A 56,494-nucleotide genomic window follows, 5' to 3' on the forward strand; every position below is an offset into this window, starting at 1 on the left:
CGCCACAGTTCCCGTTCGGTCTCCGGTGCGTCCTTCCACGCGGCTTCGAGCACTTCGTGCGCGTGGAACGGCCTGTCCTCGTCCAGCAGCCGCTGGGCCTCCACCAGAGCCTCTGTAGGAGTCACGGAGAGGTCTTCGGGCATCGTGGGTATCCCGCTCGTGCCCCGGGGCAGTGGGCGCCCGTAGGCGTCGCGCGGCCGAGCGTTGCGCGGCCGCCCTGATTCATCGCGATCCCGCATGGCCCCATTGTCGTTCAACGGGAGAGGCGGGCCGCGTCCAGGGGGCGTTCAGGAGTCCAGGGGTGTTCAGAAGGAAGCCGGCTCAGCGCTCCGGTTCGGGATCCTTCAGCCAGCCGAGGAGTTGCGTGTCGAACGCGCGCGGGCGCTCCTGGTGGGGGAAGTGACCGGCGCCGTCGATGAGCTTCCATCGGTACGGGGCCTCCACGTACCGGCCGGATCCCTGGGCGCTGGCCGGGAGGATGCACGGGTCCAGGGAGCCGTGCAGTTGGAGCGTGGGCACCTGGATGGGGGTACGCATGCGGTGCGCGTAGCGGATGCCGTCGGGACGCGGCTGCGACCGGACGAACCACCGGTGGTACTCAAGGGCGCAGTGGATCGTGCCGGGGATCTGCATGGCGTCGCGTACGAGACGCTCGGTCTTCTCATCGGGCCAGCCGGGACCAGACCACTCGTGCAGGAGCCGCCCCAGGAACGCGGCGTCGTTCCGTATGAGACGGCGTTCGGGCAAGCTCGGGACCTGGTAGCTGAAGATGTGCCGTGTCGCCCAGCCCTGCCCCCTCGGATTGCTCCGGATGGCCTGGCGCATGCGCAGCGGATGGGGCGCGCTCACTACGGCGAGACGCTGGACGACCTTCGGGTGGTAGACCGCCATCGTCCAAGCGAGCAGGCCGCCCCAGTCGTGACCCACGACAATGGCGTTCGCCTCCCCCAGCGCGCGTACGAGCCCCGCCGCGTCACCGGCCAGGGTGACCAGGTCGTACCCGCGGGGAGGCTTGTCGCTGCCCCCGTACCCGCGCAGGTCCACCGCGGCGACCCGGTAGCCCGCGGCGGACAGCGACACCAGCTGGTTGTGCCACGACCACCAGAACTCCGGGAAGCCGTGCAGCAGCAGCACGAGAGGGCCCTCGCCGGCCTCCGCGACATGGAAACGGGTGCCTCCGGCGCTGACCGTCCGATGGATCCAGGGTCCGTCGACTTCGACGACGGACGAGGCGTGCCCGGCCATGGCCCCTCAGTCCGTGAGCGCGGGGGTGTCGGAGCCGCCGCGGCGGCGCAGCGCGGTGAAGTCGTCCTTCAGGGTCTTGCGGGTCCGCTTCGCTCCCTCGATCTTCTTGATCCGCAGGTAGCCGATCCCGATCAGCGCCAGCGCCAGCAGCAGGTAGACGCCCGCGACGATGAGGAACGCGGCCCAGTGCCAGATGCCCAGCGCGACCAGGCCGTACGCGGCGGCGATCGACAGCAGGATGACGATCAGGCCGGCGATCAGGCCGGCGACGCCGAACATCACACCGCCCAGCGCGGCCTTCTTGGCATCGCCCTTGAGTTCCGTCTTGGCCAGGTCGATCTCCGCCCTGACCAGGTCAGAGACGTTGCTCGACGCCAGCGCGACCAGCTCACCGAGTGACTTGTCCTCGATGCGCTCGCCCGGCAGTGCCTCGGCCATATCGCTCTCTCCTTCCAGGCCCCGGCGTTCGGGACGGGCCTCACAGCCTGTCAGCCGGGCGATCGATCGGGCCACCCGGTCTCATCATCGATGATCCGGGCGTGCCATTGCACGTTCGCCCGGCACGTGCTCCGGCACCCGTGCTCCGGCACCCGTGTTCCGCCCGGGTCAGCCGACCAAGGCGGCGGTGGCCCCCCGCCGTCCCCGGCTCCGGAAGATGATGGTGGCGCCCACCGAGGCGATCAGGCTCGCGATCAGGACCGCTGTCGTCACTCTCTCGAATTGTGCCGGATCGGTATAGGCCAAACCGCCGATCAGCAGTGAAACCGTGAAACCGACCCCGGCGAGCAACCCGACGCCCGCGAGGTCGCGCCAGTGCAGCTCGTCCCCCAGCGTCGCCAGCCCGAACCGTACGGCCAGCCAGGCGCCGCCGAAGACGCCCACGAACTTACCGATCACCAGCCCGGCGATCACCCCGAGGGCCACCCGGTCGGTGAACACGTCGCCCATCCCGGACACGCTCAGCGTCACCCCGGCCGAAAGGAACGCGAAGACGGGCACGCACACCCCGGCGGAGAAGGGCCGGATGACGTGGTCGGCACGTTCGGCGTTGGTGGGCCGCCCGTCGGGCGTCTCCTTCGGGGAGGTGAGCATGCCGAGGGCCACACCGGCGACGGTCGCGTGGATGCCGCTCTTGTGCATGGCCGCCCACGCCAGAAGGGCCAGCGGCACGTACACCCAGGGGGAACGGACGCCCTTGGCCTGGAGCACCCCGTACAGCGCGATGAGCAGGACACCGACCACCAGCGTGATGAGCTTCAACTGGTCCGTGTAGAACAACGCGATGATGCCGATGGCGATGAGGTCGTCCACGACGGCGAGCGTCAGGAGGAACGCACGTAGTGGCGCGGGGCACGACGAGAACGTGACCGCCAGGACCGCGAGCGCGAACGCGATGTCGGTGGCCGTCGGAATGGCCCACCCTTGGAGGGCTCCAGGTTCACCTGCGCTCACCGCGAGGAAAATGGCCGCGGGCACCACGACCCCTGCGACGGCCGCGAGCACCGGTAGTGCGGCGTCCCGGGGGTTGCGCAGCTCACCATGGGTGAGTTCTTCGCGTAGTTCCAGGCCGGCGATGTAGAAGAAGACCGCCAGCAACCCGCCCGAGGCGAAGTGCGCCACGTCCATGTGCCCGAGGTGCAGCCACTCTGGGGCCACCTCGAACGTGCGCAACGAGGCGTACGCGTCCGCCCAGGGAGTGTTGGCCCAGACCAGGGCCGCGACCGTGGCGGCGAGCATGATGACGCCGCCGACCGTTTCGGTACGGAGCGCGTGGGCCACCTGGCGGCTGTAGCGGAGCGTTGGGCGGACAGGCCAAGTGGCGGCGGGGCGCGGCATGGGACTCCCGGTGGGTCGGACGGCGGGCATGGCCATGGCCGAGCCGTACCGGGTAAAACGGGACGTCTCGGCTCACCGCCGACCAGACTTCCCGGCACACCAGTCACAAATAATACCGGAACTACCCAAAACGACCGGACGGCCGCCCCCCAGGACGGCCGTCCGATACCCGTTCTCGTTCCGTGAAATCCCGCCTCAGCCCTCGGGCTACTCGGATTTGGCGCTGGGCAGCTTCGCCGAGATGAGATCCATCACCGTGCTGTCGGCCAGCGTGGTGACGTCCCCGATGCTGCGGTTCTCCGCCACATCGCGCAGCAGCCGCCGCATGATCTTGCCGGACCGGGTCTTGGGCAGCTCCGGAACGATCATGATCTGGCGCGGCTTGGCGATCGGGCCGAGCGTCTTGGAGACGTGCTCGCGCAACTCCTTGAGGAAGTCCTCGCCCTCCACGCCCCCCGCGCCGCCGCGCGGGATCACGAACGACACGATGGCCTGCCCCGTCACCGGGTCGGTCGCGCCCACCACGGCCGCCTCGGCCACCTTCGGGTGCGACACCAGCGCCGACTCCACCTCAGTGGTGGAGATGTTGTGGCCCGACACCAGCATGACGTCGTCGACCCGGCCGAGCAGCCACAGATCGCCGTCGGCGTCCTTCTTCGCCCCGTCACCGGCGAAGTACAGCCCCTTGAAGCGCGACCAGTAGGTCTTGACGTAGCGCTCGTCGTCGCCCCAGATGGTGCGCAGCATGCCCGGCCACGGCTCCTTGACCACCAGGAAGCCGCCGCCACCGTCCGGTACCGACTGCCCTTGGTCGTCCACCACGTCCGCCACGATCCCCGGCAGCGACCGCATCGCCGCCCCGGGCTTGCCCTCCGTCACGCCCGGCAGCGGGCTGATCATGATGCCGCCGGTCTCGGTCTGCCACCACGTGTCCACCACCGGGGCACGGCCGCCGCCGATGTTCTCGCGGTACCAGACGTACGCCTCGGGGTTGATGGGCTCGCCCACACTGCCGAGAACGCGCAGCGACGACAGGTCGAACTCCGCCGGGAACTCGTCGCCCCACTTCATGCAGGTACGGATCGCGGTGGGGGCGGTGTAGAAGATGGACACCTTGTACTTCTGGATGACCTCCCACCAGCGGCCCTTGTGCGGGGTGTCGGGGGTGCCCTCGTACAGGACGCTGGTCGCGCCGTTGGCGAGCGGCCCGTACACGATGTACGAGTGCCCGGTCACCCAGCCGATGTCGGCCGAGCACCAGTAGACGTCGTCCTCGGGCTTCAGGTCGAACACCGCGTGGTGGGTGTACGCCACTTGGGTGAGGTATCCACCCGTGGTGTGCAGGATGCCCTTGGGGTTACCCGTCGTACCGGACGTGTAGAGGATGTACAGCGGGTGCTCGGCGTCGTGCGCCTCCGCCTTGTGCTCCTCGCTCTGCCGCTCCACCAGGTCGTCCCACCACACGTCGCGCTCATGGGTGACGACCTCTCCGCCGGTACGGCGGACGACCACCACGTGGTCGATCGACGGGGTGCCCTCGACGGCCTCGTCCACGATCGACTTCAGGTCCGACGGCTTTCCCTTGCGGTAACCGCCGTCCGCGGTGACGACCACCTTGGCCTCGGCGTCGTTGATGCGGGTCTTGAGCGCGTCCGCGGAGAAGCCGCCGAACACCACCGAGTGGGTCGCCCCGATGCGCGCGCACGCGAGCATCGAGATCGGCAGCTCCGGAATCATCGGAAGGTAGATGGCGACCCGGTCGCCCTTGCGCACGCCCAGCTCCAGCAGAGCGTTCGCCGTCTTGTTCACCTCGCGCTGCAGATCGGCGTAGGTGATGGTTCGGCCGTCGCCGGGCTCGCCTTCCCAATGGAAGGCGACCTTGGCGCCCTTACCGGCCTCCACATGACGGTCCACGCAGTTGTACGCCACGTTCAGTTCGCCGCCGACGAACCATTTGGCGAACGGCGGGTTGCTCCAGTCGAGCACCTCGTCCCAGGGCTTGGCCCAGGACAGCCGTTCCGCCTGCCGCGCCCAGAAGGCGGGCCTGTCCGCGGCGGCCTCCTCGTACGCGTCGGCCTTGACGTTCGCGGACGCCGCGAGGTCGGCGGGAGGTGGGAAGCGCCGGGTCTCCTGCAGCAGGTTCGACAGTGTTTCCTTGCTCTGACTCAACGCATACTCCTTGCTTGCGAGAGGAAGGCGCCCGGTGAGCCCACTTCACCAGGGAAGTTGCCAACTCACAAGGCACCCGGCGCTTTGGATGCTAGACGGTGAGCGTTCCCGGCCCGGTGGCAAGCGAACACGGGCGACCGCATAGGGTCGGGCGCGTGACCGACGCCCTTCTCCAAGTAGCGAATCTGCCCGGAGTGGCCGAGGCGGTGGCGGATGCCCGTACCGCCGTGGACCGGCTTCTGGGCCACCGCATCCTCCGCCGGCGCAGCGCCGAAGTCTCCACCGAATCCGCGTTGCGGGGCGCGCGCGCCACCGCCGTGCTGGAAGGCGCCTCGGTCACTCTGGAAGAGCTGCGCACCACGGAGAATCCAGCGGATCCGATCGTCCAGGGAGCCCTGCGGGTCTCCGCGGAGCTCGGCTCCCTGGCGGAGACCTGGCGGCAGGCCCCTCGCCAGGTCCTGGCCCGCCTCCATGTACTGGTCGCCGCGGACGCCGTCGACAGCGAAGAACTGGGCCGTCCCCGTTCCGACCAAGCGGTCAAGGACGTCCTGGGCTTGGGCGACCCTCCGTCAACGGCGGAGGTGGCGCGCCGCCTGGACATGCTGAGCGGCCTGCTCACCGGCCCGACCAAGGCCCCCGCCATCGTCGTCGCGGCCATCGTGCACGGCGAGCTGCTGACCCTGCGCCCGTTCGGCTGGGGCGACGGCATCGTGGCCCGTGCCGCCGAACGCCTCACACTGGTCGCTCGCGGACTGGACCCCAAGTCCCTGACCGCACCAGAGGTCGGCCACGCCGAACTCGCCGGCGGCTACGTCAGCGCCCTGCGCGCCTACGCGTCCGGTGACCCGGATGGCGTCTCCACTTGGATCCGCCACTGTGCCGACGCGGCCGCCGCCGCTGCCCGCGACTCCCAGGCCATCTGCGAAGCGCTGCTCCGCGGCTGAGGGCCAGGGTCGCCTACGGCGGCCGCGACTTCGTCCTTTCCAAAAGGTAAGCACGCAGGCGGCGCCACGCCGTCGTGACCTCGCGGGGTCCGTTGTGATGCGGGAATGTGACCGGCAGTGCCCGGGCATAGCGAACGGCGCCCCTCGTATGGGACGCCGTCGCCAGTCACGTCACACCGGGTTACCAAGCGTGCGCCTCAAATTCGTAGGACCGGGACAAGCCCGTCGCTACGCGCCTCCCGCGGCTGGTCGCGCGTGGGTACCTGGCTGCCGTGCTCGGACACTTGGTCCGTAACTCCTGTCTACGCCTCATATGCCCAGTTGACAAGCCCCGATAAGTAAAGGGGCCGTGGCAAAGCCCGCCCGCCCCGTCCGGACGCCCGCCACCGCGGCATACCATTCGGGAGATACCGGAGCATCCCCGGCACATCCCAGAATCGATCACGCAGTGTGATCGATTCTTTATGTCGGCGATCTCGTCCCGTGCCGGAATGATCTTTAGATCTCCGGTACGCTCCCAACCTCGCCCACGGCTTTCCCGCTGGTTCTCCGGCGGGGTGGCGAAGGGCCTGCGGCGTCGCGTCACTCCCCGGGTGGGATCCTGTTCACCAGGTGAGAAAAAACGTGACCTGCCAGGCGACTTCGCCGCTCGACGGAAGTCTCGGCGATCAGGCAGCATATGTTGTATCTGCCTACACTGGAGACAGTGACTTTGCCTCTCCTATAGATCAAACTGGCGCCCGGCTTAGTGCGATCTCCCCCCGAGTCTTTCTTGGGAAACGGGCCGGCTCTACCCCCCCGGAGCCGGACCGTTCGGCGACCCCCGCTATCCCCCCCCCGGCGGGGGTCGCCCAGACGTAGCGCGGTCGGGTGGTGGCGCGACAGCCCCGCCACCCGACCGCCTCGTTTCCGGGGGCGGCGCCCGGATACCGGAATCGCCGGGTGATCGTCGCCTGCCGGGGCGAGTTATCCACAGTTCCGGAATCCCCTTCCGGCCCTCTCGGCGTTCCGCGCATGGTGGTGCTTCCAGACGGCGGGAGGCACGATGACCATCGCGGCCATGATCGCGACCGACGACCCTTCGATCACCGATGAGCTGCTGCGGCTGGCGGCCGCCGCGGACGTCGAGATCGAGCTCGTCCACGAGGCCGAGCACGCGCGGCGGAACTGGCACTGGCCGTCGCTCATCCTCGTCGGCGGCGACCTCGCCGAGGCGATCGCCTCGGACACGCCCGACCGGCGCCCGGGCGTGGCCGTGGTGGCCGCGCCCGGCGACACCACCGACCACTACCGCCGGGCCGTCGAGATCGGCGCACAGGACGTCGTCCGGCTCCCGGACGACGAGACCTGGCTCATCGACGCCCTGGCCGCCGCCGCCGAACCGGCCGAGGGCTGGGGCACCACGGTCTGCGTGCTCGGCGCCACGGGCGGCGCCGGCGCCAGCGTCCTGTCCGCCGCCCTCGGCCTCACGGCGGCCGGCGGCGGCCTGCGCACGCTGCTCGTCGACGGCGACCCGATCGGCGGAGGACTCGACCTCGTCCTGGGCCTCGAGGAGCAGCAGGGAGCGCGCTGGCCGCATTTCGCCGAGCGGCACGGCCGCCTCAGCGCGGCCAACCTCTACGAGGCGCTGCCCCGCCTGGGCGACCTCTCCGTCCTCTCCTGGCACCGGGGCGCCCCGACCACCGTCGTCCGCGAGGCGACCGCCTCCCTCCTCGACGCCGCCGTGCGCGCCTTCGACCTGGTGATCGCCGACGTGCCCCGCTACCAGGGAGAGATCGGCCGCTCCGTCCTCCACCTGGCCGAGACCACGCTCGTCCTGGTGCCGGCCGAGGTACGCGCGACGATGGCGGCCGACGGACTGGTGTCCGCACTGCGCGACGACGCCCGCGACATGCGCCTCGTGGTCCGCGGCCCCACCACAGGCGGCGTCACCCCCGAGCTGATGGCCGAGGCACTCGACCTCCCCCTGGCCGGTGTCCTCGACCGAGAGCGGAAGCTGCCCGGCGCCCTGGAGACCGGTGAGCTCGTACGCTCCCTCCGCCGCGGCTCGCTGGCCGACTTCTGCGCCCGGCTCCTCGCCTCGCTCAACGTCCAGCCGTACGAACAGGCCGCCGCATGAACCTCACTGACGCCGTACGCGGCCGCCTCGCCAACTCGGGCGGCGCGCCCACCACAGGCCGCGTCGCCGCCGCCCTGCGCGCGGAGGAACGCCTCTTGGGCGACCGGGAGGTGCTGACCATCGCCGACGAATTACGCGCCGAATTCGTGGGTGCCGGTCCCCTGGAGCCGCTGCTGCGTTCCCCGGACGTCACCGACGTCCTCGTCAACGGCCCCGACGAGGTCTGGATCGACTCCGGCGCGGGCCTGGTCCGTTCCCCGACGCGGTTCCCAGACGAAGCGACACTGCGCCGCCTCGCCCAACGGCTCACCGCCACCGCAGGCCGCCGGCTGGACGACGCGTCCCCGTACGCCGACGCCCGCCTCCCGGGCGGCATCCGCCTGCACGCCGTACTGCCCCCCATCGCCCCGAACGGCACCTGCCTGTCCTTCCGCCTCCCCCGCCGGCGCGCCTTCACACTCGACGAACTGGTGGCCGCCCGCGCGATCCCACCCGCCGGCGCCGACCTCTTAGCGGCCGTGGTCGCCTCCCGAGCCGCGTTCCTCGTCACAGGCGGCACCGGCACGGGCAAGACGACCCTGCTGAGCTCCCTGCTGACGATCGCCGCCCCGGCCGAACGGCTCGTCCTGGTGGAGGACTCGGCCGAACTGAGCCCCGATCATCCCCACGTCGTACGGCTGGAGGCCCGCCCGCCCAACGTCGAGGCCGCCGGCGGTGTCACCCTGCAAGACCTCGTACGCCAAGCCCTGCGCATGCGCCCCGACCGCCTGGTCGTAGGCGAAGTCCGAGGCCCCGAAGTGCTTCACCTCCTGAACGCCCTCAACACCGGCCACGAGGGCGGCTGCGGCACCCTCCACGCCAACACCGCAGCCGACGTCCCGGCCCGCCTCGAAGCCCTGGCATGCGCCGCCGGCCTCAGCCGTGAAGCCGTCCACAGCCAGCTGGCGGCGGCCCTCGACATCGTGATCCACCTCGTTCGCGACCCCGACGGCGGCCGACGCCGCATAGCCGAGATCCGCCTGCTGGAACGCGCCCCCGACGGCCTCATCGCCGCAGCCCCCGCCATCTCGTTCACAGCAACCGGCGACGTAATGAAAGCCCCAGGCGCTGACGCCCTGGCCGCCCGCCTGACCAACCACTGGACCCCTCCATGACCCGACCGCCCCGACCGCCCCGACCGAGCCGGGACCACGAGTCTGAGAGCGGCACATCCGGTCTCCGGTCGGGGGCGCAGTTCTGGGAGCGGCGAAGCTGCCCTCGGCCAGGGCGGTACGAGGGCCACAGTCATTCACTGCAGGTGTCGGTGGGCAAGGGGGGTGTTGACGCATGGTCGAGCTCGTAGGTCTGGCGGCATGCTGTGCCGCTGCGTTCGTCTGGTTGCTCGCGCGGCCTGCGACTGCGCAGCGTCGCTTGAGCGGATTGCTCGTCCAGGAGCACGCGGACGGGCAAGGCTTGGCGGAGCGGCTACTGCTGCCCGTGCTCGCTCGGATGGAAACGATTCGTGAGCGGCGGCGGATACGGCAACGATGGCGTGAAGGAGTCATCGAGCTGTGCGATGGGATGGCTTCCGAACTCGCGGCCGGGCGGACACCGGACGAGGCTTTTGCCATCACCGCCGCACTCCTCGATCCGTACATCGCCGAGCGATTGCTCCATTCACCGATGGCCGGTACCTCGCCGACAGACCCTGACCTGACACGGCGACGAGCGGGTACTGATCTGATGCATGCTCGGCCAGGCCGCTCGAACCCACCTGCCGTAAGCACGCTTGTACGCCAGACACCCGCGTCCTATGAGTCACCGGTCGATCGGCTAGAAGAACTGGCCCTTCAACAAGGAGCAGAGGGGCTTCGCCTCCTCGCAGCATGCTGGCGGATCGGTGCGGAGCGAGGCGGCACCCTCGCCACGGTCCTGGACGGTTTGGTCGCTGCCCTGCGGGACGAGGAAGCCCAGCGCCAAGAGATCGCCACGCAACTGGCCGGCCCTCGTGCGACGGCTCGGCTGCTCGCCGGTCTGCCGCTGCTGGGCCTGGGGATGGCGGTGGCACTAGGCGCTGATCCTCTCGCCTTTCTCTTCGGCACCCTTCCTGGCCTCGGTTGTCTCCTGAGCGGCATCGGCCTCAATGTTGCAGGCCTCTGGTGGACACGACGGCTGGCTCACAGCGCGGCGGAGCCCCGATGAGCCCGTGCCGACCGGCGCGGAGCTCTGCCCCAGGCTCTTCATCGGCCCGCTGTGAACGGTGCAGCCGTACTGGAACGAAGCGCACGGAAGCTGGTCGTCGACTCTCGCGGTTGGGCTACTCCTTCGGAGGCCGGCGGCCAACCGTGAAGTCAGCTGTGACGACGGGCGTCGTGGGCTGGCGATGAGGCTGGGACGGATTGAGCCGAGCCGTCCCTTCGACAGTGCTCAGGGAGGCGCGCATGCTGTGGGTCGCGATCGTTCTGTGCGGTGCTGCGTGTGGTTTTCTCTGGCCGCGTGGCGTTCCTCCGGGCGATCAAAGACTCACACGCCAACTGGCCCCGAACACACCGAAGTCGAAGCTCAGCGCCAGCCGGTGGGGTGGGGCCGACAGAAGCGGCGCGTTGTTTCGTACCGGCTCAGGACGCGGATCGTCCCATCCACTCATGGCCTCGATCCGAACCACACCACGCTCGGCACACTCCGACGGCCAGGAGACTCAGCGGCGAGAGAATGTGCTCCGTCGCACCACGGTGGTCCTGGTCGCGTTGGCCAGCGCGGCAGCGGTGGGCGGGACCATGGGTGCGGTGGTCGGGATCGTGGCCGGGGTGGTGGTTCATCGCTGCTTCGGACGGCTCGGCCAGGCAGAACGACGGCGCCGACGTGCGCGGCTGATCGCGGATCTGCCTCTTGCGGTCGACCTGCTCGCCGCATGCCTGCGCGGCGGTACGCCATGGAGTGAGGCCGTGGAGGCGGTAGCCAGTGCGGTCGGTGGCCCGCTCGGTGAGGAATTGAACGGAGTCGCCGTGCAGATCCGCCTCGGCGCCGACCCCGAAGCGGCCTGGTCCGCCCTTGCCGGCGAACCCGCACTCGCGCCTCTCAGCCGTACAGCCATCCGGGCCGTCCAAAGTGGTGCCCCACCCGCCGGGCCCCTGTCCCGGCTGGCGCGCGATCAGCGGCGCACCGCTCGAACCGCCGCCGCCGCGCGAGCCCGTACCGCGGGCATCATGTCGCTCGCGCCCCTCGGCGCATGCTTTCTGCCGGCGTTCGTTCTCCTCGGTGTCGTTCCCGCCATCGCCTCGATCGCCTCGACGATCCTTCTGCCTTGGTGACCGGCCGCCTGCGGGGGTGAGCGCCTCAGCCCGTACCTTCCCGAAGGAGGCACTGCCACTTCGGCATCCGTTGTGTTGGCGCTCCTTCCCTGAACGGCGTCGTTTCTTGCCGCCGAGTTTCGACACCGACTTCACATGAGGTTGGCGCGGCTTCGTCGGGCGGCCTGCGTGGTCACGCTCAGCGAGAGCAGGTGTCACCGCGCAATGGGTTGGACCTGCCATGAACGGGTCTTCGATGTAATCCCCTGCGCAGGCGACTATTCGTGGGTCGGCCTGGGCGAGGTGGCCTGGGGGTTGGGTTGTGATGCGGGTTTATCCACAGAACGGCGTTCACCTGGTGTGGTGTTCGCCTGACCCGGAGCCTTGATTTGGGACGCGATCCGGCGTCCGTGATTCGAGGGGGACGGGCATGCGTTCCATGGCGACCGCGGTACGACGGTGGCGGAGTGCCGCGCGAGACTCGGGAATGTCCACGGCCGAATACGCGGTCGGCATGATCGCCGCTACGGCGTTCGCCGGCCTGCTACTGAAGATCGTCACCAGTTCGGAGGTCCAGGACCTTCTTGTGTCGATCATCAAGCGCGCGATGCGGCAAGCGTAGTGAGAGCACGATGCCGTGGGGATCGCGGGATGGTCACCGCGGAGATCGCTGTGGCGCTACCGGCCCTCGTACTGGTCACCGCGCTCGCGATGTGGGGCATCACCGCCGCGTCCGTCCAGCTCGCCTGTACGGACGCGGCCCGGAGCGGCGCGAGGGCCGCGGCTCGAGGCGAGGCGATACCGGCGGTCCGTGCCATGGTCACGCGCGCCCTCCCGGCCGGAGCGGCCGTGGACGTGCGTCGCGATGCGCACACGTCGCACGTCGAGATCAGCGTTCCGGTCGGACCTCCAGGGGGCGCTGAACTGCTTCCGCTCGTCGTTGGCGCTCAGGCCACCGCGCTCACGGAGCCTGGAGCCGCCGAAGGAGCCCATAGACCTCCCTAGGGGCGGGAGCCTTGGGGCGTAGGTCCGCTGAGCCCTGCTTCCTGAGGCTTCTGGAGGGTGGATTCCTGAGGCTTCTGGCGGACGGAGAGGACGGTCTGAGGGGGCGGTCCGAGGGGCGTGGAGCAGTGCGAGGAAGCGGGAGCGGATGGGGCACGGGTGCATGAGAGGGGATCGGGGGGCCGGGACTGTGTGGGTGGTGGCTTTCATGGCGCTCATCTGGGCGGTGGGTGTCGCGGCGATGGTGGTGGGCGCGGCGCGGGTGGCTCGTCATAGGGCTGATGCTGCGGCGGATCTTGCGGCGCTCGCGGCGGCGGCTCGGGCCGTGGAGGGGACGGAGGTGGCGTGCCGGGTCGCGGCGAAGGCCGTGGCGGGTTCGGGGGGATACCTGTCAGGGTGTTCGGTGCGGCACGGGATCGCCGACGTCAGGGTCACGGTGCCATTGCGGGTGCCGTACGAGGCGTCAGGGCTGGAGGTGGTTTCTCGCGCGAGGGCTGGTCCTGTGGGGCCCGAGGGCGTACCCTGACCTTTCGCAGTCCGTTGTACGCAGTGTCAATAGCTGTCGCAGAAAGTGAAACGCCGGAGGATCTCTGCCTCTTTGTCGTCATCCTGTGACTTGTGCTACCCAGTGGTACGTTACGCTGATGTAAGCGCACAGGTACCACTCGACACGGCGGTTGCGAACGGCCACCTCACCCTCGAGCCCACCGGCGGGATATGCGAGTGAGGAGCCGGCGGCAAGGCGTTCGATGAAGGGATTGAGGCCGTGACCAGGATTCGCAGGACCGGTGCACTGTTGCTGGCGGCACCACTTGCGATGGCCTTTCCGGTCCTTGGTGCCTCGGCGCCGGCGAGCGCGGCCGCGACGAGTGTGATCACGCCGAAGAACGGCGCGGTCATCACCAGTGGCTCCTCGGTGACCGCAAAGGCTCAGGTCGACTTCGCCCTGAATTGGGAGATGCGCGCCGACATCCCGGGGTCGGGCGACACGTTCCTGACCAAGCGGGGCGGCGGCGGCGAGATGACGGCCTCCATCCCGCTTCGCCGCAATGGCCGCTACAAGGTCTACGTCAAGCGACTGGTCGGGGCCGGTGCCTCCAGTACGTTCACGGTGCGGATTCCGCCGGCGGAGCCCAGCGGGGTGTCGGCGAAGGCATCGGGTCGAAGCCTGGTGGTCCGATGGAACCTCGGCCTTGAGGACGACATCTCCGGGTACACGGTGAGTGCCGGCTCGGCCGGATCCAAGAGCGGCTCGGCGGGCTCGCTGTGCTCGGGTACGAGTTGCAAGGCCACCTTCGCCGTGCCGGCGTCGGCGAGCGGGACGGTTCCGGTCAAGGTGCGCGCCCAGCGTCCCAACGGCCTCGGTGGCTCGGTCTCCTCCGGTATCGCGTCGGCGAGTGCCTCGTTCGGAAGCCCCTCGACGCCTTCGGGTGGCTCGTCCCTCCCAGGGACGGCTCCGCCCAGCGGGACGGCTCCGCTGACCCCGTTCAACAACCAGTCGCCCGTCACGCTGCCTTCGGTCCAGCCGGACGGTGCCACGCAGGGCTTCGCCTACCCGACGCCCGAGGTGGCCAACCAGGTCGCGCCCAAGGCCGAGAACGCCGCCACGGTCGACAGCCTGCAGTGGGGCAGGAGCGTCGGCATCGCGCTGGTGCTCCTGGTCGTCGCCGCCCATCTGGGGACGTGGACGCGCCGCCTGCGCGTGGCTCAGAACGGTGTGAGCGGTTTCGGCATGGCGGCTCGCGCGGCGCGCGGTGGCAGCGGGCGCACCCGGGTTCGCCGGGCTCGCGAGCAGATCGCACGGGCCGAGGCCGTCGCCAAGACGAGCGAGTTGGTAACGCCTGTTGATATCGCTGGGGCGAAGAAGGGTGCCGGAGGCGCGAAGAAGGTCGGCAGTGCGAATGCCGCCGGGAATGTGAAGGCGGCCGAGAGCGCGAAGCGCGTTGGAGAGCGCGACGCCGCCGACGCCGCCGTTCGACGGCGTCCCGCCACCTTGGGGCGCAGCCGGGACGGTGTCGAGGTACGGCTCACCCAGCCGGGCGAGAACGCGTCCCGCGCGCCGGTCGCCGACCCGAAGGGCCGTCACGGCTCGCGCGGCGGACGCCGCCGCAAGTAGATCGTCGCCGACCAACGCCCCGATGGCCCTGTCGCATCGGCTAACGGCCCTAGCCGACCGTTGGCTTTACCGGCCATTGCGGCGGGCGGACGAGACGGCGGTGACCGGGTCTGAGCTGGGCTTGGCCGGCGGGCGAGGGGAGCGTCCGGGGCTCTGGCGTTCTGAATTGGGGAGGGTCTAGGCTCCCTTGCCAGCCATGATCTGCCGAATTGCCCGGAGTTCGGAGAGGGGACACTCCGCATGATCTTTTTGGGGCTGCTGCTCGCGGTCGCCGCCGTCGTGGCCGGCGCGGCCGTCATCACGGGCAACACCGGAACGGCCCGGCTGAGCTTTTTCGGGGACGACCTCGCGGGTGTCACGGAGCAATGGCAGGTCTTCATGGCCGGTGCCGTGGTCGCGATCCTGTTCATGACGGGTGTCACCGTCGCGACGCTCGGGTTCAAGCGGGCGGTGGGCATCCGGCGGGAATTGCGCGACCTTCGGTACGAGCACGAAGAGTCGATGCAGACGCTGGAGATGGAGAAGCGCCAGTTGCAGCGGGAGCTTGCCCAGGCGCGCGGTCACACGCCCGCCTCATCCCCCAACTGAGGGGGCTCGGCGTAGGAGTTCGGCCAGCAACGCCAAGGCGCCCTGCTTGTCCAAGGGATCGTTGCCGTTTCCGCACTTCGGGGACTGAATGCAGGACGGGCAGCCGGATTCGCATTCGCATGCGGCGATGACATCGCTGGTCGCCCGGAGCCATTCGGGAGCGTCCGCGTAACCGCGTTCGGCGAATCCCGCTCCGCCCTCGTGGCCGTCGTACACGAAGACGGTGAGAAGGCCGGTGTCCGGGTGGACGGCGGTGGAGACGCCGCCGATGTCCCAGCGGTCGCAGGTGGCGAAGAGCGGCAGCAGGCCGATCGCGGCGTGTTCGGCGGCGTGGGCGGAGCCGGCCAGGTCGAGGTCGCCGAGGCCGTCGGTCTGCTCCGCGGAGAGGGTCCACCAGACGGCGCGCGTGCGCAGGGTACGAGCCGGGAGGTCCAGGGGCTTCTCGCCCAGCATCTCGCCGGTCTGCGTGCGGCGCATCTGGTACGCGACGACCTGCCGGGTGACCTCGACCGTTCCGTACGAGAGGGTCGCCTCGCCCCAGGGGGTGGAACGGAGCCGCTCGACGATCCCGATGTCGGTCACGTCGCGGGCGGTCGTGGAGTAGTCGGGGTCGGCGGCCTCCACCAGGGCGACCGAGTCGTCGAGGTCGAGCGTCTGCACGAGGTACGACTCGCCCTGGTGGATGTAGACGGCGCCCTCGTGGACGGTGGTGTGGGCCGAGGCCTCGTCCACCGTGCCCAGGAGGCGGCCCGTCGCGGTCTCCACGACCTGGATGGGGGTCCCGCCGGCGCCGCGGATGTCGGCGAGGTCGGTCGCTCTGTCGCGGCGCGTCCAGAACCAGCCCGTGGGTCGCCGCCGCAGGAACCCGCGGCGTACGAGGTCGGGAAGCAGGTCGGCCGTGGCCGGACCGAAGAGTTCGATGTCGTTCTCTGTCAGGGGGAGCTCGGAGGCCGCCGCGCATAGGTGCGGCTCCAGGACGTACGGGTTGTCCGGGTCGAGGACGGTCGCTTCGACCGGCGTACCGAAAATGGCCTCGGGGTGGTGGACGAGGAAGGTGTCGAGTGGGTCGTCCCTAGCGACGAGGACCGCGAGGGCCGCCTGTCCTGAACGGCCTGCGCGGCCCGCCTGCTGCCAGAGGGACGCACGGGTACCGGGCCAGCCGCAGACGACGACGGCGTCCAGGCCGGAGACGTCCACGCCTAGCTCAAGGGCGTTGGTGCTGGCCAGTCCTATGAGGGACCGGGAGCGGAGGGCCTCTTCCAGGGCGCGGCGTTCCTCCGGAAGGTATCCGGCACGGTAGGCGGCGACCTGGTCGGCGAGCCTGGGATCCACCTCCTGCAGCGCGCGCTTGGCGCTGAGGGCGACCGACTCCGCACCGCGACGGGACCGTACGAAAGTGAGGGTCTGCACACCCTCGACCACAAGGTCCGCCAGAAGGTCGCCTGCTTCTGCCGTTGCGGTACGGCGGACCGGGGCACCTTGCTCACCGCGTAGGTCGGTGAGGGGTGGCTCCCATAGGGCGAACGTGGCCGGGCCTCTCGGGGAGGCGTCATCGCTGACCGCGACCACGTCCAAGCCCGTGAGACGCGACGCGGTGGCGGCAGGCTCAGAAGTGGTGGCGGAGGCAAGAATGAACGTGGGTTTCGTGCCGTAGCGGGCGCAGATGCGGCGGAGGCGGCGCAGCACGTGTGCCACGTGGGAACCGAACACGCCCCGGTAGCCGTGCGCCTCGTCGATGACCACGTACTGCAGCCGTCTGAGAAACGCTCCCCAGCGCCCATGGCTCGGCAGGATGGACCGGTGCAGCATGTCGGGGTTGGTCAGCACGTAGTTGGCGTGCTGCCGTACCCACGCGCGTTCGTCTCGGGGCGTGTCGCCGTCATAGGTCGCCGCGCGCAACCGGGTCAGCCGCAGCGCGCGGAGGGCGCGGAGCTGGTCGGCGGCGAGGGCCTTGGTCGGGGAGAGATAGAGCACGGTGCCTTCGCGGCTCGCCTTGTCGTCATAGATCGTGGCGATGGAAGGCAGCAGGTAGGCCAGCGATTTCCCGGACGCGGTGCCTGTGGCGATGATCACAGAGCGGCCGGAGCGGGCATGCTCGGCGGCGATGGCCTGGTGCTCCCAGGGGGCCTCGATCCCCGCCGTCGCCAGGCGTTCCACCAGGAGCGGCGGGGCCCAGTCCGGCCATTCCGAGCGCCGGCCGAGACGCGCGGGAACGTTCTCCACATGGGTGATCCGCTCGCGGCGCGCAGGGTCGGCGAGCAGCCGTTCCAGCGGAGAAGAAGATCTTTGGAGGGCCATCAGGTTTTCAGTCTGCCAGCATGGGCAAAACTCAGGGAACGCCCCGGCGCCGGAGGCTGCGTACCCCCTGCCATGACCGGCGGATCACCAGGTCAAACGGGATGGCTCGAACTTTCGTCCGACTGGGCGATTATCTGCGTACCGGGCGCCGGAGCGTGGTTGAATCACGGGCGGAGTCCCGTAGCCCCGGGTCGGCGACACTCAGGTTCGGCGGCCGCGGGATCGATGTGAGCTGTACGGCGCTGGAGGATCTGTGGACCTGAAGGTGAACGACTACACCACCGACGATGGCCTGACGGTCATCAACGTGGAGGGCGAGATCGACGTCTACACGGCGCCGAAGCTTCGCGAGAAGCTCATCGACCTGGTCAACAAGGGGAAGTTCCACCTTCTCGTGGACATGGAGAAGGTCGAGTTCCTCGACTCGACGGGACTTGGCGTCCTGGTGGGCGGGTTGAAGCGGGTGCGTGCGCACGACGGCTCCCTGGAGCTGGTGTGCACCCAGGAGCGCATCCTCAAGATCTTCCGGATCACCGGGCTGACCAAGGTCTTCGGCATCCATGACTCGATCGCCGAGGCCGAGGAAAAGCGCAAGGGCGCAAAGTAGCGGCCCCGCGGAAGATGTCGACCGTTGAGCTCTCTTTCAGTGCGCTGCCCGTCCACGTCCGTACGGCCCGGCTGATCGTCACCGCTGTGGCGCGCCGCAGCGGTGTCGCCGAGGCCCTGCTGGACGAGGTGCGGCTGGCGGTGGGCGAAGCGTGCTCCAGAGCCGTGGAAGCACACCGCCACCACTGCCCCGACGAGCCGGTCCGGCTGGAGCTGACCGGTGCGAACCGCCGGTTCGAGGTCATCGTCAGTGACACCGTTCCCGAGGACGGCACCGCGACCGGGGTCCCCGACCTGGGTGCGCCTGACGACGAGATCGAGCATGTGTGGGACGCGACCACGGCCGAGCTCGGCCTGGCCGTCATCGCCGGGCTCGCCGACGACGTGGACATCGAGTCCACGCCGAAGGGCGTGCAGATCCGGATGAGCTGGCCCGCCGAGGGCGAGGTCGCCGGCTGAGCAGCGCTTCAAGCCGAGAACAGGACGAAGGCCCCGCCGTTGGCGGGGCCTTCGTCCTTTGTCACGCGCTCGCGCGGCGGCTGAGGTCGCTGCGAGACAGATGCTGGACGCCTCGCGTCTACGACTCCCTTACTTACCGCCTCGTCTCGGCAGTCGCGCTCAGAGCCCCGTGCGGCCCGCGAGCCCGCTGAGGCTTGGGATTCCGCTGGGTCTGCGGAGGTATGCGGGACGCCTGTGGGTTACATGGGCGGACGGCGTGACAGCCGCTTACCGCAGACAACGGATGTGACTTGTGTGACTAAAGGGGCTCTTGTGGCAGGTGTGATGAGAAGTTATGCGATCGTCTTCGCGTCGATCATGGGGTGGCTTCCGATTTCGGGCTGAATGGAATGGGAATTCATGTCTGCCTATATCGGGCTACCCGGTGGACCCTCCGGTTCAAGATCGAATTCTCTCATGGCTCAAGATCGCAAAGAGGGCGGCCCGGTACACCCCGGTCGACCTGCGGTGATGTCACAGTCGGTGGCTTTCAGGGCAAATTCGGACGTAGCGCGAAGCGCATTTCCATGCCGTCCCCGTCGCGCGGTCGGGAGTCTTCTCATTCGGCACCAGGCTGCGTAGACTCCCCGCACCCGTGTGGCCGTGCGGGCGTCTAAAGCGCCACCCGCGTGGGTACGCGGTAAAGATCGTCTAAAGGCGATCGAGATCGCAACGCCCCTGTCGAGGAGGACGGATGTCTGGGCTTTCCCTGTCAAGCCCGGCCGGCACAGAAGTGGATCTCAGCGGCGGCGACCTGTCATTGGTCGTCGTCGTCGCAGTGATCGCGCTGCTGGCACTGGTCGTCGCCGCGGGCCTGGTTCGCGAGGTACTCGCCGCGGGTCAAGGCACCGAGAAGATGCAGAACATCGCGAAGGCCGTCCAGGAGGGCGCCGGCGCGTATCTCAAACGCCAGTTCCGCACGGTCGCGATCTTCGTGATCCTGATCCCGCTGATCCTGCTGCTGCTCCCCGCCGACTCCACGAGCGAACGGATCGGGCGGTCGGTCTTCTTCATCATCGGGGCGGTGTTCTCGGGCGTCACCGGGTTCGCCGGCATGTGGCTGGCGGTACGCGGCAACGTCCGCGTCGCGGCGGCGGCCCGCGAGGGGAAGACCGGCGAGAAGAAGGCGATGCGCATCGCCTTCCGTACGGGCGGCGTGGCCGGGATGTTCACCGTGGGCCTCGGGCTCTTCGGGGCCGCGGTGGTCGTGCTGGCCTACAAGGGGGACGCCCCCAAGGTCCTGGAGGGCTTCGGGTTCGGCGCCGCGCTGCTGGCGATGTTCATGCGAGTCGGCGGCGGGATCTTCACCAAGGCGGCGGATGTGGGCGCCGACCTGGTGGGCAAGGTCGAGAAGGGCATTCCCGAGGACGATCCGCGCAACGCCGCCACGATCGCCGACAACGTGGGCGACAACGTCGGCGACTGCGCCGGCATGGCGGCCGACCTGTTCGAGTCGTACGCGGTCATGCTGGTCGCGGCCCTGATCCTCGGTACGGCCGCGTTCGGTACGCAGGGACTGGTCTTCCCGCTGATCGTGCCGATGATCGGTGTGATCACCGCCGTGATCGGGATCTTCGCCGTGGCGCCCCGCGACGGCGACCGTTCCGGAATGACGGCGATCAACCGGGGCTTCTTCCTGTCGGCGCTGATCTCCGCGGTACTGGTCGCGATCGCCGCGTTCGCCTACCTGCCGTCCTCGTTCGCCGAACTGTCGGGCGTGACCGACCAGGCGATCCGCGGGATGGACGCCGACCCGCGGCTGATCGCGGTCGGCGCGGTCCTGATCGGCATCGTGCTGGCCAGCGCCATCCAGCTGCTGACGGGCTACTTCACCGAGACCAACCGCAAGCCGGTCAGGGAGGTCACCGACAGCGCCAGGACCGGGCCGGCGACGGTCATCCTGGCCGGGATCTCGCTGGGCCTGGAGTCGGCGGTCTACACGGCGCTGACCATCGGCGCGGCGGTGTACGGGGCGTTCCTGCTCGGGTTCGGCAACACCACGGTCGCGCTGTTCGCGGTGGCCATGGCCGGCACCGGGCTGCTCACCACCGTCGGCGTGATCGTGTCGATGGACACCTTCGGCCCCGTCTCCGACAACGCCCAGGGCATCGCCGAGATGTCCGGCGACGTCACCGGTGAGGGCGCCGCCGTGCTGGAACGGCTGGACGCGGTCGGCAACACCACCAAGGCGATCACCAAGGGGATCGCGATCGCGACCGCGGTGCTGGCCGCGACGGCGCTGTTCGGGTCGTTCCGTACGACCGTGGTGGGAGCGCTGTCGGACGCCTCGGACTCGGCGCGCGACGCGCTCGGCCCGTTCGCGAACTTCAGCCTCTCGATCGACAGCCCGGACGTGCTGCTCGGGCTGATCATCGGTGCCTCGGTGGTGTTCCTGTTCTCCGGCCTGGCGATCATGGCGGTCAGCCGGGCGGCCGGCCGGGTGGTCGTCGAGGTGCGCGAGCAGTTCCGCACCAAGCCCGGGATCATGGACTACACCGAGAAGCCCGACTACGACCGGGTGGTCGACATCTGCACCCGGGACGCCCAGCGCGAGCTGGCCACGCCGGGGCTGCTGGCGATCATGACGCCGATCGCGGTCGGCTTCGCGTTCGGGTACGCGCCGCTGGGCGCGTTCCTGGGCGGGGCGATCGCGGCCGGCGTGCTGATGGCGGTCTTCCTCTCCAACTCCGGTGGTGCCTGGGACAACGCCAAGAAGCTGGTCGAGGAGGGCCACCTCGGCGGCAAGGGCAGCCCGGCGCACGAGGCGACGGTGATCGGCGACACGGTCGGCGACCCGTTCAAGGACACCGCGGGCCCGTCGATCAACCCGCTGATCAAGGTGATGAACCTGGTGGCGCTGCTGATCGCGGACGCCGTCGTGACGTACGCGGGCAACATCCCGCTGCGGATCGGCATCGCGGTGGCCGCGGTGGGCGTGGTCGTCCTCGCGATCGTGATCTCCAAGCGGCGCGCCGACCCGATCGGGACCGGTGCCTCGCAGCCCCCGGTGGAGGGGTCCGGCGAGCCGGGCGCCGCCGTCGGGAGCGGTGCGGGCGGGTCCCCGCGTTCGGTCGGCTCCGGAGCCGGTACGGAGGCCGGCGAGCCCGCCACGTCCGAGGCCGCCGCCCCGGACCCTGAGGAGACCACCTCGGCGAACAAGGCCTGACCAACCCTAGGAAGGGGCCGGCGTCCCGCCGGCCCCTTTCGCATGCCGCAGGCTTGTCGCTGAGGTCGTACAGGCACGGCGGTCCAGCGGGTGGTCTGCGCTTAGGTGTGGGTTGTGTACGGGTCGGCGCAAGGCGGTCGTACGCTGTAGTGGAACCGCGTTCGGACGGGTTGTGGGCGCGGGCAGGGATCGTGAACGGTAGGAGAGATGGCTGTGAGCGACGGCGAGAAGTCCACGGTTTCCGGGCCCAAGGGTTTCGCCATTGTCCTCGGCGCGATGCTGGGGGTCATGCTGGTGCTGTGGGGGATCGGCTACCTGGTCGCGCCCTGACGCCATGGCCCGGGCCGCCCGGCCTAGCGCCCTGACGTCGCGCCTAGCGCCCTGACGCCGTGGCCTGCGGGCTAGGGTGACGGGCATGGCTTCCCTCATCGTGCTTCGCCATGCCAAGGCCATCGCAGGGCTCGGGCTGGCCGACATCGAACGGCCGCTCGCGGACCGGGGACGGCGCGATGCCGCGGTGGCGGGGGAATGGCTCCGTGACGCGGGGCTCGTGCCCGAACTGGTGCTGTGCTCGACCTCCGTACGGACCCGGGAGACGCTGGAACAGTTGGCGTTCACGGGCGGCGAGGTCCGGTTCGAGGACTCGATCTATGACAACGACCCCGAGACCCTGCTGGCCCTCGTACGGGAGAGCGGGGACGAGGTGGGGACGCTGCTGCTGATCGGGCACAACCCGTCCGTACACCAGCTGGTCCACGACCTGACCGGGAACGCGCCGGAGTCGTTTCCCACGTGCGCGCTCGCTGTCATCGGCATCGAGGGCGGCTGGGCCGAGGCATGGCCGGGTACGGGCGAGCTCTCCACGTCCCGGACGCCCAAGGACGCCAAAGCCCAGGGCTAAGAGGGGCTGAACACCTTCTGGGAGCTCTCGATGAGGGTCTCGGTGTCGCCGCGTAGAGAACGGGCTGCGTAACGAGTGCCCGAGACCTGGAGAAGGGCGTGGCGCAGGGGCGTGTACTCGTCCGTGCTCACGCCTTGCTTGATCTCGGCCCGGCGGCGGCGGGCGAGGGCCGACAGGTGGGTGTCGAGGTCGGAGAACTCCTCGTCGAGGCGTTCGGCGGGGGACGGCGCGTCCGTGGTGTCCTCCGGGGGCTCGGGGTCCTCCAGGTCGTCGGCGGCCTCCTCCAGGCTGTCGGCCAGGCGGTCGAGGATCTCGGGTATCGGCCCGGCGTCGACCTCCTCCTCGCGGGTCATGCGGCCGATCGCGATGAGGTGGTCGCGGATGCGGTGGGCCGAGTCGGCGACGGAGCCCAGCAGGTCGATGCGTTCGAGATCGGGCAGTCGCTCGTGGCCGAGTTGGACGATGGTCTCGGCGATGGACTCGGCCTCCTCCTCGGCCGTGGCGAGCTCCTCCAGCGGCAGCCGCTCCTGGCGGCCGTCCACAACGGCGGCCGTCGTACGGATGAGGTCGGCGTGGACGCTCAGGAGCCGGCCCAGTTGCCGGGGCAGGCGCTCGGCATGGCCTGAGGGCCAGAGGAGCCGTACCGCCAGGAACGAGATGAGCCCGCCCGCGAGGGTCAGCGCGATGCGTTCTCCTGCGGCGACCCAGTCGGAGGGGACCGTGAAGTCCAGCAGCATCATCGCGAGGGGCGTTCCGAACAGGGCCCAGTAGGTGAAGTTGATCGAACGCAGGGCGAAGCCCACCAGGCCGATGCAGAAGATGATGACGGCCGTGGTCGTCTGGCCCGGGGTGAGGGTGAGCAGGACGGCGGCTATGGCGGAGCCGATCGCCGTACCGCCGACGCGCTGGACGACGCGGTTGACGGTCTCGCCGTACGTGCCGCGCAGGCTCATCATGGCGGTGATCGTCATCCAGTGCCCGTGCGGCATCTTCAGCGCGGCGGCCAGGGCCATGGCGAGCAGGGCGATGAGGACGACCCTGCTGAACTGCCGGAAGCCGGGCGTCCGGTAGCGCAGCGCCCGGCCCAGCCGTCCCCAGGTGGTGGCCGGGCCGGGCGTGTCGTACGCGATCAGGCGCGGCGGGCCGAAGCCGATCCGGACCCCGCCGGCCGCGATCCGGCGGGCGGCGTCGATGCTGCCCGCGATCCGTTCCACCGAGCGCCGGATCTGGGCGAGCAGCGCGACGGCGACCAGGTCCTCGTCACCGGCGAGCCCGGCCCGGCGGATCTCCTCGCCCTTGCGGCCGAGCCGGCGGAGCGCCGCGGAGTCGGCGGTGCCCAGCGGTGACGTGCCGGTCTTGCCGACCGCACCGGAGATCAGCCGGACGCGGGCCGCGAGCGCCGAGATCGCGACCCGGCCCTCCTCCTCCCACGCGCGGTCGGGCGGGCGGCGGCGGGCGGCCTCGATGACCGAGCGCAGCGCGACCGTCTCCTGGAAGATCCTGCTGAGCGAGTCGATCAGCCGTTCCGGGCGGGTGGGCTCCTTGCGGTTGCGGCCGGACCGGTAGAAGTCGTACGTCGCGCGCGCGGCCGTGAGGGCCTGCGAGGCGGCCCGGCGGCTCTCCTCCCAGTCCGGCTTGCGGGTGACCTCGGCCAGGCCCGGGTCGGTCAGCTCGACGGCGTTCAGAACGCTCGCGTCCGGGCGGCCGATGTCCTCGGCGACGGCGTCCAGGGCCGCGGCGACGGCCGCCGCCGCCTCGGCCAGCGTGGAACGCAGCGGCCGGAGCCGCCGTACGGGCCAGGGGGCCAGCAGCAGGGCACCGGCCAGCAGGCCGCCGACCAGTTCCAGAAGGCCGTTGTAGACCACGTCGCCGTCGGGGCGGATGGCGGTCAGCAGTACGGCCAGCCCGGCGGTGGGGCCGATCCAGGGCACCGCGGTACCGAGCCCCACGACCAGCGGGACGATGGCGACCGAGAGCCACGGGTGGCTGGCCAGGTTGCCGCCGAGCATCGCGCCCAGAGTGACGACCAGGATGGCGCTGGCGAGGTTGCGGGCGCGCGCGCCGTACGGGCCTTCAGGCGCCCGTAGCGCGACGAGATAGGCGCCCAGGGCGATGATCGAGCCCTGCGTGGCGTGTCCCGTCAGCGAGCCCACGAACAGCGGGATGGTCATCGCGAGGGAGGCGGCGAGCCCGTAGAAGGGCGCGACCCTCCCCTCTACCGGGGCATACGCCTCGCGCAGCCGTTCCAGCACCGCTCGATCAGCCCCCCGCCCGTTCCGATGATCGACTACTACCCGGAACGGACGGGTCTGATAGTCCCGGATCGATCTGGCGGGAAGCCGGATGCCAGTGTGGCCCAGGAGCTGTCACCAAGGTGTCTCAGCCACCGCGCGAGCGCGTTACCTGGCCGCGTGGGGCGAAGCCGAAGGCGAGCCTCACGCGGCCAGATCGCGAAGCGATGCAGCGCTCGCACAAGGAACGGGCAGGTGCGAGCCGCTAGGCGAGCGCCTGAGCCTTTGGAAACACAGCGCGAAGCGATGCCGCGCTCGCACAAGCACCGTGACCGGTTCTTTGATCAACTCGTCTTTGACTAACCCGCCGCGTCGGCGGCGTCGGCGGCCTCGACCTCGTCGCGGGAGATGCCGAGCAGGAACAGGATCGTGTCGAGGTACGGGACGTTCACCGCGGTGTCGGCGGCCTGCCGGACCACCGGCTTGGCGTTGTAGGCGATGCCGAGCCCGGCCGCCTGGAGCATGTCGAGGTCGTTGGCGCCGTCTCCGATCGCGACCGTCTGGCTGATCGGGATCCCCGCCTCGCGGGCGAACCTGGCCAGCGCGGTCGCCTTGCCGGCCCGGTCGAGCACCGGCCCGACGACCCGGCCGGTGAGCTTGCCGTTCTCGATCTCCAGCGTGTTGGCGGCCGAGTAGTCGATCCCCAGATCATCGACCAGGGCGTCGGTCACCTGCGTGAACCCGCCGCTGACGATCGCGAACTTGTAGTCGAGCCGCTTGAGGGTGCGCACCATCGTGCGGGCGCCGGCGGCCAGTTCGACCTTGCCGCGCACGTCGTCGATGGCTGAGGCGTCCAGGCCCGCCAGCAGCGCGACCCGTTCGCGCAGCGAGCCCTCGAAGTCGAGCTCGCCGCGCATCGCGGCCTCGGTGACCTTGGCGACCTCGTCCAGGCAGCCGGCGTGCCGGGCGAGCAGCTCGATCACCTCGCCCTGGATCAGGGTGGAGTCGACGTCCATCACGATCAGCCGCTTGGCGCGCCGGTGCAGCCCGCCGTGCTGGACGGCCACATCGACCTGCCGCTCGGCCGCCTCGATCGCCAGCCCGGCCCGCAGCGACTCCGGATCGGCACCCGAGACGTCCATCTCGATGCAGGTCACGGGGTAGTGCGCGAGCCGTTCGATGCGGTCGATGTTGGCGCCGCCGGCGGCGATCCGGCCCGCGATCCCGGCCATGGCGGCCGGCCGGAGCGGGGCGCCGAGGACGGTCACGTGCAGCCGGCCGCGGTGCCGGGGCAGGTTCTTGTCGCGGCCGGTGGACATCTCGATCTCCATGTCGAGATCGTTCGCGACCCGTTCCGCGACGGTCCAGACCTGGCCGATGTCGGTGCCCTCGGTGTACGCGACGAGGACGCCGAGCACGAGCCGGCCGCGGATGACGACCTGCTCCACGTCGGCGACCGCGAGGTCGAACTCGGAGAGTGTCCGGAAAAGGCGCGAGGTCACCCCGGGGCGATCGCGGCCGGTGAGCGTTATGAGTAGCGTGCGCTGTGCTGGCCCGTTCATGCTGTTCACAACGTTACCGCTCTGCGGCGAAGCGCTGCGCACCGTGTCCACCATCCGGACGCCCCTAGGGCAAGAGAAGATTCGTGTCTCCGAATTCGTGCCAAAGGTAGTGCTCGGCCAGGGCTGCCTCGTACGTGGCCCTGAGGAGAGTGTGTCCCGCGATGGCGGTGAGCATCATCAGATGCGAGGACTTGGGCTCGTGCAGGCCGGTGAGCAGGCCGTCGACGGCTCGTACGCCTCCTTCAGGGGTGACGATGTGCTCGGTCCAGCCTTTGGCGGCCTGTACGCGTCCGTTGGCGTCCACGGCTGTCTCCAGGGCCCGTACGGCGGTGGTTCCAACCGCGATGACCCGTCCAGTGCCGCTGGAACGTACGTGTTGAACGAGCGCGGCCGTTGATTCAGGGACTTCGAACCGCTCCGCGTACGGGGGCTCGTGTGCCTCCGGGGAGGCGACGCCTGTGTGCAGTGTGAGCGGCGCTATGAGAACTCCCCTGGAGACCAACCGGGTCACCAGTTCCGTGGTGAACGGCCGGGCCGCGCTGGGCATTTCAGCGCTTCCGGTCTCCCGGTCATGGGCGAACACGGTCTGGTAGGCGGCGGTAGGCCATTCACGGGGTACGTAGCCGTACCGGATGGGCGTCCCATAGCGGCGCAGGTACGGAACGACGCTCGTACTGAGCCGTGCGGCCCATAGGCGGTCGGTCTGGCGCCGTACGAGGGTGAGGTTGGCCCGTCCAGGCATCGGGATCCATTCGTTGGGCGAGCCCCCGCCGTAGGGAACGCTCGACTTGCCCGTACGGCGGCGCAGTTCCACGAGCCACAACCCGTCGTCCTCTCCGGGGAGAGGGGTGGAGAAGTGCACCGCGATCCGGTCCAGCCGTACGGCGGCGGGCAGCGTCGCCGAGGTGTTGACGACGAGCAGGTCCCCCGGACGCAGAAGGTCTGGCAGGCCCCGGAAGGCGTGGTGGCTCACTTCCCCACTACCTCGACGCCCTACAAGGAGCCGTATGTCGTCGCGTGTACGGCCGCAGTGCGCTTCCCGGGGTTCGTGGGCTTCGAGTGCTTTCGGGAGGGTGAAGTCGACGAGTTCGGTCATGAGGGGGCCCCGTTCAGGGTGGCCTGTACGCGGAGGGCCGCGATGATGCCGATGGCCGCGATCGCGACGAAGAGGATCCCGGCGACGCCGAGGCCGAGGGCGAGGCGGCCGGTGCCGAAGGCGGTGACGAGCGCGCCCGCGATGCCGACCACCAGGGACGAGCCGAGCGTGTCGGCGATCTGGAGGGCGGAGGAGTTGGTGCCCTGCTCCTCCTCGGGCGACAGTCGCAGCAGCAGGACGCTGAGGCTGCCGACCGCGAAGCCCATGCCGGCGCCGCCGATGATCCAGGTGATGGCGGCGGCCCAGCCGGACGTCTGCAGGGCGAGGACGGTCCCCGCGATCCCGGCGGTGACCAGGACGGCGCCGAGCCGTACGAAGAACGCCTGCGGGCGCCGGGACCGGCCCTGGTACTGCGAGGCGGCCGACCAGCCGAGCGCCGCGACGGTGAGGACCATGCCCGCCTGCGTGGGGCTGAAGCCGTGCAGCGAGACGAGGGTCAGCGGGATGAAGACGTCCATGCCGAAGAACGCGCCCGCCAGGAGCCCTCTGGCCAGCACCACGCTGGGCAGGCCCTGGCGCATCCGGAGCGTTCCAGGCGGCAGCAGGCGGGGCAGCCCGGCGACCAGGCCGGCCAGTCCCGCGACGGCGACCGGGAGCAGCGCCCAGCCGGTGTGGTCCAGCCCGTACAACAGCGCGGCGGCTCCGGCGGCGGCGACGATCGCCGCGAGGTAGCGGGCCTTGCCCGCGAGCGCGCCACCGGACGGCGCGCCCCCGCGCAGGCCGCGCATAGCCGGGACCAGCATCAGCGTGGGCGGGATCACCAGCGGGATCAGGCCCAGGAACACCCACCGCCAGCCCAGCCGCTCGGCCGCCAGGCCGCCGAGGGCCGGGCCGATCAGCGACGGCAGCACCCAGGCGGCAGACAGCGCGGCGAACACCCGGGGCCGCAGCCGTTCCGGGTAGACGCGGGCGATCAGCACGTACGTACCGACCATCGCGATACCGGTGCCGACGCCCTGGACGGCCCGGCCCGCCACGAAGATCGCCATCGTCGGCGCGGCCCCGGCGATCGCCAGACCGGTGACGAACGTGGCCGGCCCGGCCAGTAGCGGACGGGCCGGTCCGGAGCGGTCCGCCCAGCCGCCGCCGAGCACGGTGGCCGGAAGCCCGGCGATCAGGGTGGCGCTGAAGCCCCACGCGTACAGGGCCATCCCGTCCAGATCGGCGGCGATCACCGGCATCACGGTGCCGACCGCCATCGCCTCGAAGCTCATCAGCGTGACGACCAGCACGATGCCGAGGGTGGCGCCCCGATGCCCGGGCCCGAGGAGACCCGGCTCCTTCGCGGGGGCCGCCGTATCGAGGGCCTCGATCGTGGTCATCTCGCGCTCGCCAGGTCGCCGGCCCGGTGGCGGCCGCTGGGAAGCGGGTCGGTGATGAGCCGGTACAGCGCGGCGGCGGCCTCTTCGGGCGGCGGTGCCGCGCCGGCGTCCTCGCCCGCGTCGCGGAGCATCTCGGTACGCATCTCGCCCGGATCCACCCACCAGACCGAGATCGCGGGCTCCTCCGCGGCCAGGACGTTGGAGAGTTGCTCCAGCGCGGCCTTGGTCGCCCCGTAGCCGCCCCACGTCTCGTACCCCTCGACGGCGGCGTCGGAGGTGATGTTGAGGATCGCGCCGCTCCGTACGCGCAGCTCGGGCAGCAGCGTCTGGATCAGGGCCAGCGGGGCCAGCGTGTTGATCCTGAACGCCCGTTCCAGGTCGGGCAGCGGCTGGTCGGCGAGCCGGGGCAGCGGTGTCGTACCGAGGACGCTCGCGTTGTTGACCAGCAGGTCGAGCCCGCCCGCTTCCCGTACGGCGTCCGCGAGGGCCGTGCGGTGAGCGGGATCGGCGACGTCGCCCGCGAGCGCGGTGACCTGGGCGGCCCGCAGCTCGTCGGCCACCGCCGCCAGCGCCGGGGCGCCGCGCGCGTCGATGATCAGCCGCCAGTCGTCCCGGGCGAGCACATGGGCGAGGGCGCGGCCGAGCCCCCGGGAGGCTCCGGTGATGAGCGCCGTTCTCCTTGGGTTCGTCATGATCTCGACGCTAGGAACCGCGCTCCGCGACGGCATCGGGCATGCGGTCCCGGGCGGCTCGGCCGATGGTCCTAGGTCCTGCATCGCGCCGGTAATCCGGCAGAATTACCCGCACGTCCCCGGCCGTGCCCGGGGAGGAGTGCCGGCCGGTGCGTAGGTACGCCGCACGGCGGAGTCGGCAGAACGCGTCCAGGGAGTACGTTTTCCATGAAGGGCGCGACACGCCCAGGATGAGGCGGATGGACCGGTATGGGAACTGAGCACGGGAACGGCGCCGAAGCGGAGGCCTCCACGGGCTCCCGCGCGCCCGGCGAGGCCGGGGCCGCGCTGCACGCCGTGAGTTCCGCCGTGCTCGCCGTGACCCGCCACCTGTCCGTGCACGAGGTCCTCCAGGTGATCGTGCGGGCGGCGGCGCAGCTGCTGGACGCCCGCTACGCCGCCCTCGGCGTACCGGACGACGAGGGCTCGTTCGCCGAGTTCGTCGTCGAGGGCGTCTCGGACGAGGAGTGGGAGGCGATCGGCCCGCTCCCCCGCCAGCACGGCATGCTGGCCGCGATGCTGCGCGGCAACGTGCCCAAGCGGCTGGACGACATCCGCCGCGAGCCCGAGTTCGAGGGCTGGCCGGTGGCGCATCCGGTGCTCAAGGACTTCCTCGGCGTACCGATCCGGGACGGCTCGGACGTGCTCGGGATCATCTTCCTCGCGAACAAGCGCGGCCAGGCGGGCAAGCGCGGCCAGGCCGGCGGGAACCGCCGCGAGGGGGAGCCGCGCGGTTTCACCGAGCACGACGAGGAACTGCTCACGCTCTTCGCCGCGCACGCCGCCATCGCGATGACCAACGCCCGGCTGTACGAGGACAATCGCGAGCTGACCGTCGTCGCCGAGCGCAACCGGCTGGCCCGCGAGCTGCACGACGCCGTCGCGCAGAAGCTCTTCTCGCTGCGGCTGACCGCCCGCGCCGCCGCGGCCCTCGCCGAGCGCGACCCGGCCCGTACCGTCCAGGAACTCGAGCAGGTGGAACGGCTCGCGGCCGAGGCGCTGGCCGAGCTGCGCGCCGTGATCTTCGAGCTGCGCCCGGCCGACCTCGCGGACGGGCTGGTCGCCTCGCTGCGCAAGCACGTGGAGGTCCTGGACCGCGCGTACGAGACCGACGTGCGCTTCACCGCCGACCATGCGGCGGCGGACGTGGTGCTCGGTGAGCAGCAGGAGGCGGTGCTCTTCCGGATCGCGCAGGAGGCACTGCACAACGCGCTGCGGCATGCCAAGGCCGGCGGCGTGGAAGTCCGTCTCCTCGCCACGGACGGGCACGCCGTGCTGGAGGTGGCCGACGACGGCTCCGGATTCGACCCGGCGGCGGTGGCCCAGAGCGCCGAGCAGAACGGCGGCGGGCTGGGCCTGGCCTCGATGCGGGACCGGGCGGAGGCGGCCGGCGCCGCGTTCACCGTCGACGCGTCCCCGGGAATCGGCACGGTCGTACGGCTGGAGGTGCCGTTGTGAGGCATGCTGGGGCGGTTCAAGTACGTACGGCCGAGGAGGGTGCGGTGATCAGGGTGCTGATCGCCGACGACCATCCGGTGGTCCGGCAGGGGCTGCGCACCTTCCTGGGCGTGCAGGACGACATCGAGGTCGTCGGTGAGGCGGCGGACGGTCTGTCGGCCGTGTCGCTGGCCGAATCGCTCAAGCCCGATATCGTGCTGATGGACCTCAAGATGCCGGGCGCCGACGGCTTGGCCGCGCTGACGGAGTTGCGGGCTCGAGGGGTGGCGGCACGGGTGCTCGTCCTGACCAGCGTCACGGAACGGGGGCACGTGCTGCCGGCGGTGCAGGCGGGCGCGGCCGGGTATCTCTATAAGGACGTCGCTCCGCAGGCGCTCGTCCAGGCGATCAGGGCCGTCCATGATGGGCATGTCCTGTTCGCTCCGGACGCCGCCGAGGCGATGGTACGAACGGGATCGGGCATCGACGACCGCGGTCCGGCTTCACTGACCGAACGGGGTCCGCTGACCGAACGGGAGAGGGAGGTACTGGTGCAGATCGCGCGGGGCAGGTCCAACCGGGAGATCGCCCGTGCGCTGTCGGTCTCCGAGAAGACGGTCAAGACCCACGTCAGTAATCTGCTCATGAAACTGGGAGTGCAGGATCGGACGCAGGCGGCGTTGTACGCCGTCCGCCATGGACTGGCCGGCGAGTGATACAACTCCTCTGACAGGATCGTCATCGAAATCGGTATGAACGTAGCAATCAGATACGCAGCAGGCAGTGACATCGGATGCAACCGTGAGAACAACGAGGACTCCGGTTATGCCGGTGCGCGGTTGATCGCGGTCGCCGACGGAATGGGCGGGTACGCGGGCGGCGAGGTGGCCAGCTCCACGGTCATCGGCTCGCTGCGCCCATTGGACACCGACACTCCTCCCAATGATCTTGTCGAGACGCTCGGCCGTGCGGTCGCCGAAGCCAACGAGAAGCTCCGCATCGTGCGTGAGGAGCGGCCCGACCTGAGCCGGATGGGCACCACGCTCACCGCCATGCTCTGGTCCGGTGCCTCGGTGGCGGTGGCGCACATCGGCGACTCCCGCGGCTATCTGCTGCGGGACGGTGAGCTCTTCCAGATCACCAAGGACCACACGATGGACCAGTTGCTCAGCGAGGAGGCCGAGCAGTCGGGCGGTACCGCCGACCCGGCCGAGATCTCCCGGCTGTCGCACGTCCTGTACCGGGTCCTGGACGGCCGCGAGGACCGCGAGCCCGATCTGCGCCTTCGCGAGGGCCGTCCGGGCGACCGCTACCTGCTCTGCTCGGACGGGCTGAGCGGCGTGGTGGACGCGCAGACGATCTACGAGGTGCTGTCGGCCGAGCCGGATCCGCACCGCGCGGTCCAGCGGCTGATCGAGCTGGCCCGCGACGGCGGCGGCCCCGACAACATCACCGGGGTCATCGCGGACGTCCTCGAGGCCGAGCAGGTCGGCGAGCACGAGCCTCCGATCACGGTCGGCGCCGCGGCCCAGGCCCAGGCCTGACGCCACCGTCCCGTACCGCGACACCCTGCGCGTACGGTGCCGGACCGCCGTGCCACGCGCCGTACCGCGACGCCCTGCGCCGGCCGAGCCGCCCCGCCCCGGCCGACGTGCGACACGCCGAGCGAAGGCGCCATGCTCGAACGTTCCGTCCCGTTCACGATAAAGACGTCACCGCCAGCTGGTGTTTTGTCCTACCCTGGGCCACTGAGGTGGAGTTGATCGAGCCCTAGGTCACGGTCCGATCGCAGATGGTCGCCTGGACTTGACCCACCTCGGGGTGGACCCGATATACGGGTCACTCGAAACAGTCATCGAGGCGGAGGATTCGTGGGGGGAGTGCCCGGGGCGACGGCCGCCGGTGCACCACGGGGTGCGCTCGGCGAGCTTATCGACCGGACCCTCACCGCCGCGCGGCACGGCCCTGTGGGCGTGGTGCTGCGCGTCGCTGCGATGGCCACGGCGGCCATCGGTGCGGCATGGATCCATCGCATCAACGACCCCGGCGTGCTCTGCCCCCTGAGGGCGGTCACCGGGATCCCTTGCCCCCTGTGCGGGGGCACCACCGTGTTCATCGAGATGGGATCGGGCCGGCCGGTCCGGGCCGTACTCGCGAACCCGGTGGCCTTCGCCGGCGCGATCGCCCTCGCGCTCGCTCCGCTGGGACTGGGAGATCGGTGGCGGGCACTCCAGCCGAACGCTCGCGCATGGGTGTTCGGCACCGCCCTCTTGGGGTCGGAGTTGTGGCAGCTTGTCCGACTCGGGGTGCTGCGAGTTTGAAGGCGAACTGATCGTCGGCCAAACTTGCGGAGCCCCCCGGGTCCGGCGGGCGTCACATACACCACAAGGGTCAATCAATAAGGAGCAAGTGTGGGTAACCCCTACGACCCGTACGGGCAGCAGCAGCCGGGCTACGGGCAGCAGCCCGGGTACGGCCAGCAGCCCCCGGCGCAGCCTGGCTACGGCCAGCAGCCGGCCCAGCCCGGGTACGGTCAGCAGCCCCCGGCACAGCCGGGCTACGGGCAGCAGCCCCAGCAGCCCCAGCCGGGCTACGGTCAGCCTCCGGCGCAGCAGCCGGGGTACGGCCAGCAGCCGCAGGCCCAGCCGGGCTACGGACAGCAGCAGCCCGGGTACGGTCAGCAGCCGCAGGCCGGCTACGGGCAGCAGCAGGACGTCCATCACCACCACTACGGGGCTCAGGGCGGCGGCCAGCTCGCCGAGTGGGGCTCCCGCGTCGGCGGCTACCTGATCGACTCGCTGATCATCGCCGGTCCGCTGATGCTGATCTACGTGATCACGCTGGTGCTCTTCAGCTCGGGCAGCGGTGGCGCCAGCGCCATCGGCCTCCTGCTGATGGCCGTCGGCTGGCTGCTGTCCCTGGCCGGCCTCATCTGGCTGGTCTACCAGGAGGGCACGACCGGCCAGACGATCGGCAAGCGCCAGATGGGCATCCGCCTCGTCGGTGCCCAGACCGGGCAGCCGATCGGCTTCGGTATGGCGTTCCTGCGCAAGATCTGCCACGCGGCCGACAGCTTCGCCTGCTACGTCGGCTTTCTCTGGCCGCTGTGGGACGAGCGCAAGCAGACCTTCGCCGACAAGATCTGCAACACCCTCGTCGTTCGCGCCCGGTAAGGGCACGGCCACCGGCGTTCGAGAACGGGGCGTCCACTCACCGCACAGGGTGGGAGGGCGCCTCGTTTCGCGTTCCCGGCCCTAGCGCGTCCTCAGGGAACGGGGTCGAAGGCGCTGTTGCAGGCGGCCACCCGGGCGCGCCGTACGGCGCGGTCGAGCAGCCGGAGCGCCTCGTCACGGCGGCGCATCTGGTCGGCGTTGAGGCCGTGGCCGTCCAGCCGCCCGGCCAGCTCCACCACGAGCGCGAGCCGTCCGGCCAGGGCGGCGACCCGGTGCGCGCGCTGCGGGTAGCCGGGCGCCAGCGGATGGTCGCCGCGGTCGGGATCGCGCAGGTCGTTCAGGGTGTCGACGATCTCGGGCGGTACGCCGGCCACGTCGTCCACGGTGAGCAGGGCCTCGGTCGCGTCCCGCATGGTGAGCATGAGCTGCCGGTCGGCGTCCGGGAGCGTGGGCACGTCGGGGGCGGTGGCGGCGGCGTCGTACGACCGCCAGCGCACGCCCACATAGGACGAGCCGCGGCGGTCCTCGCCCGGCACGAGCCCGACCGCGCGGTCGGGCAGCACGGCGATGACGGCGGCCTCGGCGTCCAGGGCGGCCCGGTTGAAGCCCGGCGGCCCGGTGAGGCCGAGCGGATCGCCCGGCGCGGGCAGCGCCAGCCGCAGCCCGGTCATCCCCTCCACCCGCAGCTCGCCGAGCCGGCGGCGGAGCGTGACCTCGTCCAGCCGGTCGCCGCCGGCGCCGTCGGGCGGTACGGCGGCGGCGCTCACGATCTGCGGGCCGGCGAGCTTCTCGACCGCGTCGACCGCCTCGTCCAGGCCGACGTGTCCGGTCAGCCACGCATTACCCCAAGCGACAACGGCGGTCGCCGCGTCACCCGCGTCGTTGCCCGTGTCACCCTGTCGAACCCCTGCGCACATGCAGACCACCATAAGTGCTCGACATCGCATAGGTTCTTTCCTGAGGATGGATCACCAGGCAAGGCGAGATTGGGGACAAAGGCGAGCGATGGCCGGCGAGGTACTGCAGCTCCGCGAGGTGGGGGTCAAACGGGACGGCGCGGATCTGCTGCGCGGGATCACGTGGACCGTGAACGAGAACGAGCGCTGGGTGGTCGTCGGCCCGAACGGCGCGGGCAAGACGACGCTCCTCCAGGTCGCCGCCACCCTGCTGTACCCGACCCTGGGGTCGACCGAGGTCCTCGGCGAGGAACTGGGCCGCACCGACGTGTTCGAGCTGCGTCCCCGGATCGGCATCGCCAGCGCGGCCGTGGCCGAGAAGGTCCCGGCCGGTGAGACGGTCATCGACCTGGTGCTGACCGCCTCGTACGCGATCCTGGGCCGCTGGCACGAGGAGTACGACTCCACCGACGTCAGCCGGGCCGTGGGGCTGCTGGAGGCGCTGGGCTGCGCCGACCTGATCCGGCGGCGGTTCGACACGCTGTCGGAGGGCGAGCGCAAGCGCGTCCAGATCGCCCGCGCCCTGATGCCCGACCCCGAGTTGCTGCTGCTGGACGAGCCCGCCGCCGGGCTCGACCTGGGCGGCCGCGAGGACCTGGTCGCCCGGCTGGCGCGGCTGGCCGACGACCCGGGCGCGCCCACGATGGTGCTGGTCACGCACCATGTGGAGGAGGTCCCCGACGGCTTCACCCACGCGCTGCTGCTGCGCCGCGGCGAGGTGGTCGCGCAGGGCAAGGTGGACGAGGTCTTCACGCCGGAGCACCTGGGCCGCTGCTTCGGCCTCGCGCTCACCGTCGAGCGCCAGAACGGCCGCTGGTACGCCCGGGCCGCCGACCCCCGCTGATCCCGTTCTCCCTCACCCCTGATCGGCGTCCCGCCACCTGCCGCGCACGTCCCGGGCGTCGTCGATGCGCCGGTACGGGACCGTTCCAGGCACCCCGGCGCGGTTCCTGATCTGCGGCTTCCCTACGATCGTGAGCCATTGCGAACTTGTGGAAGCTGGGTGGGTGAGCCTTGAACGTGCTCGATGCGATCGCGGTGCTGGCCGCCGGGGTCGCCGCCGGTGGCATCAACGCCATCGTGGGCTCCGGCTCCCTGATCACGTTCCCGACCTTGCTGGCTTTGGGGTACCCGCCGGTCGTCGCCAACGTCTCCAACAACGTCGGCCTGGTGTCGGGCAACCTCAGCGGCGCGTACGGGTACCGCCGGGAGCTGAAGGGCCAGCGCGGCCGGCTGCTGCGGCTGGGCAGCGCCTCGCTGATCGGCGCGCTGGCGGGCGGGCTGCTGCTGCTGAGCCTGCCGCCCGAGGCGTTCGACATCATCGTGCCCGGCCTCATCATGATCGCGCTGGTGCTGGTGGTCGTGCAGCCCAGGCTCCAGGGGTGGTTGCAGGCCCGCCGGGAAGGGATGGAGCGGCACCGGCCGGACGGCGGCCCGGCGCTGTGGCTGGGCGTGCTGGCCACGGGCGTGTACGGCGGCTACTTCGGGGCCGCGCAGGGCATCGTGCTGATCGCGATCCTGGGGCTCGCGCTCGACGACGATCTGCAGCGCCTGAACGGGGCCAAGAACGCGATGGCGGCGGTCGTCAACGGCACCGCCGCGCTGCTGTTCATCGCGATGTGGCTGCTCTCCGACACGGTGATCGACTGGTGGGTGGTGCTGCTGATCGCCGTCGGCTCGACGATCGGCGGGCTGCTGGGCGCCAAGGTGGGACGGCGGATCCCGCCGCTGGTGCTGCGCGGCGTGATCGTGGTCGTGGGTGTGGCGGCGATCGTCCAGCTGCTGGCCGGCTGACCCGCGATCGACGGCGACTGACCTGCGCTTTCGGCGGCCCGCCGAGGGTTGCGCCGACCGCTTTCCGGGTATATATCGAACATCTGTTCGAATGCGGAAGGGAAGCCGGATGAAGGGCGACTGGGTCGAGATCGTGGTCGATGTCGGCGGGTCGGCGACCAAGACCTACGAGGTGGCCGCGACCCGCGCCGGGCGCCGGGTCGAGATCGGCAACCGGCGCGGGGTGGTGGAGGTCAGCGAGGTGACCCGTACGGGCACGACGGTCCGCACGGCCCGCTTCATGGCCACAAGGGTCCTGGCACTGGTGGAGCACCCGGTCCTGGACGAGCCGGACGCGCACCGTTCCGGCGACGTGCCCCCCGGTTGACTCGTGGCGTGTTCGCCTCTGCGCGGCTCTGGAAGGGCGAACACGCCACGAGTCAACGGAAGTCGGTCTTGCGGATCAGGCAGTGGACGCCCTTGATCTGGTCGACCACCTGGCTGATCTCGAAGTCGGCGGCGGCGCTGAGATAGGCCAGGGCGGTGTGCCGGGGCATCCCCTGGGTGCGGGACAGGAAGCCGACCGCCGCCCGTACGGCGCGCCGCAGGGCCTCGTCGAGGTCCTCGTGCAAGCCGACCGGCAGCCAGTGGGTGGCGGTCTCGGCGAACGGCTCGCCGAGCACGCCGAGCAGCGTGGTGGCCTCCGCGTGGGGGATCACGGTGAGCCGTACGGTCGCGCGGAGGGGTGCCTCCAGGGCGGTGAGCGCGACCTCCCCGTCCCCCTGGGCGTAGTGCGGGTCTCCGGCGTAGAACGAGGCGCCGGGCACCTGGACGGGCAGGTAGAGCGACGAGCCGACCTGGAGTTCGTTGATGTCGAGGTTCCCGCCGAAACTGCCGGGCGGGACCGAGTGGAGGGTGTCGGGGGTGTCGGTGGCGACGCCCATCAGCCCGAGGAACGGGGCGAGCGGGAAGCGTGCGGCGCGCCCGTCCCCGTACGGGAGGATCCCGTGCAGGCGCCCGGCCTCCTCGATGACCTCGGTGAACTCGCACACGCTGTTGTACGCGCGGGTTCCGCCGACCGTCGCCGGGCCGGTGTCGGGCTCGGTCTCGGGGAACTCGCCGGGCAGGGCGCCGTACCCGTGCCTGCTGCTGATGAAGCCGTACGGCGCTCGCACCAGGAGGCCGAGCGTCTCGACCCGCAGCACGTCGCCGGGTTCGGCGCCCGCGACCTCGATGGGGCCGGTGACCACGTGCGGGCCGTCGGTGTCGAAGTCGTGCCGGACGCCGGACGCGGCGAGATCGCGGGCGTCGGCGAGGACCCGGTCGGCGGGCACGCCGAAGCCGGCCAGGTAGGCGGCCGGGTCGCGGCCCTGGTCCTCCAGGATGCCCTCGTGGCTGAGCGTGTCGATGGTGACGGTGTCGCCGGAGGCCACCCGCAGCACCGGGGGGCGGTCCCGGTTGGGGAGCCGGCCCCACAGGCAGGTCTCGGGCGTGGTCGGGAGGTAGTGCGTGCCGTCGATGCGGCCCTGTTTCGGCTGGAGCATGGCCGCATGCTCGCCAGGCGGTGGGGCGGGACCGTTCCGCGAGCGTTAACTCGCGGTAACGGTCCTGCATTGCGAGATGGTGTCTCGTATTGCCGTCAGAGATCGAGTACCAGGCGGGACGAGGAGCAGCGGCCGACGCAGATCATCATGGTCCGTCCGGCGGCGCGCTCCTCCTCGGTGAGCAGCGAGTCGCGGTGCTCGGGCTCGCCGCCGAGCACGCGGGTCTCGCAGGCACCGCAGTAGCCCTTCTCGCAGTCGTACGACAGGCCGGGCAGCGCCTCCCTGACGACCTCGATGATCCGCCGGTCGGCGGGGACGCGCAGCGTACGGCCCGTACGGGCGAGATGGACGTCGAACGCGGTGTTCAGCGCCGGGTCGAACGCGACCTCCAGCGAGTCGTCGCCGGTGAAGCGCTCGACGTGCAGCCGCGCCCGGATGCCGAGTTCGTCGCAGGCGCGCTCGGCCGCCGCGATCATCCCGGTGGGCCCGCAGCAGTAGATCGCGGTGTCCGGCCCGGTGGCCGCCAGGACGGCGCGCAGGTCGGGAACGCCCGCTTCGTCCTGCGGCATGAGCTGGAGCCGGTCGCCGGCCAGGGCGGCCAGTTCGTCCCGGAACGCCATCGAGGCACGGGTACGGCCGCCGTACAGGACGCGGAAGCCCGCTCCGCGCCGGGACACCGCGCGCACCATCGCCAGGATGGGCGTGACGCCGATGCCGCCCGCCAGGAAGAGGTAGTCCTCGGCGTCCACCAAGGGGAAGTGGTTGCGCGGCCCGCGTACACCGAGGGTGATGCCGGTACGGACCAGCGCGTGCAGTTCCTCGGAGCCGCCCCGGCCGTCCGGCTCGCGGAGCACCGCCACCCGGTAGCGCGAGCGGTCGCGGGGGTCGCCGCACAGCGAGTACTGGCGCACTCGTCCGGACGGCAGCCGCACCTCCAGATGCGCGCCTGGCTCCCAATCGGGGACCTCGCCGTCGGCCGGCGCCATCGTCAGGGCGAGCACGCCGTCGGCCGCGGGCTCGGCGCCGGTCACGGTCATCTCGTACGCGGCGTTGGAGGGAGCGGCCGTGATCCGGTCCGAGGAGGCGCGCGGTCCTGGGGTGAAGGTGGCCGGGATCGCGTCCCAGCCCTTCTGGTTGCCGCTGGACGGGTAGCCGACGAGGCCGTCCTCCACGACCTGGAAGTCCGGCAGCCGGGTCAGCACCTGCGTGATCATCTCGCGGAACATGGCGCGGGCCAGATGGGCGCCCGCGCAGCGGTGCGAGCCGATGCCGAAGCTCAGGTGCCGGGACGCGTCGCGGTCGAGCCTGACCCGCTCGGGCTCGGGGAACACGGCGGGGTCGTGGTTGGCGGCCACCCACGGGATCAGCACGCGCTCCCCGGCACGTACGGGGCAGCCGCCGACCTCGGTGCCGGTACGCGCCGTACGGGCCATGGACTGCGAGGGCGCGAACGCCCGCAGGAACTCCTCGGTCGCGCGTTCCAGCAGGTCGGGCGACTCGATGAGGCGGCGCCGCTGGTCGGGGTTCCGGCTGAGGTGGACCAGCACCGAGCCGGTGAGGGAGGTGGTGGTGTCGACGCCGCCCGCGATGAGCAGCCCGATGACCGAGACCAGCTCGTCCTCACCGAACGGCTCGCCGTCCGCGCCACGCGCGGTGACCAGCGCGCTGACCGCGTCGGCGGCGGGTTCTGCGCGGCGGGCCCGGATCAGCTCGCGGATGCGCTGCTCCATGTACGCCAGGCCCTCGGCGCCGCGCCGGGCCCGCTCGCTGCCGGCGGGGGCGGCGAAGATGTCGTGGATCGGGCCGGCGAGCGGCGCCCAGTCCGCTTCGGGAAAGCCCAGCCAGTCCAGGGTGACGGCGGCGGGCACCGGGTTGGTCAGGTCGCGGACGAAGTCGGCCGAGCCGTGCTCGATGAACGCGTCGACGGCGCGGGCGGCGTGCCGGGCGATCATCGGCCGCAGCCGGTCGACCGCCGCCGGGGTCAGCAGCGGGTTGATGAGGTCGCGGTAGCCGGTGGCGTCCGGCGGGTCGAGCTCGATCGGGTACTGGGCCAGGCCGGGGCCGCTCGGGATGACGATCGAGACCGCGTCCACGCCGGTCGCCTCGCGCGAAGAGGAGAAGGTGTCGTCGTCGCGGGCGATCCGGCTCACGTCGGCGTACCGGGTCGTATAGACGAAGCCGCCGTGCGCTTCGGTGCGGCCCACCGGACAGCTCTCGCGGTACGAGGCGTAGTAGGCGACCGGGTCGGCCGTGCACTCGGCCGAGTGGTGGTCGAACGTCTGATGAGAAAAGGGCTGCTGCGTCATGGGCGCTGACTCCAGATGCGCATGGAATTCGCGCGGTGTTGCCCAGCCGCGCCACTGGGAGCGAGAGGTCAGAAGGTCAGGACGGCCTTGCCGACCGTTCCGGTGCGGGCGGCCTCGGCCGCCTCGCCGATCCGCTCGAACGGGAAGCGCGTGACGATCCGGTCCACCGGGAACCGGCCTGCGGCCTGCAGTGCCAGCAGTTCGGGCATGAAGACCTGGGGCATCGCGCCGCCGCCGATGATGCCGGTGATGGTGCGGCCGTTGAGGACACTGCGCCAGTCGAAGGTCATCTCGGGGCTCGGGCCGACACCGATCACGCCGCAGTGGCCCAGCGGGGCGAGGGCCTCCACGGCGGTACGGAGCACGTCCGCGCGGCCGGTGGTGTCCAGGACGAAGTCGAAGCCGTCGGGGGCGATCGAGCGGAGCTCTTCGGCCGTGCCGTCGCCGCCGCCGACGCCGTGCGTGGCGCCGAGCGAGCGGGCCGTGGCCAGCCGTTCCGGGTTGACGTCCACGGCCGCGATGACCGAGCAGCCGCTGAGCACGGCCGCCAGCACCGAGGCGACCCCGACCGCGCCGGCTCCGAACACCGCCAGCGACGAGCCGGGCGAGGGGCGCAGCACGTTGAGCACGCCGCCGGCGCCGGTCTGGAACCCGCAGCCGAACGGGCCGGCCAGGGTCAGGTCGGCCTCCTTGCCGATCGGCACGACGGCGCGGGCGGGCGCGATCACGTGGTCGGCGAACGCCGACTGCCCGAGGAAGTGCGCGTTGATCTCGGTGCCGCCCAGCGAGACCGCCGAGGACCCGTCCGGCCGGCGTCCGGTGAAGTTGAGCGCGTCGAACCGCAGGCAGTACGCGGGGGAGCCGGTGAGGCAGGGGCGGCAGAGGCCACAGGAGGTGAACGTCATCGCCACGTGGTCGCCGGGGGACACCGAGGAGACCTGGTCGCCGACCGCCTCGACGATGCCCGCGCCCTCGTGGCCGAGGACGGCGGGGGCCTCGAAGAAGGTGGCGAATTCAAGGTCGGTGGCGCAGATGCCGACGCTGCTCATCCGTACCAGGACCTCGTCCGGACGCGGCGGGCCGAGCTCCACCTCGCGCAGTGCCAAGGGCTTGCCCGGGGTCTCCAGGACGGCGGCGGTGACGCGCATGCGGACTCCCCAACACATTTCACAGAAAGATACGGCATCTTGACATGCGGGATAATCGGGGTCAAGGATTTCGCCATGTCCCCACTTGGTATTCCGGTCGCCCGGCAGCTCATCGACGGTCAGTGGCATTCCACCCGCGACAAGGGCGGGATCGACGTTCTCGATCCCGCGACGGGGCAGGTCGTCCAGCAGGTCGCGCGCGGCGGTGAGCGGGACGTCGACGACGCGGTGGCGGCGGCCCGGCGCGCCTTCCCCGGATGGGCGGCGACCTCGCCCGCCGAACGCGGTGCCCTGCTGGGCCGGTGGGCCGCGCTCATCATGGAGCGGATCGAGGAGCTGGCCCGCTGCGAGGCGCAGGACGTCGGCAAGCCGCTGTCGGGCGGGCGGACGAACGTGTTCATCGCGCACGGCATCATCGAGTACTTCGCCGGTGCCGCCGACAAGCTCACCGGGGTCACGCTGCCGACCCGTACACCTGACTACCTCGGCTTCACGATCCCGGAGCCGTACGGGGTCTGCGCGGTCGCGATCCCTTGGAACGTGCCGATGGTCCTGACCGCGGCCAACGTCGCGCCCGCGCTCGCGGCGGGCAACACCGTCGTGCTCAAGCCGTCCGAGATCGCCCCGCTCGCGCCGATGGCGCTGGCCGAACTGGCCAGGGAGGCCGGGTTCCCGCCCGGAGTCCTGAACGTGGTGACCGGTCTCGGTACGGAGGCGGGCGTCGCGCTCACCTCGCATCCCGGCGTCGACCACATCAGCTTCGTCGGCTCGACGGCGACCGGCCGCGCGGTGATGCGCGCCGCCGCCGGCAACCTGGTGCCGGTCAAGCTGGAGCTGGGCGGCAAATCGCCCAACGTGGTGTTCGCGGACGCGGACCTGGACGTGGCGATTCCCGCGATCGTCGGCTCCATCACCGAGAACGCCGGCCAGAACTGCTACGCGGGCGCGCGGCTGCTGGTCGAGGAGTCGATCCGTGCCGAGGTGGTGGAACGGGTCGCGGACGGCATGCGCGCCGTACGGATGGGGACCTGGGACCAGGACCTCGACATGGGGCCGATCGTCAGCGAGGCCCAGTACAAGCGCGTGCTCGGCTTCCTGGAGGAGGCGCCTGGGGACGGGGCGCGCGTGGTCACCGGAGGCCTCGGCGCCGAGGTCCCGCCCGGCGGCTGGTTCGTGGCGCCGACCGTACTGGACCGGGTGGAGCCGGGTATGCGGGTCGTACGGGAGGAGGTGTTCGGCCCGGTCCTGGCGGTCCAGGGCTTCACCGGCACCGCGCAGACCGTCGAGATGATGAACGACACCGACTTCGGCCTGCTGGCGTGCGTGTGGACCGACGACGTGTCGCGGGCTCTGCGGGTCGCGAAGCTGGTGCGCTCCGGGCAGGTCGCGGTGAACCAGTTCCATGACGCCGGAGTGATCGGGTTCCCGTTCAACATGCAGGGGGACAGCGGCTTCAGCGCGGGCGGCGGGTATGCGGCGCTGCGCGAGTACACGCAGGAGAAGGCGGTCGCGGTACGGCTGCTGGATCGCTGACGGTCGCCTGGAGGGCCGCCGCGAAGCCGCCGGGGCGCCCGCCGGATGTCACCGCTGTTACGTGCTGGTCACGGGGGCCGTCAGTTTCCTCCGAGGTGTTGACACACCGGCGGGGCGAGGTTCAGAGTTGCCTCACATTGCGAGTCGGTGACTCACAATGCGAGATGAGTTTCGGGTGGCATCGGCCGGAGGTCCTGGTGAGAGCACTGGTCCAGACGAGGTTCGGCGGTCCGGAGGCGATGTCGCTCCGGCACATCCCCGACCCTGCCGCGGGACCGCGGGACGTGCTGGTCCGGGTCCGGGCGTGCGGGCTGAACCGGCTCGACATCCTGCAGCGGCGCGGCCCCGCGGTGCTGCCCCGGTTCCGCCTGCCGCACATCGCCGGGATGGACGTCGCGGGGCACGTCGAGGCGGTCGGCGCCGAGGTGCGCGGCCTCGCCACCGGCGACCGCGTGGTGATCGACCCGACGCACGGTTGTGGAACGTGCCCGCGCTGCGAGGCCGGTGACCCGGGCAACTGTCCCGAACTGCGCGTCGTCGGCGGCAATGTCGCCGGGGGCTTCGCGGAGTACGTCGCCGTTCCCGCGCGGCTCGTCCACCTCGTACCGGAGCATGTCGCGCTGGACGAGGTGGCCGCCCTGCCCTCGGCATGGGGCACCGCCTGGCACGCCACGCTCGCCGTGGGCCAGGTGTCCGCCGGGGAGGTCGTGGTGGTGCAGGCCGCCGCCAGCGCGGTCAGCATCGCGGCCGTCCAGCTGGCCAAGCGCGCCGGGGCCAAGGTCGTCGCGGTCGCGGGCAACGACGCCAAGCTCGCCCTCGCGGGAGAACTGGGCGCCGACCTGCTCCTGCGCAATGACAGTGACGTGGTGGCCGCCGTCCGCGGCTACACGGATGGAGAAGGTGCGGACATCGCGCTGGATCACGTGGGTGCGGCCACCTGGAACAGCTCCCTGAACAGCCTCCGCGCGGGCGGGCGCCTGGTGATGTTCGGCAACACCGGCGGGGACGAGGTCACGTTCTCGCTCGCGAACGTCTACCACCGGGGCCTGCGCCTGCTGGGATCGGGCGCCTACACCGAGGCCGACTTCGCCGCGATGCTCGCCGCCTACTACGCCGGTGGCCTGCGGGTCGTCCGGTCGGCCGAGTTCGGTCTGGACGAACTGCCCGCCGCGTTCGCCGCCGCCGAGTCCCGCGAGGCCATCGGCAAGGTCCTGGTCCGCCCATGACCCCTGTGCCTGAGAACGGTATCCCTGAGGCTCCTGAACCGGCCGAGCTGCTGGTCACCGGCGGCATGGTCGTGACGATGTCGGCGGGCCGCGAGGTCATCACCGACGCCACCATCGCCATCGCCGAGGGACGCATCGCCGCGATCGGCCCGTACGAGACGGTGCGCGCGAGCCATCCCGGGACCCCGGAGCTGGACGCGAGCGGCTGCGTCATCGTGCCCGGCCTGATCAACGCGCACCAGCACTGCACCGTCGACCCGCTGATCCGCAGCGTGATCCCGGACGGCATCGACGCGCAGGAGGCGATCTTCGGCTGGGCCGTACCGCTGCACGGCCTCGTGAGCGGCGACGACGACGAGCTGTCGGCGGCGCTCACCGCCGCCGAGTCGCTGTCGCGCGGCGTCACCACCGTCCTGGAGGCGGGCACCGTCGCCCACCCGACGCAGGTCGCCGCCGGCTTCACCGCCGCCGGGATCCGCGGCCGCGTCGGCGGCTGGGGCTGGGACGCGCCGGACGTGCCGTACTCGCTGCCCGCGCCCGAGGCGCTGGCCCGCCAGGAGGAGATCGTCCGGTCGCTGCCCGCCGAGGGCCTGGTCACCGGTTGGATCACCCTGGTCGGGCACGACCTGGTCAGCGACGAGCTGTTCACCGGCGCCGCCGAGCTGGCCGAACGCCTCGACACCACGATGACCTGGCACATGTCCCCCGGACCCGGCGACGCCGAGTCGTATCTCCGGCGTACCGGCGTCCGCCCGCTGGTCCATCTGCGCGAGCTCGGCGTCATGGGTCCCCGACTCCTCCTCGGCCATGCCGTATGGCTCGACGTCGACGAGGTCGACGCCGTCCTGGCGACCCGTACGGCCGTCGCCTCCTGCCCCGCCGCGTACCTGCGGCTCGGCCAGGGCTACACGCGGGCCGGCCGGCACGGTGAGCTGGTACGGCGCGGCGGCCGGGTCGCCCTCGGCTGCGACGCCCACAACGCCGGCGACGCACCCGACGTGCTCCGCGCCGCCGGACTGCTCGCCGGGCTCGAGAACGACCGGGGCGCCTGGCCGCTCCGCGCGGACGAGGCGTTCGCGCTGGCGACCTGCTCCGGCGCCGAGGCGATCGGCCTCGGTGACCTGATCGGCTCGGTCGAGGTCGGCAAGGCCGCCGACCTGGCCATCCTCGACACCCGCGACCTGGCCTGGACGCCCCCGGGCGACCTGGCCACCCACCTGGTGTGGGGTGCCCCAAGCCATACCGTCCGCGACGTCCTGGTCGGCGGGAAGGTGGTCGTGCGCGACCACCGGATCACCACCCTCGACGTGGACGCGCTCCGCCAGGAGGCCGTGTCGCGGTCCTCCGCGCTGCTGCGCGCGGCCGGTATCGATGTCCCCCGCCGGTGGCCGGTCGTTCCCGCGACCGCCCTCCACGGCTCCCGCCCGTTCCCCGTCTCACCGTCCGATCGAAAGGACCCCCCGAGGTGAAGAACCCTAGAGCGGTACGGCTCGCGGGCGCGGCACTCGCCTGCGCCACCCTGCTGGCCCTGGCCGGCTGCGCCGAGACCGACGCCACCGCCGGCAAGGACACCCCCAGCGGCGGAGCCGGCGGCGTGCCGCCCGGCTCGCCCGACGTCAACGGCGACGGCAAGGTCGTCATCGGCGTGCTCAGCCCCGGCGACATCAACGACAACGGCTACTACGAGAGCTTCGTGACCGGCGCGGACACGTTCGCCAAGTCCAAGGGCTGGACCGTGATCAAGCGCGGCAGCGTACCGCCCACCGAGGCGCTGAGCGCCGCGCGGGCGCTGTGCCAGCAGAAGGTGGACATGGTGGCGCTGGGCGCCTCCGAACTCAAGGACGCGATCCCGGCCTCGGAGGAAGCGGTCTGTGCCAAGACCGCCTGGTACGTCCCGACCTCGGGGAACGTCGAGCAGACCCCCAAGATCATGCTCTCCACCGATGACGCCGACCAGAGCATTCTGGTCGCCGGCTACGCGGCCGGCGTGCTGATGCAGTCGCGTAACGCCACCAAGGCGGCGTTCGTGACCGGGATGGAGGCCGACTTCACGCTGGCGGCGTCCAAGGCGTTCAAGGCGGGCATCCGCACGGTGATCCCGAACGCGACCGTCACCACCACCTACGCCGGCGACCAGAACGACGCGGCCAAGGCCAAGGAGGCCGTGCAGGCCCAGATCGACCAGGGCGTCCAGGCCGTCTACCCCTACCTCGGCGGTTCCACCGACGCCGCGGCGGCGCTGGCCAACACCAAGAACCTGATCACGCTGACCCCGGGCACCGACCGGTGCGCGTCCACCAGCCCGAAGTTCGACGTCTCCGTGCTGTTCAGCCCCGGCGACTACTTCACCGAGGCGCTCAAGCAGTTCGCCGACGGCAAGCTGGCGATGGGCGTGGAGAAGGTCTGGACGATCGGCAAGGACCCGTTCCCCACGGTCAAGCTCTGCAAGGCCGACCCGGCCCAGCAGGCGAAGATCGACGCGTTCATGAAGGACATCGCGAGCGGCAAGATCAACGCTTCCGCGGAAGTGGACAGGCTGGGCAAGTGACATGACCGACCCATCCCACACGGAGCCCGCGGCGCGGGCACCCGCGCTGCGGCTGCGCGGGATCGGCAAGACCTATGGCAAGGTCGTCGCCTGCGATGCCGTTGATCTGACCGTCGAGCGGGGCGAGATCCACGGTCTGCTGGGTGAGAACGGCGCGGGCAAGTCCACCCTCATGAAAATCCTGCTCGGGCTCGTCCGGCGCGACGCGGGAACGATCCACCGCGACGGCCGTCCGGTCGAGGCCGGCAGCCCGCAGGAGGCGATGGCGCTCGGGATCGGCATGGTGCACCAGCACTTCAGCCTGGTCGAGCCGCTGACCGTCTGGGAGAACGTCATCCTGGGCGACACCGGCCGGATCGACCGGGCCCGGGCGTGCGCGGAGGTCGAGGAGGTCGGCCGCCGGTACGGGCTGCCGATCGATCCGCGCGCCCCGGTCTCCCGGCTGTCGGCGGGCGAGCGGCAGCGGGTGGAACTGATCAAGTGCCTGCGCCGCGACCCGTCGGTGCTCGTCCTGGACGAGCCCACCTCGGTGCTCACCCAGGCCGAGTCGGCCGAGCTGTTCGGGGTGCTACGCGAGGTGGTGCGCGGCGAGGACCGCGCGGTGGTCCTGATCAGCCACAAGCTGGCCGAGATCACCGCCGCCACCGACCGGGTGACGGTGCTGCGCCGGGGCCGGGTCGTCTTCCACAGCGAGACCGCCGCGACCAGCCCGCAGGAACTGGCCCGGCAGATGGTCGGCCGGGACGTGTCGCTGCGGGCCGAGGCGGCCGCGCTGGGCATGCTGCCGGTCGAACGCCGCGGCAAGCCCTCCTCCCGGGCGCAGGCCCCGGAAGAGACGGCGGCGGAGGAGCCCGCGCTGCGGCTGGCCGACGTGGTCGTCCGTTCGGAGGGCGTGACCCTGCTCGACGGCTTCGGCCTGGACGTGGCCGCCGGCGAGATCCTCGGCCTGTACGGGGTCGAGGGCAACGGCCAGGCCGCCTTGGGCGACCTGCTGTCCGGGCTGATCGAGCCGGTGTCCGGAACGGTCGAGATCGGCGGCGTACAGGTCGACCCGGCCAAGCCCGGCGCGCTGCACCGGGCCGGGCTCGGCATCGTCCCCGAGGACCGGCACGCCTCCGGGATCGTGCTGGACATGAGCGTCACCGACAACCTGGTGATGAAGTCGCTCGGTGCCGTCAGCGGCCGGCTGCTGGTCGACCGGCGCAAGGCGAACGAGGTGGCACGGCGGCTGGCGGCGGAGTTCAACATCGTCACCTCGTCGCTGGACGCGCCCGTCCGCAGCCTGTCGGGCGGCAACCAGCAGCGCGTGGTGCTCGCCCGCGAGATGTCGGCGTCCCCGTCCGTTCTGGTCGCCGCCCAGCCCACGCACGGCCTGGACGTCGGCGCGATCGAGGACATGTACCTGCGCCTGCGCAAGGCCGCGTCGGGAGGGGTGGCGGTATTGCTGATCAGCACCGAACTGGAGGAGGTCATGGCGCTGGCCTCGCGGATCGCGGTGATCTCCCGTGGCCGGATCGCCGGAGTGCTGTCCACCGGCGAAGCCAGCGCGGAACGGCTGGGGATGCTGGTCGGGGGTGAGGCGGCGGCATGAAGGAGCGAAGCGAGTTCATGACGCCTGTTCTCGGCGGGGGGTGTGGGGGGTCGTCCCCCCACGAGGTGACGACATGAGCGAGGGAGACGGGTCGGGGCGGCGGTTGGCCGCTTATCTCAATCCCGGGGCGCTCGCCTCCGGTTCGGGGTCCGGCGGACTGGCCGTGGCCGGGGTGACGGTTCTCGCCGTCGGGCTCGCGCTGGCACTGTCATCCGTGCTGGTCGCGATCACCGGCGGCTCGCCGGTCGGTGCCGTGAAGGCGCTGTACCAAGGCAGCCTCGCGGACTCGTCGGCGTGGAGTTCCACGCTGCTCTACACGGCACCGCTGCTGCTGGTGGCGATCGGGGCGTGCGTCTGCGTACGGGCCGGGGTGTTCAACCTCGGCCAGGAGGGCCAGGTGCTCATCGGGGCCCTGGCCGGCGCCTGGATCGCCCTCCGGCTGGCATTGCCGGGCCCGGTGCTGCTGCTGACCGTGCTGGTGGGGGCGGCGGTGGCGGGCGGTGCCTGGGCGGGGATCAGCTCGCTGATGCACCGGGTACGGGGCGTCAACATCGTCGTCAGCACGCTGCTGATGACCTTCCTGGCCCAGCAGCTCATCGCGTACGCGGTGAACACGCCCTGGCTGCTGCAGGAGACCAGGCGGGGCGAGGCGACGGTCTCGCCGCAGTCCAACAAGCTGCCGGACGGCGCGCTGCTGGGCTCGTTCGGCGAGTATCCGGGGCTGCAGATCAACCTCGGGCTGCTGATCGCCCTGGTCGCCACCGTGGTGATCGCGGTACTGATCGCGCGCAGCCGGTGGGGCTTCAAGCTGACGATGCTCGGCCTCAACCCCAAGGCGGCCAAGCATGCCGGGGTACGGGTCGCGGCGCTGAGCGGTACGGCGCTGGCCGTGTCCGGCGCGTTCGCCGGGCTCGCGGGCGCCGTCCTGCTGACCAGCCCGGTCGGGACCAACCGCCTGCAGCCGGGGATCTCCAACAACATCGGCTGGGACGGCCTGCTGGTCGCCCTGGTCGCCCGCAACCGGCCGCTGATGGCGGTCCCGGTCGCGCTGCTGTTCGGCGTGCTGCGCTCGGGCGGCGGCTTCCTGGCCTCGACCGGCGTACCGCACTTCCTGGTGGACGTCGTGAAGTCGCTGCTGGTGCTCGCGTTCGTCATCCCGCCGGTGCTGACCACGCTGCTCCGCCGCCGCCGGGACGACCGCCGCGCCGACCGGGAACCCGGCGTCCCGGCACCCAAGGCCAAGGAGGCGGTCGCGTCATGAGCGCCGCGGACAACATCTCCACCATCCTCGCCAGCGGGGCCCGGCTCACCGTGCCGCTCGCGTTCGCCGCCTGCGGGGAGTACCTCGCGGAACGGGCCGGAACGGTCAACATCTCGGTCGAGGCCATGATGCTGAGCGGGGCGTTCGGCTCGTTCGCGGTCGCGTCCGCCACCGGCAGCGCCACCACGGGGCTGCTGGCCGGGCTGATGATCGGGCTGGCCGTGGGGTTCGTGCACGGCAACCTGTCGCACCGCGCGACGGTCAACACGTTCGTCGTGGGCCTGGTGCTGAACACGCTGGCGCTCGGGCTGACCAGCTACCTGATCATCACCGGGACGTTCAAGGGCCACCAGGTGGGCCAGGTGAGCGTGCCGGTGCTGCGCGACATCCCGCTGATCGGCCCGGTGCTGTTCGAGCAGCGGTGGCCGGTCTACCTGCTGATCGCGGTGATCCCGCTGACCTGGTGGCTGATCGAGCGCAGCCGGTGGGGGCTGGAGCTGCGCGCGGTCGGCGAGGACCCGCGGGCCGCCGACGTGACCGGCATCGACGTCAACGGGCGGCGCCGCCAGGCGCTGCTGTGGTGCGGCGCGCTGTCCGGCCTCGGCGGTGCCTACCTGGCGGTCGGCGAGGTCGGCGCGTTCAGCCAGAACATGACCGCCGGCCGGGGGTTCATCGTCATCGCGGCGGTGATCTTCGGTGCCTGGCGGCTCGGCCGCACCCTGCTGGGCTGCGTGCTGTTCGGGCTGGCCGACGCGATGCGGCTGGCGCTGCCCGCGCTGGGCGTCACGCTGAACTCGCAGCTGCTGATCGTCGCGCCCTACCTGCTGGCGCTGCTGGCGATGGTGGTGTTCGTCACCAAGGATCGCGAGCCGCGCGCGCTCGGCAAGGCCATCGAAAGGGGTACGGCCTGAGCTGAGGCCCCGAGAGGCGCAACTCCACCGACTTATCCGGCAAATATGCCCCGCCCCATGGGCGATTCCGAGGAGGACACACTGTGACGACCGGACTGACCGCCGCTCGCTGGACGCATGTCGCGCTGCCGACCGGTGATCTGGACAAGGCGATCGACTTCTACACGTCGCTGACCCCGCTGGTGGTGGTCGAGCGCTTCAAGGACGACGCCGGCGAGAGCGTCTGGCTGTCCAACGACCGCCAGGCCGAGACGCCGTTCGTGCTGGTGCTGGTCTCGTTCAACAAGGACAAGGGCGCGCAGTTGGGGCTGCTGCACCCGTTCGCCCACATCGGCATCGAGGTGCCCGAGCGGTCCGACGTGGACGAGCTGGCCGAGCGCGCCCGCGAGCTGGGCAGCCTGCACTGGGAGCCGCGCGACATGCCGGACCCGGTCGGCTACATCTGCGCGCTGAAGGACCCCGACGGCAACGTCATCGAGATCTCGCACAACCAGAAGGTGTTCGACACCGTCCGGGCCAAGTGGGGAGACGGGTCCTGACCGCCGTCCCCTCGCCGGACGCGCCGGATGCGCCGGATGCGCCGGACGCGTCGACCGATGCCGCGCGGGTGGAGGAACGCACCCGCGCGGCGGTGCTGCGCTATCTCGGCGCGCTCAACCGGCACGACGCCGACCTCATCGCCGGCTGCGTCGCCGAGGACTTCGTCAACGAGCACACCTCCGCCATGGGGCGCGGCGTGACCGGCCGTGCCGCGTACCGGGAGCGGCTGGACGGCTTCCTGGCCGACTTCGACGGGCTGCGGTACGAGCTGGAGGACCTCGTCGTCCGGGACGTCCGGGCCGTCCTGGCCTACCGGATGTCGTTCCGGCTCGTCTCGGCCGGGAACGCGCCGGTACGGATCCGCGGCGTGTTCCGGCTCTGGGTGGGCGCGGACGGCCTCGTCACGCGCCGGGTCGACTACTGGGACGGCGCCGAGGTATCGCGCCAGCTCGCGGGCCCCTCGCCCGGCGATTGACCTTCCCTTCACGGTGGCCGCGCGCCCTCGGGGCGCGCGGCGGTTCCGTGCTGCCCGGCCACTGTCATGTTGCATTACGAGACGGCGTCTCTCATTGCTTGACAGAAATCCATCTCGCATCGAAAGATGGCGTCGTGCATGTTGTACTGACTTCGGCGGGTATCGGGCGGATCGAGGGCGGCGCCATCGCCGTCCTGGACACCCCGTACCCGGACCCCGGCGCCCTGATCGAGGCCACCGGCTCGCTGGACGCGCTGGCCACCGCGCGGGTCGTCCGGCGGATCCCGCTCGACGGCGACCAGGGGCTGCTCGCTCCGCTCGTACGTCCCCGCGCCCTGTGGGGCGTCGGGCTCAACTATCACTCCAAGGCGGAGAAGACCGGCCGCCCCGTACCGTCCGAGCCGGTGCTCTACCTGGCCGCGCCGTCCTCGGTCTCCGGGCCCGGCGCGTCCGTCCGGCTGCCGGCGGAGGAGACGGCCGAGATGGACTACGAGGCCGAGATCGCCCTCGTGATCGGCCGTACCCTCGACCGGGCCGCCGAGCGCGACGCCTGGCCGGCCGTCGCCGCCGTCACCGCCGCCAACGATCTGACCGCCCGCGACGTCATGAAGCGGACCTCGGCACCCGTACTGGCCAAGAGCTTCCCTGGCTTCACCGCGCTCGGCGGCTCGCTGCTGAGCCTGGACGAGATCGCCGACCCGGGCGCGATCGGCGTGCGCTCGTGGGTGGGCGGCGAGCGGCGCCAGGACTGCACCGGCGCCGACATGATCTTCGCGATCCCCGAGCTGCTGGCCCGGATCTCCCGGTACGCCGCGCTCCGGCCCGGCGACGTCGTGCTGACCGGCACGCCCGCCGGGACCGGCCAGGACCGCGGCGAGTTCCTCCGCCCCGGCGACACCGTACGGGTCGAGATCGACGGCGTCCTGCCGCTCACCACCCGGGTCCACGCGTGAAGCCGAGCCTTCCCAGCCCCAGCGTCCCCAACCCCAGCACCCTCACACGATCGGGAGCCACCTCGATGACCACAGCGAACAAGCCCGTCTACGACCACGTGCTCACGGGCGGAACGGTCATCGACCCCGCGTCCGGCGTGAACGCGGTGCTGGACGTGGCGATCAACGGCGCCACCATCGCGGCGGTGGGCAGCGGCCTGGCCGAGGACGCGGCCAAGGTCACCGACTGCGCGGGACGGTGGGTGCTGCCTGGCCTGGTCGAGGGCCACACCCACATCTTCCAGCACGTGTCGAAGGTCGGCGCGCCCCCGGACGAGGCCCACCTGCGCCGCGGCGTGGTCGCCGCCGCCGACGCCGGGACCGCCGGGGCGTCCACGTTCGCCGCGTTCCGCAAGCTGATCGTCGAGCCGTCGCCGATGCGCATCGTGAACTTCCTGAACGTCTCGGTGCTCGGCCTGATCGACTTCCGGTTCGGCGAGCTGATGAACCCCGACACGCTGGTGGTCGACGACGCGCTGGCGACCGCCGCCGCCAACCCCGACGTGGTCCGCGGCTTCAAGATCCGGCTGTCCGAGGACGTGGTGGGCGAGCAGTGGCAGACGCTGCTGAAGAAGTCGCTGAACCTGGCCGAGCAGGCGGGCCTGCCGCTCATGATCCATATCGGCGAGACCTCCGAGCCGCTGCCGATCGTCCTGGACCACCTGCGCCCCGGCGACATCGTCGCGCACTGCTACACCGGCAAGCCGCACGGCATCCTGGACGGCGACCAGGTGCTGCCCGCGGTGATGGCCGCCCGCGAGCGCGGCGTGCTGTTCGACTCGGCGCACGGTAAGAGCAACCTCAGCTTCGAGGTGGCCCGCCGCGCCATCGCGCAGGGCTTCTACCCCGACGTGCTCGGCTCCGACACCAGCGCGCGCAACTGGCACGGCCCGGTCTTCGACCTGCTGACCAGCATGTCGAAGCTGATCGCGCTGGGCGTCCCGCTCACCGAGGCCGTCGCCCGCGCCACCGTGCGCCCGGCGGAGGTCCTGGGCCTGGCCGTCGAGGGGTACGGACGGCTGGAGCCCGGCGGCCCGGCGCACGTCACGGTGGTCGAGGAGACCGCCGAGTGCGTGCTCCCAGATGCGGCCGGCAACACCATCACCGCTCCCCGCCTGGAGCCCACGCTCGTCCTGCACGATGGTGCGGCCGTGGAGACCGTTCCGTGGCGCGGGCTGCCCGCCGCATGACGCCCCCCGCACACGCTCCCTCCCCCGTACACGCTCCGCGAGCGCGGCTGCGGGCGGCACTGGCCCGGGGACGCCGTCCGTCCGGCACCTTCGTCAAGCTGCCCGCGCCGGACGTGGCGGAGCTGTGCGGGCTCGCGGGCTTCGACTTCATCGTCGTCGACCTCGAACACTCGACGCTGACCGAGGCCGACGCGATCGGCCTGGTCCGGCACGCTGAACGGTGCGGGCTCCCGGCCCTCGTCCGCATCCCGGAGGTCGACGCGCCGCTGATCTGCCGGCTGCTGGAGAACGGCGCTGCCGGGTTCCAGCTGTCGATGCTCAGCGGTGCCGCCCAGACCCGGGCGCTCGTACGGGCCACGCGGTTCGCCCCTGAAGGGGCCCGGTCGGTCAGCCTGGCCAACCGGGCCGCAGGCTTCGGACTGCGCCCGTTGGACGGACGGCCGGGCGGCCTGGCGGCTTTCCTGGCCGCCGAACGCGCCGATCCGCCGCTGCTGGTCGGGCAGATCGAGACGCCGTGGTGGCGGGACGGAACCGAGTCCTGGCCGGAGGTGATCGGCGACCTGGACGTGGCCTTCGTCGGCATCACCGACCTGGCCGTGAGCCTGGGCGTCGAGCCGGGCGGCGAGGAACTGCGCGCGGCGGTGGCCGAGGTGCGGGCCGCGGCACACGAATGCGGGATCGCGTTCGGCGGCTGGACCCCGTCCCTCGCCGCCGCCCCGAGCCAGGGCCTGGACGAGGCGCGCTACCTGGTGACGGGCTCCGACCTGCAGATCCTGGCCGCCGGACTGGAAGCGGCGGCCGACCGAGGAGGAAACGGATGACAGAGAACGACCGTACGGCCGGCACGTCCCGTAACGGCAAGCTCTACAGCAAGGTGATCGGCTGGGCCGACCTGCCGGAGACCGAGGTCCGCCCGGGAGTACGGCGGCGCGTCTACTCCACCGACGAGGTCATGGTGGCGCACCACCGGCTCGACGTCGGCATGGACCTCAACCCCCACAGCCACAAGGACTTCGACCAGCTCGTCTACATCGCCGAGGGTCGCTGCAACTACTACGTCGACGGCGTCGCGCACGAGATGACCGCAGGGACGTTCCTGCTGGTGCCCAGCGGCTCCGAGCACTACATCGAGCCGCTGGAAGAGCCGTGCGTCAACATCGACATCTTCGTCCCGCCGCGCGCCGACCTCGCCCCGCCCCTCGGTTGACTCGTGGCGTGTTCGCCTCCGCCGCCGCGGATTCAGGCGAACACGCCACGAGTCAACGGGAGGTCGACGGGTGTGGGTCAGGCGGGTGTGGGTCAGGCGGGTGTGGCGATTGCGCTGGGGGTGTTGCCGAGGCGCTGCGAGAGCTCCTCGGTGATCTCCACCAGGGCCCGCGCCATCTCCGAGCCGGCCTCGCGCGGGACGTCGACCGTGGTCCCCACGATCGCCATCGCGGCGATGATGGCCTCGCCCTCGAAGACCGGCGCGGCGATGGTGTGCACGCCGTTCTGGGACGGGGAGTTGACCGACAGCCGGTGCGCCCGGATCCAGTCGACCTCCTCGCGCAGCTCGGGCGAGCGGCGCAGCAGCTTGCCCAGCGCCGGGGCCTGCTCGGACGGCAGGTACGCGCAGAACACCCGGCCCTGCGCCGAGGTGGTCGGATCGAGCCGGGAGCCGACCCGCACGCTGATCCGGATCAGATGGTCGGTGTTGTCGGCCGAGCGCACGACGGTCGGCGACTCGCCGTCCCAGATGCTCAGCACCACGGTCTGCCCGACGGCCTTGACCAGCCGGTCCATGTACGGCTCGGCGGCGGTCACGATGGGCAGCGCGGCCCGGGCGGCGGCGGCCAGCGTCAGCACCTGCGGGCCCAGCGAGTACAGCGCGGTGCGGTCGTCGTACCGCAGCAGGTTCGCCGCGCGCAGCGCCTTGGTGTAGCGGTGCGCGGTCGCCTTGCTGGCCCCCAGCCGGGCGGTGATCTCGTTCAGGCTCAGATGGGGCCGGCTCACCGTGAACGAGTCCAGGATCAGCGCGGCGCGCTGGACCGTCTGGATCGACGGGGCGCCCTCGGCCGTCGTGTCTCGCGCAGTCCTCGTTGCCATCCGTTCCTCGCTTCTGCCTCGGCCACGTCCGCGTCCCGCCCTGGGC

The 56,494-nt window shown here is 71.1% G+C and carries 52 protein-coding genes (1 of these 52 running past the window's edge); 36 read left to right on the top strand and 16 right to left on the bottom strand.

Going from position 1 to position 56,494, the window contains the following annotated elements:
• From ACH34Q_RS28460 to acs, 5 genes are all read right to left on the bottom strand, one after another.
• Positions 1-125 carry the start of a DUF309 domain-containing protein gene (locus tag ACH34Q_RS28460; RefSeq protein ID WP_395986143.1) on the bottom strand. The gene continues 238 nt to the left of window position 1, outside the view, so only the first 125 of its 363 coding nucleotides appear in the window; the start codon lies at positions 123-125; its stop codon lies beyond the left edge, outside the window.
• Positions 126-321: 196 nt separating this feature from the next.
• Positions 322-1,245, bottom strand: coding sequence for an alpha/beta fold hydrolase (locus ACH34Q_RS28465; protein WP_395986144.1), 924 nt, complete (start codon positions 1,243-1,245; stop codon positions 322-324).
• Positions 1,246-1,251: 6 nt separating this feature from the next.
• Positions 1,252-1,683, bottom strand: a complete 432-nt coding sequence (locus ACH34Q_RS28470) for a phage holin family protein (RefSeq protein ID WP_395986145.1) — start codon at positions 1,681-1,683, stop codon at positions 1,252-1,254.
• 168 nt (positions 1,684-1,851) lie between these two features.
• Positions 1,852-3,024: a Na+/H+ antiporter NhaA gene (gene nhaA / locus ACH34Q_RS28475; protein ID WP_395986146.1), complete on the bottom strand. Its 1,173-nt coding sequence runs from the start codon at positions 3,022-3,024 to the stop codon at positions 1,852-1,854.
• Between the two features lie 264 nt (positions 3,025-3,288).
• Complete coding sequence (gene acs / locus ACH34Q_RS28480) at positions 3,289-5,250, bottom strand: acetate--CoA ligase (RefSeq protein ID WP_395986147.1); 1,962 nt, start codon at positions 5,248-5,250, stop codon at positions 3,289-3,291.
• Between the two features lie 155 nt (positions 5,251-5,405).
• Here acs and ACH34Q_RS28485 point away from each other — a divergent pair, with 155 nt between their 5' ends.
• The 10 genes from ACH34Q_RS28485 (at position 5,406) to ACH34Q_RS28530 (ending at position 15,288) form a co-directional block, all read left to right on the top strand.
• Positions 5,406-6,194 carry a Fic family protein gene (locus ACH34Q_RS28485; RefSeq protein ID WP_395986148.1) on the top strand — a complete coding sequence of 263 codons (789 nt, stop codon included), beginning with the start codon at positions 5,406-5,408 and terminating at the stop codon, positions 6,192-6,194.
• A gap of 1,045 nt (positions 6,195-7,239) precedes the next feature.
• Positions 7,240-8,313, top strand: a complete 1,074-nt coding sequence (gene ssd / locus ACH34Q_RS28490; RefSeq protein ID WP_395986149.1) for a septum site-determining protein Ssd — start codon at positions 7,240-7,242, stop codon at positions 8,311-8,313.
• Entirely contained in the window at positions 8,310-9,467 is a 1,158-nt protein-coding gene (locus ACH34Q_RS28495; protein ID WP_395986150.1) for a TadA family conjugal transfer-associated ATPase, read from the top strand. The genes ssd and ACH34Q_RS28495 overlap by 4 nt, the downstream gene beginning before the upstream one ends.
• A 172-nt stretch (positions 9,468-9,639) precedes the next feature.
• Positions 9,640-10,494 (top strand): type II secretion system F family protein, encoded by an 855-nt coding sequence (locus ACH34Q_RS28500; protein ID WP_395986151.1) that lies wholly within the window; start codon positions 9,640-9,642, stop codon positions 10,492-10,494.
• A gap of 443 nt (positions 10,495-10,937) precedes the next feature.
• Positions 10,938-11,603, top strand: a complete 666-nt coding sequence (locus ACH34Q_RS28505; protein ID WP_395986152.1) for a type II secretion system F family protein — start codon at positions 10,938-10,940, stop codon at positions 11,601-11,603.
• Positions 11,604-12,021: 418 nt separating this feature from the next.
• The gene (locus ACH34Q_RS28510; protein WP_395986200.1) at positions 12,022-12,204 is read left to right on the top strand and encodes a DUF4244 domain-containing protein; all 183 of its coding nucleotides are present in this window, start codon (positions 12,022-12,024) and stop codon (positions 12,202-12,204) included.
• Between the two features lie 29 nt (positions 12,205-12,233).
• Positions 12,234-12,587: a TadE family type IV pilus minor pilin gene (locus ACH34Q_RS28515; protein ID WP_395986153.1), complete on the top strand. Its 354-nt coding sequence runs from the start codon at positions 12,234-12,236 to the stop codon at positions 12,585-12,587.
• Between the two features lie 160 nt (positions 12,588-12,747).
• Entirely contained in the window at positions 12,748-13,110 is a 363-nt protein-coding gene (locus ACH34Q_RS28520) for an Rv3654c family TadE-like protein (RefSeq protein ID WP_395986154.1), read from the top strand.
• 390 nt (positions 13,111-13,500) lie between these two features.
• Positions 13,501-14,700, top strand: a complete 1,200-nt coding sequence (locus ACH34Q_RS28525; protein ID WP_395986155.1) for a hypothetical protein — start codon at positions 13,501-13,503, stop codon at positions 14,698-14,700.
• A gap of 240 nt (positions 14,701-14,940) precedes the next feature.
• Positions 14,941-15,288 carry a hypothetical protein gene (locus ACH34Q_RS28530; RefSeq protein ID WP_395986156.1) on the top strand — a complete coding sequence of 116 codons (348 nt, stop codon included), beginning with the start codon at positions 14,941-14,943 and terminating at the stop codon, positions 15,286-15,288.
• On the opposite strand, the gene ACH34Q_RS28535 is transcribed toward ACH34Q_RS28530, so the two are convergent.
• Entirely contained in the window at positions 15,274-17,586 is a 2,313-nt protein-coding gene (locus ACH34Q_RS28535) for a DEAD/DEAH box helicase (protein WP_395986157.1), read from the bottom strand. The two genes, ACH34Q_RS28530 and ACH34Q_RS28535, sit on opposite strands and share 15 nt — an antisense overlap.
• A 253-nt stretch (positions 17,587-17,839) precedes the next feature.
• Here ACH34Q_RS28535 and ACH34Q_RS28540 point away from each other — a divergent pair, with 253 nt between their 5' ends.
• The 5 genes from ACH34Q_RS28540 to ACH34Q_RS28560 all read left to right on the top strand — a co-directional run bounded on the left by ACH34Q_RS28540 (position 17,840) and on the right by ACH34Q_RS28560 (position 22,757).
• Positions 17,840-18,193 carry an STAS domain-containing protein gene (locus ACH34Q_RS28540; RefSeq protein WP_021597910.1) on the top strand — a complete coding sequence of 118 codons (354 nt, stop codon included), beginning with the start codon at positions 17,840-17,842 and terminating at the stop codon, positions 18,191-18,193.
• A 14-nt stretch (positions 18,194-18,207) separates the two neighbouring features.
• A complete protein-coding gene (locus ACH34Q_RS28545) occupies positions 18,208-18,651 on the top strand; it encodes an ATP-binding protein (RefSeq protein ID WP_395986158.1) in 444 nt (147 codons plus the stop codon).
• Between the two features lie 733 nt (positions 18,652-19,384).
• Complete coding sequence (locus ACH34Q_RS28550; RefSeq protein WP_395986159.1) at positions 19,385-21,856, top strand: sodium-translocating pyrophosphatase; 2,472 nt, start codon at positions 19,385-19,387, stop codon at positions 21,854-21,856.
• Between the two features lie 207 nt (positions 21,857-22,063).
• Positions 22,064-22,186, top strand: coding sequence for a hypothetical protein (locus ACH34Q_RS28555; RefSeq protein WP_395986160.1), 123 nt, complete (start codon positions 22,064-22,066; stop codon positions 22,184-22,186).
• Positions 22,187-22,271: 85 nt separating this feature from the next.
• On the top strand, positions 22,272-22,757 hold the full coding sequence (locus ACH34Q_RS28560; protein ID WP_395986161.1) for a SixA phosphatase family protein: 486 nt from the start codon (positions 22,272-22,274) through the stop codon (positions 22,755-22,757).
• Here ACH34Q_RS28560 and ACH34Q_RS28565 read toward each other — a convergent pair.
• The 5 genes from ACH34Q_RS28565 to ACH34Q_RS28585 all read right to left on the bottom strand — a co-directional run bounded on the left by ACH34Q_RS28565 (position 22,754) and on the right by ACH34Q_RS28585 (position 29,720).
• Positions 22,754-25,009: an FUSC family protein gene (locus tag ACH34Q_RS28565; RefSeq protein WP_395986162.1), complete on the bottom strand. Its 2,256-nt coding sequence runs from the start codon at positions 25,007-25,009 to the stop codon at positions 22,754-22,756. The genes ACH34Q_RS28560 and ACH34Q_RS28565 overlap by 4 nt on opposite strands.
• Before the next feature lie 338 nt (positions 25,010-25,347).
• On the bottom strand, positions 25,348-26,550 hold the full coding sequence (serB, locus tag ACH34Q_RS28570; RefSeq protein ID WP_395986163.1) for a phosphoserine phosphatase SerB: 1,203 nt from the start codon (positions 26,548-26,550) through the stop codon (positions 25,348-25,350).
• Between the two features lie 64 nt (positions 26,551-26,614).
• Positions 26,615-27,646, bottom strand: a complete 1,032-nt coding sequence (locus ACH34Q_RS28575; RefSeq protein WP_395986164.1) for an S-adenosylmethionine:tRNA ribosyltransferase-isomerase — start codon at positions 27,644-27,646, stop codon at positions 26,615-26,617.
• On the bottom strand, positions 27,643-29,028 hold the full coding sequence (locus ACH34Q_RS28580; protein ID WP_395986165.1) for an MFS transporter: 1,386 nt from the start codon (positions 29,026-29,028) through the stop codon (positions 27,643-27,645). The genes ACH34Q_RS28575 and ACH34Q_RS28580 overlap by 4 nt, the downstream gene beginning before the upstream one ends.
• Entirely contained in the window at positions 29,025-29,720 is a 696-nt protein-coding gene (locus tag ACH34Q_RS28585; RefSeq protein ID WP_395986166.1) for an SDR family NAD(P)-dependent oxidoreductase, read from the bottom strand. Before ACH34Q_RS28585 ends, ACH34Q_RS28580 begins: the two co-directional genes overlap by 4 nt.
• A 249-nt stretch (positions 29,721-29,969) precedes the next feature.
• On the opposite strand from ACH34Q_RS28585, the gene ACH34Q_RS28590 reads away from it, so the two are divergent.
• The 5 genes from ACH34Q_RS28590 (at position 29,970) to ACH34Q_RS28610 (ending at position 34,369) form a co-directional block, all read left to right on the top strand.
• Positions 29,970-31,217: a GAF domain-containing sensor histidine kinase gene (locus ACH34Q_RS28590; protein WP_395986167.1), complete on the top strand. Its 1,248-nt coding sequence runs from the start codon at positions 29,970-29,972 to the stop codon at positions 31,215-31,217.
• Positions 31,218-31,261: 44 nt separating this feature from the next.
• Positions 31,262-31,912, top strand: a complete 651-nt coding sequence (locus tag ACH34Q_RS28595; RefSeq protein WP_395986168.1) for a response regulator — start codon at positions 31,262-31,264, stop codon at positions 31,910-31,912.
• Between the two features lie 36 nt (positions 31,913-31,948).
• Positions 31,949-32,740: a PP2C family protein-serine/threonine phosphatase gene (locus ACH34Q_RS28600; protein WP_395986169.1), complete on the top strand. Its 792-nt coding sequence runs from the start codon at positions 31,949-31,951 to the stop codon at positions 32,738-32,740.
• Between the two features lie 336 nt (positions 32,741-33,076).
• The gene (locus tag ACH34Q_RS28605; protein WP_395986170.1) at positions 33,077-33,517 is read left to right on the top strand and encodes a DUF2752 domain-containing protein; all 441 of its coding nucleotides are present in this window, start codon (positions 33,077-33,079) and stop codon (positions 33,515-33,517) included.
• 90 nt (positions 33,518-33,607) lie between these two features.
• Positions 33,608-34,369: an RDD family protein gene (locus tag ACH34Q_RS28610; protein ID WP_395986171.1), complete on the top strand. Its 762-nt coding sequence runs from the start codon at positions 33,608-33,610 to the stop codon at positions 34,367-34,369.
• 92 nt (positions 34,370-34,461) lie between these two features.
• Here the strand turns inward: ACH34Q_RS28610 and ACH34Q_RS28615 are convergent, their stop codons facing one another.
• Positions 34,462-35,286 (bottom strand): hypothetical protein, encoded by an 825-nt coding sequence (locus ACH34Q_RS28615; protein WP_395986172.1) that lies wholly within the window; start codon positions 35,284-35,286, stop codon positions 34,462-34,464.
• Positions 35,287-35,374: 88 nt separating this feature from the next.
• Here ACH34Q_RS28615 and ACH34Q_RS28620 point away from each other — a divergent pair, with 88 nt between their 5' ends.
• The 3 genes from ACH34Q_RS28620 to ACH34Q_RS28630 all read left to right on the top strand — a co-directional run bounded on the left by ACH34Q_RS28620 (position 35,375) and on the right by ACH34Q_RS28630 (position 37,486).
• Positions 35,375-36,169 carry an ABC transporter ATP-binding protein gene (locus ACH34Q_RS28620; protein ID WP_395986173.1) on the top strand — a complete coding sequence of 265 codons (795 nt, stop codon included), beginning with the start codon at positions 35,375-35,377 and terminating at the stop codon, positions 36,167-36,169.
• Between the two features lie 170 nt (positions 36,170-36,339).
• Positions 36,340-37,119, top strand: coding sequence for a sulfite exporter TauE/SafE family protein (locus ACH34Q_RS28625; RefSeq protein ID WP_395986174.1), 780 nt, complete (start codon positions 36,340-36,342; stop codon positions 37,117-37,119).
• Between the two features lie 91 nt (positions 37,120-37,210).
• Positions 37,211-37,486, top strand: coding sequence for a hypothetical protein (locus ACH34Q_RS28630; RefSeq protein WP_395986175.1), 276 nt, complete (start codon positions 37,211-37,213; stop codon positions 37,484-37,486).
• A 52-nt stretch (positions 37,487-37,538) separates the two neighbouring features.
• Here the strand turns inward: ACH34Q_RS28630 and ACH34Q_RS28635 are convergent, their stop codons facing one another.
• The 3 genes from ACH34Q_RS28635 to ACH34Q_RS28645 all read right to left on the bottom strand — a co-directional run bounded on the left by ACH34Q_RS28635 (position 37,539) and on the right by ACH34Q_RS28645 (position 42,096).
• Positions 37,539-38,642 carry an acetamidase/formamidase family protein gene (locus ACH34Q_RS28635; protein ID WP_395986176.1) on the bottom strand — a complete coding sequence of 368 codons (1,104 nt, stop codon included), beginning with the start codon at positions 38,640-38,642 and terminating at the stop codon, positions 37,539-37,541.
• Positions 38,643-38,737: 95 nt separating this feature from the next.
• Positions 38,738-40,948: a cytochrome P450 gene (locus ACH34Q_RS28640; protein WP_395986177.1), complete on the bottom strand. Its 2,211-nt coding sequence runs from the start codon at positions 40,946-40,948 to the stop codon at positions 38,738-38,740.
• A 68-nt stretch (positions 40,949-41,016) separates the two neighbouring features.
• The gene (locus ACH34Q_RS28645; protein WP_395986178.1) at positions 41,017-42,096 is read right to left on the bottom strand and encodes an NAD(P)-dependent alcohol dehydrogenase; all 1,080 of its coding nucleotides are present in this window, start codon (positions 42,094-42,096) and stop codon (positions 41,017-41,019) included.
• Positions 42,097-42,171: 75 nt separating this feature from the next.
• Here ACH34Q_RS28645 and ACH34Q_RS28650 point away from each other — a divergent pair, with 75 nt between their 5' ends.
• The 13 genes from ACH34Q_RS28650 to ACH34Q_RS28710 all read left to right on the top strand — a co-directional run bounded on the left by ACH34Q_RS28650 (position 42,172) and on the right by ACH34Q_RS28710 (position 55,570).
• Positions 42,172-43,629: an aldehyde dehydrogenase family protein gene (locus tag ACH34Q_RS28650; protein ID WP_395986179.1), complete on the top strand. Its 1,458-nt coding sequence runs from the start codon at positions 42,172-42,174 to the stop codon at positions 43,627-43,629.
• Between the two features lie 197 nt (positions 43,630-43,826).
• Entirely contained in the window at positions 43,827-44,855 is a 1,029-nt protein-coding gene (locus tag ACH34Q_RS28655) for a zinc-binding dehydrogenase (RefSeq protein ID WP_395986180.1), read from the top strand.
• On the top strand, positions 44,852-46,324 hold the full coding sequence (locus ACH34Q_RS28660) for an amidohydrolase family protein (RefSeq protein WP_395986181.1): 1,473 nt from the start codon (positions 44,852-44,854) through the stop codon (positions 46,322-46,324). Before ACH34Q_RS28655 ends, ACH34Q_RS28660 begins: the two co-directional genes overlap by 4 nt.
• Entirely contained in the window at positions 46,321-47,403 is a 1,083-nt protein-coding gene (locus tag ACH34Q_RS28665; RefSeq protein WP_395986182.1) for a BMP family ABC transporter substrate-binding protein, read from the top strand. Before ACH34Q_RS28660 ends, ACH34Q_RS28665 begins: the two co-directional genes overlap by 4 nt.
• Before the next feature lies 1 nt (position 47,404).
• Entirely contained in the window at positions 47,405-48,994 is a 1,590-nt protein-coding gene (locus ACH34Q_RS28670; protein WP_395986183.1) for an ABC transporter ATP-binding protein, read from the top strand.
• A gap of 73 nt (positions 48,995-49,067) precedes the next feature.
• On the top strand, positions 49,068-50,255 hold the full coding sequence (locus tag ACH34Q_RS28675) for an ABC transporter permease (RefSeq protein ID WP_395986184.1): 1,188 nt from the start codon (positions 49,068-49,070) through the stop codon (positions 50,253-50,255).
• Positions 50,252-51,166 carry an ABC transporter permease gene (locus ACH34Q_RS28680; RefSeq protein WP_395986185.1) on the top strand — a complete coding sequence of 305 codons (915 nt, stop codon included), beginning with the start codon at positions 50,252-50,254 and terminating at the stop codon, positions 51,164-51,166. Before ACH34Q_RS28675 ends, ACH34Q_RS28680 begins: the two co-directional genes overlap by 4 nt.
• An 83-nt stretch (positions 51,167-51,249) precedes the next feature.
• Positions 51,250-51,705, top strand: a complete 456-nt coding sequence (locus ACH34Q_RS28685; RefSeq protein WP_395986186.1) for a VOC family protein — start codon at positions 51,250-51,252, stop codon at positions 51,703-51,705.
• Complete coding sequence (locus ACH34Q_RS28690; protein WP_395986187.1) at positions 51,687-52,181, top strand: nuclear transport factor 2 family protein; 495 nt, start codon at positions 51,687-51,689, stop codon at positions 52,179-52,181. Before ACH34Q_RS28685 ends, ACH34Q_RS28690 begins: the two co-directional genes overlap by 19 nt.
• Before the next feature lie 134 nt (positions 52,182-52,315).
• Positions 52,316-53,134: a fumarylacetoacetate hydrolase family protein gene (locus tag ACH34Q_RS28695; protein WP_395986188.1), complete on the top strand. Its 819-nt coding sequence runs from the start codon at positions 52,316-52,318 to the stop codon at positions 53,132-53,134.
• Between the two features lie 65 nt (positions 53,135-53,199).
• Complete coding sequence (locus ACH34Q_RS28700; protein ID WP_395986189.1) at positions 53,200-54,363, top strand: amidohydrolase family protein; 1,164 nt, start codon at positions 53,200-53,202, stop codon at positions 54,361-54,363.
• Positions 54,360-55,184, top strand: a complete 825-nt coding sequence (locus ACH34Q_RS28705; protein ID WP_395986190.1) for an HpcH/HpaI aldolase/citrate lyase family protein — start codon at positions 54,360-54,362, stop codon at positions 55,182-55,184. Before ACH34Q_RS28700 ends, ACH34Q_RS28705 begins: the two co-directional genes overlap by 4 nt.
• Positions 55,181-55,570 (top strand): cupin domain-containing protein, encoded by a 390-nt coding sequence (locus ACH34Q_RS28710; RefSeq protein WP_395986191.1) that lies wholly within the window; start codon positions 55,181-55,183, stop codon positions 55,568-55,570. The genes ACH34Q_RS28705 and ACH34Q_RS28710 overlap by 4 nt, the downstream gene beginning before the upstream one ends.
• Before the next feature lie 92 nt (positions 55,571-55,662).
• Here the strand turns inward: ACH34Q_RS28710 and ACH34Q_RS28715 are convergent, their stop codons facing one another.
• Positions 55,663-56,448, bottom strand: a complete 786-nt coding sequence (locus ACH34Q_RS28715) for an IclR family transcriptional regulator (RefSeq protein ID WP_395986192.1) — start codon at positions 56,446-56,448, stop codon at positions 55,663-55,665.
• Between the last annotated feature and the right edge of the window lie 46 nt (positions 56,449-56,494).

The organism is Actinomadura sp. 9N407 (assembly GCF_044326315.1).
Taxonomy (GTDB): Bacteria; Actinomycetota; Actinomycetes; order Streptosporangiales; family Streptosporangiaceae; genus Spirillospora.

Excerpts from the sequence above, each read along its gene's own strand:
- ACH34Q_RS28520 (WP_395986154.1), top strand. The coding sequence starts at position 12,748 with ATGAGAGGGGATCGGGGGGCCGGGACTGTGTGGGTGGTGGCTTTCATG.
- ACH34Q_RS28510 (WP_395986200.1), top strand. The coding sequence starts at position 12,022 with ATGGCGACCGCGGTACGACGGTGGCGGAGTGCCGCGCGAGACTCGGGA.
- ACH34Q_RS28600 (WP_395986169.1), top strand. The coding sequence starts at position 31,949 with ATGAACGTAGCAATCAGATACGCAGCAGGCAGTGACATCGGATGCAAC.
- ACH34Q_RS28555 (WP_395986160.1), top strand. The coding sequence starts at position 22,064 with ATGGCTGTGAGCGACGGCGAGAAGTCCACGGTTTCCGGGCCCAAGGGT.
- ACH34Q_RS28645 (WP_395986178.1), bottom strand. The coding sequence starts at position 42,096 with ATGCGCGTCACCGCCGCCGTCCTGGAGACCCCGGGCAAGCCCTTGGCA.
- ACH34Q_RS28620 (WP_395986173.1), top strand. The coding sequence starts at position 35,375 with ATGGCCGGCGAGGTACTGCAGCTCCGCGAGGTGGGGGTCAAACGGGAC.
- ACH34Q_RS28545 (WP_395986158.1), top strand. The coding sequence starts at position 18,208 with ATGTCGACCGTTGAGCTCTCTTTCAGTGCGCTGCCCGTCCACGTCCGT.
- ACH34Q_RS28505 (WP_395986152.1), top strand. The coding sequence starts at position 10,938 with ATGGCCTCGATCCGAACCACACCACGCTCGGCACACTCCGACGGCCAG.
- ACH34Q_RS28530 (WP_395986156.1), top strand. The coding sequence starts at position 14,941 with ATGATCTTTTTGGGGCTGCTGCTCGCGGTCGCCGCCGTCGTGGCCGGC.
- ACH34Q_RS28705 (WP_395986190.1), top strand. The coding sequence starts at position 54,360 with ATGACGCCCCCCGCACACGCTCCCTCCCCCGTACACGCTCCGCGAGCG.
- ACH34Q_RS28615 (WP_395986172.1), bottom strand. The coding sequence starts at position 35,286 with ATGTGCGCAGGGGTTCGACAGGGTGACACGGGCAACGACGCGGGTGAC.
- ACH34Q_RS28590 (WP_395986167.1), top strand. The coding sequence starts at position 29,970 with ATGGGAACTGAGCACGGGAACGGCGCCGAAGCGGAGGCCTCCACGGGC.
- ACH34Q_RS28560 (WP_395986161.1), top strand. The coding sequence starts at position 22,272 with ATGGCTTCCCTCATCGTGCTTCGCCATGCCAAGGCCATCGCAGGGCTC.
- ACH34Q_RS28635 (WP_395986176.1), bottom strand. The coding sequence starts at position 38,642 with ATGCTCCAGCCGAAACAGGGCCGCATCGACGGCACGCACTACCTCCCG.
- ssd (WP_395986149.1), top strand. The coding sequence starts at position 7,240 with ATGACCATCGCGGCCATGATCGCGACCGACGACCCTTCGATCACCGAT.
- ACH34Q_RS28585 (WP_395986166.1), bottom strand. The coding sequence starts at position 29,720 with ATGACGAACCCAAGGAGAACGGCGCTCATCACCGGAGCCTCCCGGGGG.
- ACH34Q_RS28515 (WP_395986153.1), top strand. The coding sequence starts at position 12,234 with ATGGTCACCGCGGAGATCGCTGTGGCGCTACCGGCCCTCGTACTGGTC.
- ACH34Q_RS28575 (WP_395986164.1), bottom strand. The coding sequence starts at position 27,646 with ATGACCGAACTCGTCGACTTCACCCTCCCGAAAGCACTCGAAGCCCAC.
- ACH34Q_RS28580 (WP_395986165.1), bottom strand. The coding sequence starts at position 29,028 with ATGACCACGATCGAGGCCCTCGATACGGCGGCCCCCGCGAAGGAGCCG.
- ACH34Q_RS28700 (WP_395986189.1), top strand. The coding sequence starts at position 53,200 with ATGACCACAGCGAACAAGCCCGTCTACGACCACGTGCTCACGGGCGGA.
- ACH34Q_RS28465 (WP_395986144.1), bottom strand. The coding sequence starts at position 1,245 with ATGGCCGGGCACGCCTCGTCCGTCGTCGAAGTCGACGGACCCTGGATC.
- ACH34Q_RS28495 (WP_395986150.1), top strand. The coding sequence starts at position 8,310 with ATGAACCTCACTGACGCCGTACGCGGCCGCCTCGCCAACTCGGGCGGC.
- ACH34Q_RS28640 (WP_395986177.1), bottom strand. The coding sequence starts at position 40,948 with ATGACGCAGCAGCCCTTTTCTCATCAGACGTTCGACCACCACTCGGCC.
- ACH34Q_RS28660 (WP_395986181.1), top strand. The coding sequence starts at position 44,852 with ATGACCCCTGTGCCTGAGAACGGTATCCCTGAGGCTCCTGAACCGGCC.
- ACH34Q_RS28670 (WP_395986183.1), top strand. The coding sequence starts at position 47,405 with ATGACCGACCCATCCCACACGGAGCCCGCGGCGCGGGCACCCGCGCTG.
- ACH34Q_RS28470 (WP_395986145.1), bottom strand. The coding sequence starts at position 1,683 with ATGGCCGAGGCACTGCCGGGCGAGCGCATCGAGGACAAGTCACTCGGT.
- ACH34Q_RS28500 (WP_395986151.1), top strand. The coding sequence starts at position 9,640 with ATGGTCGAGCTCGTAGGTCTGGCGGCATGCTGTGCCGCTGCGTTCGTC.
- serB (WP_395986163.1), bottom strand. The coding sequence starts at position 26,550 with ATGAACGGGCCAGCACAGCGCACGCTACTCATAACGCTCACCGGCCGC.
- ACH34Q_RS28550 (WP_395986159.1), top strand. The coding sequence starts at position 19,385 with ATGTCTGGGCTTTCCCTGTCAAGCCCGGCCGGCACAGAAGTGGATCTC.
- ACH34Q_RS28710 (WP_395986191.1), top strand. The coding sequence starts at position 55,181 with ATGACAGAGAACGACCGTACGGCCGGCACGTCCCGTAACGGCAAGCTC.
- ACH34Q_RS28675 (WP_395986184.1), top strand. The coding sequence starts at position 49,068 with ATGAGCGAGGGAGACGGGTCGGGGCGGCGGTTGGCCGCTTATCTCAAT.
- ACH34Q_RS28715 (WP_395986192.1), bottom strand. The coding sequence starts at position 56,448 with ATGGCAACGAGGACTGCGCGAGACACGACGGCCGAGGGCGCCCCGTCG.
- ACH34Q_RS28680 (WP_395986185.1), top strand. The coding sequence starts at position 50,252 with ATGAGCGCCGCGGACAACATCTCCACCATCCTCGCCAGCGGGGCCCGG.
- ACH34Q_RS28630 (WP_395986175.1), top strand. The coding sequence starts at position 37,211 with ATGCGGAAGGGAAGCCGGATGAAGGGCGACTGGGTCGAGATCGTGGTC.
- ACH34Q_RS28650 (WP_395986179.1), top strand. The coding sequence starts at position 42,172 with ATGTCCCCACTTGGTATTCCGGTCGCCCGGCAGCTCATCGACGGTCAG.
- ACH34Q_RS28535 (WP_395986157.1), bottom strand. The coding sequence starts at position 17,586 with ATGGCCCTCCAAAGATCTTCTTCTCCGCTGGAACGGCTGCTCGCCGAC.